Raw genomic sequence first — 55249 nt, forward strand, 5'->3', positions numbered from 1 at the left:
CGTCGCCGCGATGCCCAGGGTGACCACCAGCGTGGTGATACCGAGGACGGTGCCGAGCGTGGTCAGGGCGGAGCGCACCGGGCGGGCCAGCATGCCGGCCACGGACTCGGTCCACAGGTCACGGAGCTTCACTGAGCACCCCGTCCGTGATCCGGACCCGGCGTTCGGCGCGGGTGCTCACCTCGTCCTCGTGTGTGATCACCAGGATGGTCAGGCCGGCGGCGCGCAGGTCGTCGAACAGGTCGAGGATGGCCTCGGTGTTGCGGCTGTCGAGGTTGCCGGTCGGTTCGTCGCACAGCAGCAGGGCCGGCTGGGCCATGAGCGCGCGGGCGATGGCCGCGCGCTGGCGTTCGCCGCCCGACAGGCGATCGGGGGCGAACCGGCCGCGATGGCTCAGTCCGACCTGCTCCAGCGCCCGTTCGGCGCGGGCCTGCCGGCCGGTACGCGGGTGCTTGCCGTACACCTCGGCGAGCATGACGTTCTCCACGACCGTCCGATGGGACAGCAGGTGGAAGGACTGGAAGACGAAGCCGATACGGGTGCCGCGCAACCGGGTCCGAGGGCCGTCGCGCAGCGCCGTGGTCTCGACGCCGTCCAGCCGGTATGAGCCGGAGGTCGGCCGGTCGAGCAGGCCGAGGATGTTGAGGAGGGTGGACTTGCCGGAACCCGACGCCCCGACGATCGCCACGTAGTCGCCCTGGCCGACGCGCAGGTCCACCTTGTCCAGCGCGCGCACCGGCGGGTCGGTGGGGAACTCGCGGCAGACGGCGGCGAGCTCGATGACGGGCTCAGACATCGCTCACCACGACCCGATCGCCCGTTTTGAGTTCGCCCGCGCGCGCCGGGGTGACCTCCACATCGCCGTCGGCGGTCAGGCCCGTGCGAACCTCCACCTCACGCGTACGGTCCCCGTCCAGAGCCACCCTGACCCTGGGCCGGCCGTCCGCGGAGGTGACCACGGCGGCCACCGGCACGGCCAGCACCTTGCCCTTGGTCGAGCCGACCGAGATCCGTACCGTCATGGTCGAGCCGACCAGGGACTTGAGCCCTTTGGACGAATCAGGCGTGAGCAGGACGGGCACCGAGCCGGTCTCGTCGTCCTTGCCCTCGGGCTTCTTCTCGTCCCCGCCGACCGTGCTCAGCGTGGCGGGCACCTGGGTGCCGTCCATGGTCTCCATGGACGCCTTCTGCCGTGCACGCAGCAGTTTGGCCTCCTTGACCTCGACCGATCCGGTGACCGCGAAGGCGGAACTGGTCACCGTGGCGACCTTCCCCTCGATGGTGTTGCCCGGCTTCACCTCAGCCTTGTCGATGCGGGCGGGCAGCTTCGGCAGGAAGACGATCTCGCCCGCCGGGACGCTCACCCCGTAGGTCTTGCGGTATTCGGCGAGCAATGTCCGGGCATCGGCCAGGTTGGCGACGCTGTGCGCGACCTTCTCCCGCAGCGGCGAGACCTTTCTGGCCCGGCGCAGCGCCTGCTCGGCGGTGACCTCGGCCTCCTTCGCGGTGCGCACCGTCTTGCGCGACTCCTCCAGTCGTTTGTCACGCTCGACGCGGATCTGCTCCATGTAGGCGGTCACCGCCTGCTGTGCCTCGTAGAGGTCTTGTGTGGCATTGGCCAGCTTCATCTCCAGCAGGCTCGTGTCCACCGGGGTGGGCGTGGGCGCCGGGGTCGTGGTCGGTGCGGGCTCCGGCTTCCTGGCCTCGGCCAGCGCCTGTTCGGCCGCGACCACCTGCTCCTCGGCGGTCCGTACGGCCCGGCCCAGCGTGCTGAGCTGGGTCTCCTGCTCGGGCGTGATCTCCGGCGCCGTTTCCAGTGACTTCTGCGCAGCGTCGAGTTCGCGGCGGGCGTTGTCGTGGCGGATCCGGAGTGGCCGCACGTCGAGCCCCTCGTCCAGGGCCTTGCGGTCGGCGGCCAGGGTCTCCTCCGCAGTCTGTACGGCCTGGCGCAACTGCTGCAGGTTCTTGCGCGCCTCCAGGTCGGGCTCCTGCGCCTTGTAGCCGCGTTTGGCGTACCAGCGTTTCACCGCCGCCACCGTGGCCGCGTCGAAGACGCCGGTGACCTTCACCCGCAACGCACGCTGGAGTTGTTCGACGTCCTTGCCCTCGGTGCCTGGCAGGAGCGGACGGTACATCGGCCGCTTGCCCCGCAAGGCGAACACGGGCCGCCCGTTGACCTGCATCAACGTCTGGCCCGCACGGATCGGGCCGGGTTTGGGCGCCGTGGTGACGCGCTGCGGCGTGCCGTCCGCGCCACCGGCGCCGGCCGTCCCGCCGACGGTGCCGGCCAGCGTGACCGGCAGCGGCGAGCCGTACGACAGGGTGCCGCTGACCGTGACGGTGCTGGTGAGCTCGCGCCGTTCGACCGGCGCGGTGACCAGGGAGGGCTTGGGCGCGCGACGCGCGGCCGCCTCGTCGGACGGAGAACGTAGCCGGGAGCCGATCGCCCAGCCCACGCCGGCGATCAACAGCACTCCCACCACGACGATGGCGAGCACTCTCGACCTGCGCACGCCTACTCCAGGACCATCATCGTCGTGCCCGCCTGAATGCTCTCGTCGGGGAGGAGTCGGTCGTTGTTGTAGACCTCGTTGAGCTTCGGGCGGTAGGCGGCGTAGAAGTCCTTGCCGCACTCCAGGTCCTCCAGGGCGGCCTTGATCTCGCGCTGCAGCAAGGCTCGGGCCCCGTCCGGCTCGGAGCTCGCGCCGAGCTCCTTCATGAACGGCTTCTCCGTGCTGGTCGCGATGTCGGAGGGACGCTGCGAGCCGACCCGGTAGCCCTTGCCTTTCAGGCAGCCGGCGAACGTGTCGGCCAGTTCCACCAGCTTGGGGTCGCCGTCGATCTCGCGGCTGATGATCTGCTTGATCAACTCGCCCTGTGCCTTGGCCGCCTCTTCCATCGACTTCAGCTTCTTGCCGGTGGCCTTGTTGATCATTTCGAGGCGGCAGGTGGTCATCGTGTCGAAGTACACCTCCCGCTGCTGCTTCGACAGTCCGGCGACGACCTTGGAGTTGGGGTCGTCGCCGCCGTCGCCCATCTGGCGGGAGATGCGGCCGACGTTGTCGTTGGGGTAGACGAGGGAGGCGGCGAACCCGAACCCGTACTTTTCGCGATATTTCCGCATACCCGAGTAGTCGCCGGACATTTCCTGCTTGACGGCATCCGGCAGATCCGGCCCGGACACGTTCGGGTGATAGGTGAAGCCCTTGCCCTTCATGCAGGTGGCCAGTTGGGCCTCGCGCTCACGCTGCTTGTCGGTGGAACCGGCGGAGGGCGCCGCGGACGCCTCGGTCCCCCCTGACGACGAGCATCCGGTGAGGGCCGCCAGCAGAGCTGCGGTAATCATGAGTGGGACTCGGGGATTGGTCATGGGACGTCACTGTCGCGAGCGAATACTGAAGTGAACCTGAACGCGACTGAACCGCTACCGGCCGCCAGGCCGTACCGGCTCCGCCGGCCTCGTCACTTCGCGATGAGATCGACGACGGCGACGACCGCCGAGACGCCGCCCCCGAGTGCCGCGACGGTGGCCACGGACTTCTCCGGCCCCACCCACAACCCCCGGTTGAGCTGCCGCCACTTCGGCGGGACGACGGCGAGCTTCAGCTTCTGCCACTTGTGCTGCTGATAGGAGCAGCCCATCAGCAGACCGCGCGCGTTTCTTCGGCAGAACTCCCGCTCCCTGGTGAGGGCGCCGCACCAGACCGGCACACGGAAGAGGAAGAACACCGTGGTCAACGCGGAAAGCGCGACAAGTCCCGCGGGACCCAGCGCGCTCGTCAACCAGGCGGTGATCAGTACCACGAAGAGGAGGTAGCCCCAGTACTTCCCCAGCGATCCAGACTTCCGTTTAACCACCCCCGAACATTACCGAGAGTCACACATCATGAACAGAAAGAAAGGGATCACTTCGGGACAGGGAAGTGTCGCGTCGGCGAAAGTACGCCGTCCGGCTCGACGGGCGCATTCTGCTCGACAATCTCCACGTCCGGCCGGAGCGCAAGCAGTCCGGCATCGGCCGCGAACTCCTGAACCACGCTTTCGGCTGGGCCGCAGAGCGACACCCCGGCAAGGCGGTCTGTCTTGAGGTGCTGCGCGACAACTCCGCAGCCGCCGCGTTCTACCGGCGGCTCGGCGGCCAGATCACCAAGGAGTTCGTGGAGCGCTTTCCGGCGGGATTCGACCTGCCCGTCGTCGAGTACACCTGGGATGCCGACACGGTCCGGGAACGGCGTGCGAAGATGGCCAGATGAGTGGAACGGTTGTGGTGGACGGGTCCCCGTTACGCAGAGTCGTGTATCTGGGTGCGACGCTGCTGGCCGCCGTTTTCGTGCTGGCCGGAGTCTGGAGTATCACCCCCACCGAGGATGAGGTCTTCACGCGTTCTGCCGTGCGCATGGAATCGGTCGCCCGCCTGATGGCCGAAGGCGACGAACTCGGCGAGCAGACCGTCGGCACTCTCACGTTCGAGCGGGTCTATCGGAAGAACGGCCTGGTCTTCTTCGAGAAGAACGGCGGCCTGCTGGACGACCGGCCCTACGGCTACATCTGGAGTCCCCATGCCCACCTGCTCGACCTCGAACACGTGAAAGGCCCGTGGTACGCGTATTCGGATCACGTGGAGATCTAGCCGTGGTGAGTCTCGCAGCGCCGACCGGCGCGGGAGAGGTCACCGCGCTCGTCGAGGCGGGGTGAGAGGCGCTCCGGCCTGCCGACGATCCGCTGGACCGAACAGCCCCACCAGGTCGTCGAGCCGTACCACGATGAGGGCGCCCACCCCGGCGGCGACCAGCGCCAGCACCACCCCGGCCAGGTGCATCGCGCCCTCCCCCGCCATCGCACCGGCCGCGAGCCCCGCGCCCGCGAGCCCGGCGAGGACGAGGTTGCGCACCACATGCGTACGGCCCAGCGGCGCGGCGGAAGCCCCGAAGCACCGGCACGGCGCGCTCTGCCCCCGGCGCAGCGCGACGACGATGCCCGTCGTGAGCGCCAGCAGCAGCGCCGCCGCCCCTGCGAGCCCCACCGCCACCGTGTACGGCACAGCCAACGCCACCACCACCACGACCTCGCCCCCGAGTACGGCGTAGGCCGCCACCCGAGAGGCCGCACGCGGCAGCAGGCGAAGGGCCACGATCGAGGCCACGAACTCGTCCGGCCCGCGCAGTTTGCCCACCACCGCGATCACGAAGACCACGGCGAGCAGTGCCTGGCAGGCGATCAGTACGTAGTGCACGGTCCTCCCCGTGGGTACTGTCTCGCGGATCGCCGCTGCGGTAGCGATCCGCGAGACTCGGACGACGACCGGATCAGCGGGCCGCCGTCGACGTGGCACAACTCCTCTGACCGCGAATTGCGGGCAACCGAAACGCTAGATCGAGGACATACAGCGGCAGATACAGCCGAGCTACATTCACAGATGCCGAGCCGCGATGTAACCGAACGTCATCGCCGGGCCGAGCGTCGATCCCGCCCCTGCGTAACTGCGTCCCATGACCGGCGAGGACGCGTTGCCCGCGGCGTACAGGCCGGGGATTACGGCGCCCGCCGTGTCGAGCACGCGAGCGTGGACGTCGGTGACGAGCCCGCCCTTCGTCCCGAGATCCCCTGGGACGATCTTCAGCGCGTAGAACGGCGGCAGAAGCAGCGGCGCCAGGCAGGAGTTCGGGACGACGGCCGGGTCGGTGAAGTAGTGATCATAGACGCTGTCGCCGCGCCGGAAGTCGAGATCCCGGCCGCTGAAGGCGAAGCCGTTGAAGCGATTCAGCGTCGAGCCGAACACCGAGGCGGGCACGCCCATGCGTTCGGCCAGGCCGGCCCAGGTCCACGATTTCACGACCGCGCCGGAGGAGTACCAGGAGCCGGGGAAGTCCAGCGTCGGCGGGATGTCGCGGAAAAGGTAGCGGTTGCGGTAGTTCTGGTCGATCACCAGCCAGGCGGGGATCGCGGCCTTCTCGTACATGACGTGCACGACGTCGCTGTACGGCGCGGCCTCGTTGACGAAGCGCCGGCCCGCCTGGTTGACGATGAGGCTGCCGGGCAGGGTGCGCTCGGACAGGCAGAAGTAGGGCTCGTCCGGCAGCGGGATGGACGGCCCCCACCAGGCGTCGTCCATGAACTCGACGGCGGCGCCGACCTGGAGCCCGGCCCGGTGCCCGTCTCCGGTGTTGGAGTCGGCGCCGACGGTCCAGTCGGTGCCGATGGGCTGCTCCTGGTAGCGCTCGCGCATGGCGGCGTCGTGCTCGAAGCCGCCGGAGGCAAGAATGACGCCCCGCCTGGCTCTGAGCAGGGTGGGGGCGCCACCCCTGGTGACGACGGCGCCGACGACGCGGCCGCCTTCGACACGCAGGTCGACCAGCGGGGTGTTGAGCCACACGGGTACGCCCGCCTGCGTCAGGCCGGCTCTGAGGGCGCCGGCGAGCGACTGGCCCATGGTGAGCGGTTCGATGCCCTGCGCCTTGGCCGCGACCCAGCGGGCGGCGCCCTCCAGGGCGACGGCGGCGCCGCGCGGGTTGACGAGGGCGAGGTTGATCCACTTGTAGTCGGCGCTGTAGATGACCTGCCCGGCGGGGACGGGGATGTAGGCGGGGTTCAGGTTGGCCAGTTCGGGTCCGAGGAGGTTGCCGTCGAACAGGTCGGGTTCGATGGAACGGCCGCCGGGCATGCCGCCGGGGAGTTCGGGATAGTAGTCGGAATAGCCCTCCATCCAGCGGAAACGCAGGGGGCTGTGCCGTACGACGAAGGAGATCGCCTCGGGGCCAGCGGCGAGGAAGGCGGCCTGTTTGGCGGCGGGTACGCCGCTGGAGCCGACGACGGCGGCCAGGTAGGCGGCGGCCTTGGCAGGGGTGTCCGGCACTCCTGCGGCGAGGATGGTCTCGTTGTTGGGTATCCAGATGCCCGCGCCGGATCTGGCGGCCGATCCGCCGAACTTCGCGGCCTTCTCGACGACGACGGTACGCAGGCCACGCCGGGCGGCGGCCAGCGCGGCCGTCATTCCCGCCGCGCCCGCGCCGACCACCACGACGTCGTACTCCTCCGTGCCGGTGAAGCCGACGATCTGGGAGCCGATCAGAAGTCCTGCTCCTGCGCGTAAGACAGTCCGGCGGGTGGGCGTCGGCATGGGGGCCTCCGGGTGTCGACGAGACCCAAGCATGCGATTGGTTGGTGCGACCTGTCAACCGTACGCCTTGCATGAACATTCACTACTGTGCATACTTCTACGTGTGTCTAAAGTGCTCACTTCCCTGCCTGTCCACGAGCGCGTCGGCATCGCCTTCTCCGGCGGTCTCGACACGTCGGTAGCGGTCGCCTGGATGCGCGAGAAGGGGGCCGTCCCCTGCGCGTACACCGCCGACATCGGCCAATACGACGAGCCCGACATCGGTTCGGTGCCCGGACGCGCCACCCGCTACGGCGCGGAGGTGGCCCGGCTCGTCGACTGCCGCGCGGCGCTCGTCGAGGAAGGGCTCGCAGCGCTCGCCTGCGGGGCCTTCCACATCCGTTCCGGCGTCCGCACGTACTTCAACACCACGCCGCTCGGCCGCGCCGTCGCGGGCACGCTGCTCGTGCGCGCGATGCTTGAGGACGACGTGCAGATCTGGGGCGACGGCTCCACCTTCAAGGGCAACGACATCGAGCGCTTCTACCGGTACGGCCTGCTCGCCAACCCGTCGCTGCGCATCTACAAGCCGTGGCTCGACGCCGACTTCGTGACCGAACTCGGCGGGCGCAAGGAGATGTCGGAGTGGCTGGCCGAGCGCGACCTGCCGTACCGCGACAGCACCGAGAAGGCGTACTCGACGGACGCCAACATCTGGGGCGCCACCCACGAGGCCAAGGCGCTTGAGCACCTCGACAACGGCATCGAGATCGTCGATCCGATCATGGGCGTGCGATTCTGGGACCCCTCGGTGGAGATCGCCCCGGAGGACGTCACGATCGCCTTCGAGCAGGGACGGCCGGTCTCGATCAACGGCAAGGAGTTCGCCTCCGCCGTCGACCTGGTGCTGGAGGCCAACGCGATCGGCGGCAGGCACGGTCTCGGCATGTCCGACCAGATCGAGAACCGCATCATCGAGGCCAAGAGCCGGGGCATCTACGAGGCGCCGGGCATGGCGCTGCTCCACGCCGCCTACGAGCGGCTGGTCAACGCCATCCACAACGAGGACACGCTGGCCGCCTACCACGCCGAGGGCCGGCGACTCGGCCGCCTGCTGTACGAGGGCCGCTGGCTCGACCCGCAGGCGCTCATGCTGCGCGAGTCGCTCCAGCGCTGGGTCGGCGCCGCCGTCACCGGCGAGGTGACACTGCGGCTGCGGCGCGGCGAGGACTACTCGATCCTCGACACGACGGGGCCCGCGTTCAGCTACCACCCGGACAAGCTGTCCATGGAGCGTACGGAGGACTCCGCGTTCGGGCCGGTCGACCGGATCGGCCAGCTCACCATGCGCAACCTGGACATCGCCGACTCGCGCGCCAAGCTTGAGCAGTACGCGCAGATGGGCCTGGTCGGCAACACCAAGCCGATGCTCGTCGGCGCCGCGCAGGCGGCCTCGACCGGGCTGATCGGCGCGATGGCGGAGGGGGGCGCCGAGGTCATCGCCTCACGCGGCGAGGCGCCCGAGGCCGAGGAACTGCTGGACAGCGCCGCCATGGAGGCGGGCACGGACTGACGCCGTGAGGGGCTGCCGCACCGAGGGCAGCCCCGATCTGCTCAGGCGGACTCGGACAGCAGGCGCGAGGTGCCCAGTGACTGGAACATCGCGCGGAACGTCGGGCACGGCCAGCGCCACATGCAGGATCGGCAGCGCAGGATCGGGTGGGCAGGGTCGCTGGTGATGCCGCCCGCGTCGCGCGGCTGGTGCAGGTCGAGCAGGCGCAGGCCGAGCTCGGCGAAGGTCAGCAGGTCGTCACGGGCGTCTCCGAGGAAGTCGAGGTCCTCGCCGGCGAGCCGGGTGCGCACGGGCACGTAGCCCTCGTGGTTGACCAGCCCCCGCAGCCTTGCGGCCTCGTCGTGCCATGAGGTGGCCTTCTCCGTACGGACCAGGATCGCTTCCAGCTGCTGGCGAAGCCGCTGCCGCTGGGGATCTTCCGAGTTATCAGTCTTCATGCGTTTATGTGGGTCCAGTCCTTCTCTGATGCGGCCAGCGCCGACAAAAGACCCCATACCTCCCCCCTTCCCGGCCCTAAGCCGGTGTCACTGTGTCAAGCTTCGCGTACTCTCCGTTCTCATGGAGCCCAAACGCCTGACAAAAACCAGGCGATCCCCTATCGGCGTGAGAACGTGACCAGACGGCTTCGCGACGCTAGCCTGCCCATGTGGAGCTCAAGGTCTCGACTCGATCACATGCCGGGTATGCCGTAGTGGCCATCACCGGCGAAATCGACCTCTATACGGCACCTCGCCTGCAGCAGGAGTTCACGCGCCTCCTGCAGGACCGGCCGGGCCGGGTGGTCATCGACATGTCTCTCGTGGAGTTCTGCGACTCCACGGGGATGAACGTGCTGCTGTCCGCGCTCAAACGCATCAAAGAGCAGGGCGGCGAGCTGGACGTGGCCGCGCCACGGCCGGCCGTACGCAAGATTCTCCAGGTCACCGGCCTCGACTCGGTGTTCACCGTGCACGAAGAGGTACCGCAGGAGTTTCTGATCACCGAGGGGTCATGACGGCCGACACAGCGGTCGTCATCCCGGCCAAGAACGAAGGCGAGCGCATCGCCGCCACCGTCGAGACCGCCCTGGCACTGCCGGGCGTCGATCTCGTCGTGGTCGTCGACGACGGCTCGACCGACCGCACGGGCAAGTACGCCCGCGAGGCGGGCGCCAAGGTGGTACGTCACAGCCGCAACCGGGGCAAAGCCGCCGCCATGGAGACGGGGGCCGAGTCCGTGCGGCTGTTCGACGGCGACGTCCCCCGGCATCTGCTGTTCCTGGACGCCGACCTCGGCCACACCGCCGCCGCCGCGGCCGCACTCATCGAGCCGGTACGCCAGGGGCGGGCCGACATGACCGTCGCGGTCTTCAGCACGCTGGTGAAGCTCGGCGGACACGGGATCGTGGTGCGGCTGGCCAGAGACGGCATCAAGCGCGCGACCGGGTTCGAGGCCGTCCAGCCGTTGAACGGCCAGCGTTGCCTGACGCGGGCCGCCTTCGAGGCCGCCCGGCCGTTGGCGTACGGGTTCGGTGTGGAGACCGGGCTCACCATCGATCTGCTGCGCAAGGGCTTTCGGGTGAGTGAGGTCGAGGTGGAGATGTCCCATCGGGCCACCGGGAGCGACCTGCGCTCGCAGTTGCATCGCGCGGGGCAGCTGCGCGATGTCGCGCTGGCGCTCGCTCTGCGCGAACCGTTCGTCCGCGACACCCTCGGCGTCCGCCGCTGACCGCGCGTGATCCACTCGCTGTCAGCCGGTACGGCCCCAGCCGACCGGCTGTGACACCCGGGCATCCGCCGCCGACCGCAGGCGGGGTGTCGCGCTCACCGTCACCCGGGGCGGCCCCGGGTCGACCGGGCGGGCGCGATGGCACCGTCTGGGACGGCGGACGGCTTCGGGACGGCATTCGGTGTGGCGAGGTTCAGGTGGAGGGGGCGAGCTTCAATGGGCTGTGGATAACCCCCTGAGGTCCTCCCCGTTGTCCACAGCCCACAGCTCGCACGACCTCACCCCGACTTTTCGTCGGGCATCATTTGCGGGTGACCTCCCAGACCAGGACCATCGGCCCGACCGTGGCGACCGGGCTGTCCGTCCTGCTCACGATCATCATCGGGGCGCTGGGCCCATCGGCCATGGTGCCGCCGCTGAGCGGCCCGGCGTGGCAGCCGCCGTACTTCCTGAACGTCCAGCCGGACCCCCACCTGATGATCGCGCTGGCCGCGCTGGCGATCGTGCTGGGCGGGGCCGGGCTGCTCGGGTCGTTGTGGTGGCCGGGGTCGCCCACACGGGCCCGCGCCCTGGTGCTGTTCGGTTGCGTGGCAGCGGGGGTGCTGGCGTTCCTGCCGCCGTCCGGCTCGGCCGACCACCTCAACTACGCGGCCTACGGGCGCATGGTCACCCTCGGCATCGACCCCTACACCCACGGCGCGACCGACCTGCCCGGTGACCCGATCGCCGACGCCGTCGAGCAGCCATGGCGGGAGGAGCCCAGCGTCTACGGGCCTGTCGCCACAGCCGTTCAGGCGTTGGCGAGTCTGGTGGGCGGCGACTCCGTGCGGCTGACCGTGTTCGCGCTGGCGTTGTTCAACGCCGCCGCCTTCATCCTGACCGGGCTGCTGATCGACCGCTTCACCCGGCACGATCCCGACCGGCGGCTACGCGCCGCCCTGCTGTGGACCGCCAACCCCCTGCTGCTGTACCAGCTCGTGGCAGGCATGCACGCCGACACACTGGCGATCGTGTGCATGGTCGCCGCCCTGCTGGCCAGAGCCCACCCGGTCAGATCAGGGCTGCTGCTCGGGCTCGGCGTGGCGACCAAGCTGAACGCGGGGCTGGTGGCCCTGGGCCCTGCCTGGGAGCTGCGCCGCCGACCGGGCCGCCTGGCGCTCATGGCCGGGGCGGCGGTGGCGGTGGTCGCCGTCGGTTACACCGTGGTGGGCTGGGCCGGGCTGGAGCCGGTGACCCGTACGAGCAAGGCGATCTCCCACGCCTCTTTCTGGAAGCTGTTCCAGGGCCTCATGCAGTCGGTGATCGGGCCGGGGTCGGCGTATCGGGGCGAGGTTCAGGTGGGCTCGCTCCTGCTGATCGCGCTGGTGGCCTGGTCGTTGTTCCGGGTGACGGCTCGCGGGGTCGCCATGGTCGGCTACGGTGCCGGGCCCCCCGGCCACGAGCAGGGAACGACCGGTCGCGCACGGGCGATACCGTCCCATGGAGACACCGGTTCCGGAGCGAGCGCGGCCAAGGTCCACGGCAGGGTGGAAGCAACCCTCAACGCCCCCGAACCGGCCCCTGGCACCACAGGTGCGGAAGCCGACACCACACAGGCGCACACCAGCGACCCGAGCGCGGACGCCGGCACCACGGAAGCAGGCCCCGACGCCACCCAAGCGGCCAACCGCAACACGGAAGCAGAGCCAGACGCCGCAACAACAGGCGACGGCAGACATGCGAGCGACCACGACACCAGCACGGACGCCAACACCACGAACACAGGCCCCAGCGCCGCGCAGACGGGTAGCCGCGATGCAGGGGCAGGCCCTGACGCCGCGGCTACGGGTTCCGGCGGGTCGGGTGCGGGTGGCCGCGATACCGGCGCGGGCGCCCAAGGGGGCGTGGATGCGCCGGTGGTCGCGGCGGTGCTGGTCGTGGCGTACCTGTTTGCGACGCCGTACATTCTGCCGTGGTACGACGGGTTGGCGTTCGCGATGCTCGCGCTGGTGGGGGCGTCGGCCGTGGACCGGTTCGCGGCCGCGCACCTGGTGGTCCTGTCGCTCGCCTACCTGCCCGCGCGGGTCAACCCGGCGGCGGTGCCCGAGGACGTCGAATGGCTGCGGACGGTGGTCAGGGCGCAGGTGGTGCCGTGGGCGCTGCTGGCTCTGACGGCGGGTCTGGTGTGGTGGGCCTGGAGAGCTGCAGCGCGCGCACGCACGCGGCCAACGTCAACGGTACGGCCACCGTGAGCGCCATGGCCGGGATGGCGATGCCCGAGTCGTTGATCAGGAAGCCGATGAAGGCGGCCGTCAGCGCTCCGAACAGTCCTGCGCGGAACGGCGGGGCAAGCCGGTAGGCGGCCCCCAGCGCGGGCGCGCCGAACCGCGAGGGCCGGTTGAGTACGAGGAACAGGAAGGCCAGTGCCACCACGGAGAGCAGGGTCAGTGACCAGTTGCCCACGGTCACGCCGATCATCGCGCTGAACTTGCGCCAGACGACCGTCGCCGCCTGGCCGTCGATGATCTGCTGGACGAAGTTCCCCAGATGGGTGCGCTGGGCGGCGGGGCGCAGCCAGTCGGTCACCGCGATCGCGCCGATCACGGCCGCTCCCGCGAGGCCCACGAGGAGCAGTTTGAGAGGTGACACCCTGCGGCCCGACAGCATGATCAGGAACACGGCCAGGCCCACCACGAAGGCGGGCACGCCGCCGAAGTCCGCTCCCCAGGCGGGCCAGCCGTCGGCGAAGACGGCGAACAGTCCGTACGCGGCGCAGACGAGCACGGCGACCCAGCGCGAGGTGCGCCCCAGGAGCCAGTGGGCCACGCCTGACAGGGCCAGGATGGTGCCGGTGGAGTAGATGGCGAAGGCGATGTTGCTGAAGCCGTAGAAGCGGCCACCGGTGACGGGTTCGTAGCCGGTGACGGCGTTGACCTGGAGTCTGGAGCCGGTCATCACGTCGAGGAGCAGGGCCAGTGAGGTCACCCCCGCGACCACGGTCAGCGGCCCGAGCACCGCCGCCCGCCACGGTCCGGCGAACGCCGCCAGGGTGATCAGGCCCGCGATGCCGAGAATGGTGACGATCAGTGCGACCATCGGCGCGGGCAGGCTCCACCATGGGATGAGTTGCGCCAGGAACGTGGAGATCGCGATCGCGCCGCTGACGACCGACACCACCTGCACGACGACCAGCAACCGTGAGGCGGCGGCGTCTCCACGATGTCCACCGTCCGGAGGATTCTGACCCGTGCCGTCATCGGCCACGGGGGAGTCCGAACCTTCGTCACGCCGACTACCGGACGCCCGTGCGGTGACCGAGACGCGCTCTGCGCCGCCACCGGCCGTGGGGACGCTGCGGCGGGTCACCGAATCGTCGGGCTGCGAGGCGCCACCCGCCGACGAAGAGTCGCCGGGTGCAGGCTGCTCGCCGGGCGGGGAGGTGTCGGCGGAGGCGGAGTGGCCGGGGGCGTGCCGCTCGCCAGGTGCGGGCCGCTCACCAGGCGGAGAGGTAGTGGCAGAGGTGAGGTCGCCGGGCACGGACCGCTCGCCGAGTGCGGGCTGGTCGCCGGGTGCGGGCCGCTCGCCGGGTGGGGGCTGCTCGCCGGGTGGGGGCTGCTCGCCGGGTGGGGAGGGAGTGGCGGAGGTGGGGTGGCCGGGTGCGGGGGGGTGGGGAGTTGACGGGGTGGCGGGGGGTGGAGTGGTGCGGCGGCGTTTCAGGGCGAGGGCGGCTAGGGCGAAGAAGAGGATCTGGACGGCGACGAACACCGCGAAGAAGGGGCCACGGACCTCGCGGAGCACCTGGCTGGCCAGGTCTGCGTCGGCGAGTTCGGCGACCGTGTCCGTCGTGGTGGCGGGTGCGGAGGCACCCGAGGTCCAGGGGCGGCCGACGACGGAACGGGGTGCTTCCAGGCCGAGGAGGTGGAGGATGGTCGCGGTCAGGTCCGTGATCGTGACGAGGGCCGACTGACGGGTGGAGGCGGCGGTCAGGAAACCCCGCTCGTACGGTCCCCCCACGGCGACGGCCACATGCAGGTGGGCGCCGGGCGAGGCGTCGGCCAGGCCGCCTACCAGGACGATGGTGTCCGGAGGCAGGGCGGCGAGGAAGGCGCCCACCTCCTGGTCGGCCTCTGCGGCGGCCGATTCGCGGGCGGCGACGGTGAGTCCGGCGGGCACACCGTACTCGTCGAGGGGTTGGCGGGACCAGGCGGCGGCGAGCGGGTCGGCGTCGAAGACGATGAGGTGGTAGGCCGAGAGGTCCCCCACACCCCCCACATTGTCAGCATATTTCGGCACATAGCCGGAGCGGTCGGCGGCTCCCAGTGCCGCACCCGCGCCCACTGCGGCCACCTTCCCCCCGGCGTCGGCCACGAGGTGCCCCAGCGTGCCCACTGCCGCGTCGAACCCGGTCTCGCGCTGATGGGCGGCCAGCGCCGCCCAGCCCGGCACCCGGGCGCCCGCGCCGGACGGCTCGGGCACGGGCACGGGAGCGCATCCCTTGCCCGGAGTTCCGGCGCGCTGACCGGCCGAGACCGTCAGCCACCCCGCGACAGGGCAGGTGACGCCGCGCTCCGGCGGTGGTACCGCACGGGTGGACATGGACGCCGAGCCGCCGGAACCGACCAGTTTCCACAGGTTCGGTGTGCGCGCGGGATCGAGGTCCCCCCACTCCAGACCGGGCACCCCGACCAGCGCCACCCGGCTGCGGGGGGCGGCTGCCGCCGTACCCGCGCCGAGGACGCCGACCAGCACGAAGCCCAGCACCACAGCGGCGACGAACCGACGTGCCAGACGTGCCATTGGTGTAACCCCCGGAGTACGCGTCCGCGATCGACTGGAGCCCACGGTAACGTGCCTCACCGTGACAGGTGGCAAGCGACAGTGGTGGATGTGGCCGCTCGCGGTGGTGGCCATCGCGCTGGCGGCGGCCCCGCTGGTGGAGTATTGGCTGACCAATCCGGACGACCAGCGGCTGGTCGACCTCGACGTTTACCGTACCGGCGGGCAGATGGTGCTGGAGGGGCGGCCGGTCTACGACTTCATGACGCCCGCGCCGCAGTTGCTGCCGTTCACGTACCCGCCGGTTTCGGCGCTGCTGGCCGTACCGCTGGCGATGATGTCGTGGACGACGGCGCAGTGGGTGTGGACGGCGGGGATCTTCGCGGCGCTGGCCGTCACCGTGTGGTTCTCCTTCAGGCAGGCGGAGGTCGACCGCAGGCCGCTGCTGTTCGCGGTGGCGATGGTCGCGTGCACGTACCTGATGCCGATCCGCGACCAGGTACGGTTCGGGCAGGTGGACATCCTGCTGGTGTCGCTCTGCGTGGCCGACTGCATGGCGAAGCGGCCGTGGTGGCCGCGCGGGTTCCTGATCGGAGTGGCCACGGCGGTCAAGCTGACGCCCGGGGTGTTCCTCGTCTATCTGCTGATCACCCGGCAGTGGCGGACGTTCTGGGTGGCCACGATCGTGACCACGTTGCTGACCGTGCTGCCGCTGCTGGTCATCCGTGAGGACACGCTGCAGTTCTGGTTCTCCGCGCTGCTCGACCCGGAGCGGCTCGGCTCGAACGCCGCGACCACCAACCAGTCCATGCGGGGCATGCTGCTGCGGTTGTACATGAACGACACGGTGACGTCGGTGATCTGGCTCGTGGTCGTCGCGGTCGTCGCGTGGTACGGCTTCCGCGGCGCCTACCGCGCCTACCAGGCCAAGGACCCGCTGACGGCGGTCGCGCTGGTCGGGCTGATGGCGGTGCTGCTGTCGCCGGTCGCGTGGATCCACCACCTGGCCTGGGTGGTCGTGGTGCTGGGGGCGATCGTCGGCGACGGCCGCGACCGGGTCAGGCTGTGGGTGGCCGGTGGGGTGTGGCTCTATTACGTGCTGCCGATCCCCTGGTGGGGGGTGTCGCTGAAGGCGCTGGAGATACCGGTGCTGAGCCCGGTGCTCGGCAAGATCGTGCAGAACGCCTTCGGGCTCGGGGCCCTGGTGCTGGTGTGGATCCTCGCCTCGTGGTTGCCCAAACGCCGCGAGAACCTTGCCTGATTGATTACCCTCGGTACCGTGGTCGTTACCGTATGGGTCATGGTCGGCTTCGTCGCCGGCATCAGCGGCGTCGTCATCGGCTATGTCGCGCTCAGGCAGGCCAGGCTGGCCGTCCAGCACTATCAGCACACACTCGCCCGGCAGAGCGAGGCCGGGGTGGGCGATCTCAAGGCCATCCGCGACGTGGCCGTGTGCCGCTACGACGCCCTGGAGGAGATGACGGGGCGGCTGTCGTTCTCCGTCGCGATGATCAACGCGCTGGGCGACGGCATCGTCCTCACCTCGATCAACGGCCGTTCGGAGACCCGCACGTATGTGCGGCCCGTGGTGGGCGGCAAGGGGCAGCAGCCGCTGGCGCCCGAGGAGGAGGACGCGGTCCGCGCGGCCAGGCTCGGACTCGGGCCGGTTGTCGAACCGCAGGTGGCACGCCGTTGAGCTGGCTATCCTTGGGGTATGGCCAAGCTCGCTTATCTCGGCCCCGAGGGCACCTTCACCGAGGAGGCCCTGCGGCTCATGGAGCCGGACGCCGAGCGTCTGCCCTGCCCGACGGTGGCGGCGGCGCTCAACGCCGCGCGCTCAGGTGAGGCCGACGGCGCGGTCGTCCCCCTGGAGAACTCGCTGGAGGGCGCGATCACCACGACGCTCGACGAGTTCGCGTGGGGCGATCCGCTGCTGATCACGGCCGAGGTGCTGCTGCCGGTGCGGTTCTCGCTGCTGGCGCGGCCGGGCACCGAACTGGTGCACATCAAGCGCGTCTACTCCCATCCGGCGGCGATCACGCAGTGCCGGGGGTTCCTCAGCCGCGAACTGCCCGACGCGGTCGTGGTGGCGGCGCCGTCCACGGCGGCGGCGGCGCAGGAGGTGTCGCTGCCGGGGTCACCGTACGACGCGGCCATCGCGGCGCCGATCGCGGGCGAGCACTACGGGCTGGTGGAGGTCGCGGCCAACATCGGCGACCGGCCGGACACGATGACCCGGTTCGTCCGGGTCGGCCGTCCCGGCACGCTGCCGGAGCCGACCGGGGCCGACCGCACGACGCTCGTGGTGTTCCTGGCGGACGACCATCCGGGCGCGTTGCTGGAGATGTTGACCGAGTTCTCCGTGCGCGGGGTCAACCTGACGCGCATCGAGTCGCGGCCTACCGGGGATGGTATCGGGCGATATTTCTTCCACTTCGACCTTGAGGGGCATGTGGCGGACGCTCGGGTGGGGGAGGCTATCTCCGGGTTGCACCGGATCTGCTCGGAGGTGCGGTTCTTCGGCAGCTATCCACGCGCCGACCGTGTGTCACCGCAGATCAAGCGCGGCATGGACGACTCCGACTTCACCGAGGCGGCCGCCTGGCTGAGCCGCATCCGCGCAGGCGACGTGTAACCGACCGCACGGATGCACATGTCCGTCGTGTGCTTTCGTGAGCAACCGCGCGGCTGCGCGATCGGCGCCGGCAGCAGGCGCCGGCAGCAGGCTCCTGCGGGGGCGCAGGTGCGCATCCTGGGGCCGGGCGGGCCGGACTTACGTGGCGCAGGCCGGACTTGCGTGAGCATCGTGCGGGTGCGTGGTCAGGGCTTCGGCGCGGCTGTGCCGTCAGGGCCTTCCAGCCATTACGGCAAGCCCTCTGGGCCCCACCCGCCGCCGTCGGTTGCCGGCCTCCAGGACACGCTCCTCCTCTCACCACACCCCACCGCGACGCCGCCCGGAGAACCTGCCCCTGATGGCCGGGTAGGGGTTTGCCCGAATGCCTGGTGGATGGCATGCGTGTGGACGGCATGCGTGTCGACGGCATGCGTGTCGACGGCATGCGTGTGGCGTCGATGGCCGTGCATCAGGCCCGTGGATCTGTGGTTTCCGACACCGGACCACGCCCGATCCACCACACAACACCTCATCGACGGCCGACACGCAGCTGTGCGTCCTTAGACTCCCTGACCAGCCGAACGCCTGGTCACGACGTGGGCACCGACATCGACGGCACACGCAAGACCCTGCTGCTGCGCTTCCAAGACTGCCCGACGCCTGGTGGGTGGCGGGGCGCTCTGGCGGATGTCGACAGGGCCCTCGCGTGTGGGCCACCGTATGTCGGCAGGGTCCCCTTGCGTGCCGACGGGCGAAGATCGATTCACACGCCACATCCGTGGACGTGACCGGAGGCCGGTTGCGTCCGCTCCCGTGGACGCAACCGCCTCCTGCGGGCGCGTGCCGAATGTCGGTGTGAAGAGGCGTCTCGGTCGGGTCTGTGAAACAGAGTCCAACGGGCAAACAGCGGATGTCTGGCCGGTGGCGACAAATGGCGGGCGAGAAAGGCGCGAAACCGGGGACCGAGCGGCATCCCTGTGCGGCGGGGAAGGCGTTACAAGTCTCCGCTACAGACAGTGAAGCCGTGCTGCCAGAAGTAGTGGCGTGAAGGCGCGACTTCGCGGGAGTGAATGGTGGGGTACGCGTGGAGATGGGGTTGCCGATCCGGCGCTCGACTATGAGCACTTAACGGATTCATTTCCGTTCACAGAGACGACCGGGATCCGGTGCCGAAAGTTGAGCTGTGACTCAGGTATGACCATCTGGCGAGGCACGATGGCCGCGGTGGGCCACGGCGCAGCTCGTGGGCGGCGCCGTGCGGCGAGGTGGTGGGCGGTGGTCTCGGCGCCGGCGGACGGCGCGGCAGGAGGGCACGGTGGCCGGTTATCGGGCGGCGTCACGGCGGGGAGGAGACGCGGTCGAGTAGCGCCCGCGCGGGGCGGGAGTCGCGGCGGCGGGAGGGCGTATGGGGGGCTTCGCCGTAGGGGGTGGAGGGGTGGAACCCACTACTGACGGGCTTTGCCGTAGGGGGTGGAGGGGTGGAACTCACCACTGACGGGCTTTGCCGTTGGGGCTGGAGGGGTGGAACTCACCGCTGAGGGGCTTTGCCTACGGGTGGAAACGGTGGAACTCGCCGCTCAGAGGGCTTTGCCGTCCGGGACAGAAGCGGTGGAACCCGCGACCGAGAGGGCTTTGCCGTACACGGAACCCTCCGCTGAGAGGGGTTGCTGGGCGGCTGGAGGGTGCGGTTTCCGTGAACGAGGGGGCTTGTTGTGGCAGCGGGAGGGTGGGCTTTGGCCGGGGGTGGGGAAAAGCGGCGGGAAGACGGCGCTCCCCCCGGTAGCCTTTAGGCGTGATTGACCTGCGTGCAGTTCGTGAGGATCCGAATCGGTTGCGGGAGTCGCAGCGGGCTCGCGGCGAGGACGACTCCGTCGTCGCCAAGCTGCTCGACCTCGACGAGCGCCGACGCTCCGCGCTGACCTCGTTCGAGTCCATGCGCGCGGAACAGAAGTCCATGGGCAAGTCCGTCTCCAAGGCGCAGGGCGAGGAGAAGCAGGCGCTGCTGCAGCGGGCCAAGGAGCTCGCAGCTCAGGTCAAGGCCGCCGAGGCCGAGGCCGAGCGGTTGGCGGGCGAGCTCGACGCGCTCGTGCAGGCGATCCCCAACATCGTCGATCCCGCCGCCCCTCACGGCGGCGAGGACGACTACGCCGTCCTGGAGACCGTCGGCGAGCCGCGCGTGTTCGACTTCGAGCCCAAGGACCACCTGGAGCTCGGCGAACTGCTCGGCGCCATCGACATGGAGCGCGGCGCCAAGGTGTCGGGTTCGCGGTTCTTCTTCCTGCGCGGCGTCGGCGCTCGACTCCAGCTCGGCCTGCTCAACATGGCGATGCAGCAGGCGATCGAGTCGGGTTTCGTCCCGATGATCACGCCGGTGCTGGTGAAGCCGGAGACGATGGCGGGCACGGGCTTCCACGTGGCCCACGACAAGGAGATCTACCGCCTGCCCGAGGACGACCTCTACCTCGTCGGCACCTCCGAGGTCTCGCTGGCCGGCTACCACGCCCAGGAGATCCTCGACGGCGGCGAACTGCCGCTGCGCTACGCGGGCTGGTCGTCGTGCTTCCGGCGCGAAGCGGGCTCGTACGGCAAGGACACGCGCGGCATCATCCGCGTCCACCAGTTCGACAAGGTGGAGATGTTCTCCTACGTCCGTGTCGAGGACGCGCAGGAGGAGCACCAGCGGCTGCTCGCCTGGGAGAAGGAGATGCTGGCCAAGATCGAGGTGCCGTACCGCATCATCGACACGGCGGCGGGCGATCTCGGCATGTCGGCGGCCAGGAAGTTCGACTGCGAGGGCTGGATCCCGACGCAGGGCCGTTACCGCGAGCTGACCTCGACCTCCAACTGCACCGACTTCCAGTCCCGGCGCCTCGCGGTCCGCTACCGCGACAAGGACGGCAAGCCGCAGCACGCGGCCACGCTCAACGGCACGCTGGCGACCACCCGCTGGATCGTCGCGATCCTGGAGAACCACCAGCAGGCCGACGGCTCGGTCGTGGTGCCGCAGGCGCTGCGCCCCTACGTCGGGCTCGACGTGCTGGAGCCCGCCAAGTAAGACGTGCTGGGGCCCGCCAAGTATCTCGACGTGCTGGAGCCCGCCAAGTAAGACGTGCTGGGGCCTGCCAAGTATCTCGACATGCCGGAGCCCGCCAAGTAATTCGGTGTGCCGGAGCCCGCCGAATGGCGCGTGCTCCGGCGGACGAGCGCGACGGCGGCGGCGCCGCAGAGTGCCGCCGTCGTCGGCGTGGTCCCGTAGTCGTCCGGTGTGCCTGCCGCCCAGTCCCGGAACGGCAGTGCCCCGGCGAACGCCACCAGTGCGCCGGTGGCGAGCACCTGCCACCAGGCCCGTCGCCCGATCCGCGCCGCTTCGGCCTTCACCACGGCGACGACGAGTCTGCTCGGCATGAGCGCCGCGCCGAGTGTCCACAGCAGTGTCGATGCCGCGTCCCGGAGAAACCGAAGGCGACCGTGAGCGGCGCCTCGATCCGCTCCGGCATCGGGCATGACCAAGCGAACGGCGGCTCCGCGCGTGCCCACCACGGCTCCGCCCGTGCCCACTGTGGGCCTGCCCATGTCCGCAGTGGTTCCGCGCGTGCCTGCGGCGGCGATCATCAGGCCGACGACGATTACCCAGATCCCCGGCCAGGTCGGCGGCCTGGAGTTCGCCGGTGATTGCGCCCGCGCCACACCAGGGAAGGCGCCCGCGCCGCACAAGGGAGCCGTACAACGGAAGGCGGCGGCGGTGGGCAGCACTCCGTCGCGGTGGAAGCCGGACCTGATCCAGGTGCCCCACTCGTCGCGCGCCACGGCGCTGGCCCGGTCGTCGGCGACCACGACCACGTGGCCGCCGGTCGTTCGACTGCTGCGGTCGCTGTCGGTTGTCGGCTGGACCAGCAGGAACCGTGAGGCCGGTTTCGAGGCGCCGAGTGCGCATTCCAGCAGTTTGTGGCGGGCCGGGTGGGGTCCCCCACGCGGTCCGCAAGCTCCGGCCCGCGTCGTCGGGCCGCAGCGCCCTGAGCTCGCGGCCGGTAATCCGATAGCAGCGCTGTGGCAGCCCTGGGACGCAGGACGAGCCGGTCGCGAACCTGGCGGTCCGCCGGTCGGCCTGCCGGATGGGACGGTCCCGTCAGGTGCGACCGTCATCCGTGGAGACGCCGACGGTCCGGTCGGGGCCATGACGACGAGCGCCCGGTCCTCGACGGTGACGCACTCGGCCACAGGCCGTGTGCAGGCGGTGGTCGCCGTCACGGCCACCACGGCCAGCCGTCACGGCCAGCACGGCCAAAGGGCCGCGAGAGTAAGGCGAGGGTGATCTGCCGACCTCTGGGGCACGGGTGATCTGCCGACCCCTTGGGCGAGGGTGATCTGCCGGCCTCTGGAGTACGCCCGGAGCGCGCGGCGCCGTACCCACCAGGCCGGAGCGAGCGGCGGCAGAGCCAGCGGGTCCGTGGAATCGACCAGGACGTGCGAAGGAGCCGCCACGCGGCCCAATACCTCAGCGGCGGCCTGTGCGTCCGTCTCCGTCGATTTCACGACCGCGAAGAGGGCTCCGGCGAGGACGGTCGCCGCCGGATCGGCACGGCGGAGGAGGGCGAGCGCCACGAGCGGCGCGGTCACGACCAGTCCCGCGACGTCGAAGCGCGCCGGTGACGAACCAGGCCAGGCGTCCTTGAGCAGGACAAGTCTTTGAGCAGGACAAAGAGGGAGGATCGCCGCGAACAGGGTCGCGGGGTGGCACGGCCGTGCGTACCTCATGCACTCCTCGACGGAGTGATTTGCTATGAAGTTCGATGATTGGCGTACTTTGAGCCACGCCCGTGATGGCCCTGTGATGCAGGACACATGAAAAGGGCGGAATCCGCTGGAAACGGATCCCGCCCTATCTCGCTAGCTCCAGGTCAGATAGCCCGGACCTGGGAGGCCTGCGGCCCCTTCTGGCCCTGCGTGATCTCGAACTCGACCCTCTGGCCGTCCTCAAGGCTACGGTAGCCGTTGCCCTGGATCTCGGAGAAGTGGACGAACACGTCCGGTGCACCGCCGTCCGGAGCGATGAAGCCGAAGCCCTTTTCAGCGTTGAACCACTTGACGGTTCCCTGAGCCATAAAAGCTCTCCCTCAGGATGTGAATCTTTGGGACCCGCACCTCGCGGATCCCGGTGTGTCGTACAGCAGCAACCCGGGGTGGCTCAGACAAAGTCATGCTGGTTTTCACTACGGGATCAGCTAATACAACGCCACCACATCTAACACCATTCGGCCGCCTTGGTGTTCCCTCGCTTGGAAGATTTCTGGTCAGCCACATCAGCGGGCAAACTGGAACCTGTTATGAAGATGCCCCGCCTTGTGGCCACTGACCTCGACGGAACCGCCCTGCGCTCGGACGGAACACTGTCTCCGCGCACCGTCGCCGCCTTCGCAAGAGTAGAGGAAACCGGGGCCGTACTGGTCCTCGTCACGGGACGACCGCCCCGGTGGATGTGGGACGTGGCGGCGGCCTCCGGCCACCGGGGCCTCGCGGTGTGCGCGAACGGCGCCCTCATATACGACCTACATTCCGAACAGGTTGTTGAATCCCACGTCATCGGCGTCGACGTGCTCCGGGAGGTCGTCGCTCAGCTTCGAGCGAACGTACCGGATCTCACATTTTCGGTCGAGTACGAAGGGGGTTTTGCGCATGAGTCAGATTTCCGGTCGGGGAGCCTGGACGGCGCCACCGGAAGCGGCCTGCGCGTCAGCGGGGGCACGCTGACCGCCCGTCCGTGCGTCAAACTGCTCGCCCAGCACCCGTCCATGGCTCCGGACCCGCTCCACGAGCTCGTCGACCGCCTGGTCGGGCGGCTGGTGACCGTGACGCACTCCAGCAGGCGGGCGCTGATGGAGATGAGCGCGCTCGGCGTGACGAAGGCCACAGCGCTCGCCCGCGTCGCGCGACGGTACGGCGTCGCCCCCGAAGAGGCCGTGGCGTTCGGTGACATGCCGAACGACCTGCCCATGCTCGGATGGGCAGGCAGGTCGTACGCGGTCGCCAACGCGCACCCGGACGTGCTCGCCGCGGTGGGCGAGGTGACCTCGGCCAACGACGACGACGGGGTCGCCCTCGTGCTGGAGAACCTCTACAGGTAGGACCTCTGACGAGTGAAGGCTCTTACAGGTAGGGGCCCGAGCCGTGGGGCTGCTGGCCCTCGGGCACGCCGGGCAGCGCCCTGCGCATCTGCTCAAGCTGCGCCCTGGCCGCCATCTGCTGAGCGAACAACGTCGTCTGGATGCCGTGGAAGAGCCCTTCGAGCCAGCCGACGAGCTGGGCGTGGGCGATGCGCAACTCGGCGTCGCTCGGCGGGGTGCCGTTGTCGTCGGTGAACGGCAGCGACAGCCGCTCCAGTTCCTCCACCAGTTCGGGGGCCAGGCCGTCCTCAAGCTCCTTGATGGAGGACTCGTGGATCTCCTTCAGCCGCTTGCGGCTGGCGTCGTCCAGAGGAGCCGCGCGGACCTCCTCCAGCAGCTGCCTGATCATGCTGCCGATGCGCATCACCTTGGCGGGCTGCTCGACCAGACTCGCCACCGAGCGCTCCTCGTCACCGTGGTCGCCCTGCCCCTGGAAGTCGGGGCCGACCACCACGATATGGGGGGTGTTGTTGTCCTCAGCATTCATAGCACTCACCGTACTAGCAGGATCTTGCCGACGTGTTCTCCCGAATCGAGCATTCGGTGCGCTTCCGCCGCCTCCGCCATCGGCACCTCGGCGTACACGACCGGGCGCACGGCACCCGCCGCGACCAGCGGCCACACGCTGCCGACGACGCCTCGGACGATGGCGCCCTTCTCGTCTGCCGGGCGGCTGCGGAGGGTCGTGCCATAGACGGCCGCCCGCTTGGCGAGCAGCGTCCGCAGGTCGATCTCGGCCTTGACCCCGCCCTGCAGTCCGATCACGATCAGCCGCCCGCCGGTCCGCAAGGCTTGAAGGTTCCTTGACAGGTATTTTGCGCCGACGATGTCGAGGATCACATCGGCCCGGACCTTCTCGGCGAAGTCCTCCTCGCGGTAGTTGATCACCTCGTCCGCGCCCAGCTCCCGCAGCCGTTCCAGTTTGTCCGCGCGACCCGCCGTCGCCACCACCCGCGAGCCGAACGCCTTCGCGAGCTGGACCGCCATCGTGCCGATCCCGCTCGCCCCGCCGTGCACCAGCAGCGTCTCCGAGCGGCGCAGCCTGCCGAGCATGAACACGTTCGACCAGACCGTGCACACCGCCTCGGGCAGCCCCGCCGCCTCGACCAACGACACGCCGTCGGGCACCGGCATGACCTGCTCCCACGGCACGGTCACCCGCTCGGCGTACCCGCCGCCGCCCAGCAGCGCGCACACCCGATCGCCGACCCTGAACTGCTCGACGTTCTCCCCCACCTCCGCGACCACGCCGGAGCACTCCAGCCCCGGGTACGGCGGCTCCCCCGGCGGCGGGTCGTACCGGCCCTGGCGCTGCATCACGTCCGCCCTGTTCACGGCGGAGGCGGCCACCTCGATCAAGACCTCTCCCCTCCCGGGACGGGGATCCGGCACCTCACGCCACTCCAGCACCTCTGGCCCCCCGGTGACGGGGATCACAATCGCTCGCATGCGAACCACGCTAGCCGGGCAAGGAACTTGAGGGTTGCCGAGGCCCGGCACATCCCTTGACGTTAACCTGCAAGGTATTTGCTGCCCCTTTACGCCCACCATAGGGAGAGCCACGGTGGCACGGCACGATCGCGAAGAGTCCCTGGAAGAGCAGTTGGCCTGGCTCGACGCCATCAAGGAGAGCGCCGAGACGCCGGTCGCCGTCAGCGCGACCGCCGAGCCCGCCGCCTCGGCCCCGGCCGAGGCGGGTGCTTCGCCGTACCCCGCCGACCCGTGGCTCGCCGTTCCCGCACAGGTGGAGACGCCGTCGTTCCGGGCCGCCGTCGACTCCGTGTACGGCACCGGGACCGCCGTCGAGGAGGAGGCCGCCGCGCCGCAGACCGAGGCGTCCGAGTACGTCGAGGCCGAAACGGAGCCCAACGCGCGCGGCATCAAGTTGTCGTGGCCGAAGGCGCCCGACTGGCCCAAGCCGGATGCCGACTTCTCGGCTTTCGCGCCCGAGACCGACGGGGAGCCGTTCCACGCGTTCGGACGTCCCGACGCCGAGGCACCCGAGGAGGTTCCGCAGGAGGCCGAGAAGGCCTACCGGGAGTCTGAGGAGGCGTTGCGGCGGGCCGAGGAGGTGCTGCGGAAGGCCGAGCAGCCGTTCGCGCTGCCCGACAAGCCGTTCTCCGCGCCGGAGTCGCTGTTCGGGCGGTCCGACGCGCCGTTCGCGCCGGTGGCCGAGCCGTACGAGCGGGCGGGCAACCCGTTCGACCAGGTCACGGACAAACCCTCGGCCAAGCCCTTCGCCGACGCGGACTTCGCGACCGAGGAGACCTTCACCCCGCCCTTCTCCGCCGAGAAGCCTCCGATGCCCGATCTCGGCAAGCCGTCGGACCGGGCTTTCGACCTCGATCCGCCCTCGGCGGCCGAGCGGGCGGCGCCTGATCCGGGCGACCGTCGGGCACCGGATAAATCACCTGATGTGGCGACACCGTTCTCTGCGGAGAAGCCCTTCTCCATGGACTTGCCGCTCCCAGGCGAGAAGCCCGCCCCGGCGTCGGGCTCGGACTCAGGGTCGGGTTCTGGGTCGGCGTCGGCTTTGGGTTCTGCGTCGGCGTCGGCTTCGGTGGAGAACCCTCTCACCTCGGACAGGCCGAGCCTGCCCGACGTACGGCCTTCCTCGCCGGATGTACGGCTGGCCGCGTCCGACGTACGGTCTTCCGCGCCCGAGATGAGGTCGCCCGCATCCGAAGTACGGCCCGCCGCGCCGGAGAGGCGCTCGTCCGCGCCGTCGTTGTCGCCGGAGCCGAGGGTCGAGTCCCGGATGGAGGTACGCCGCAGGCCGGCCCCCGTGCCCGTTTTCCCCGCCCCGCCGCGACCGCCGATCACCGGTCGGCCGAACGTCGACAGCCTCGACCCAGAGAGCCTGCTGCGCGGACGCAGGAACGCGCCGTCGAAGGGCTGGCGCCGCCTCGTGTACAAGGCGTCGGGCGGCTGGATCAAGCCCGGCGAACCCGCCGAAGTCCGGCGCCGCCGTGAACTGCTGTCCAGGGCCCGTACTCCGGTCGCGACCGGGCACCACCGCGTCGCCGTACTCAGCCTGAAGGGCGGGGTCGGGAAGACGACGACCACGGTCGGGCTGGGCGCGACGCTGGCGCAGGTGCGCGGCGACCGGGTGATCGCCGTCGACGCCAACCCCGACCGGGGGACGCTGTCCGACAAACTGGAGCTGGAGACGTCGGCGACCGTGCGCGACCTGCTCAACGAGCGCGACCAGGTCAAGAGGTACGTGGACATCCGGGCGTTCACCTCGCAGGCGCCGTCCCGGCTCGAAGTGCTCGCCTCCGATCGCGACCCGTCGGTGTCCGAGGCGTTCAGCGGCACCGACTACCAGGCCGCCTCGCAGGTGCTGGAGAACTTCTACTCGATCTGCATCACCGACTGCGGCACCGGGCTGCTCCACTCGGCCATGGGCGGCGTGCTCGGGCTGGCCGACCAGATCGTCCTGGTCAGTTCCCCCTCCGTCGACGGGGCCAGGGCGGCCTCCGCGACGCTCGACTGGCTGGAGGCCCACGACTACGGCGACCTGGTGCGCGACGCGACCGTGGTGTTGTGCAGCGTCCGGCCCCGGTCGAAGTCGGCGGTGGACATCGGCAAGCTGGAGGCCCATTTCGCGGCGCGGTGCCGGGCGGTGGTGCAGGTGCCGTACGATCCGCACCTCGACGAGGGCGCCGAGATCGACCTCGACCGGCTGCAGGAGGCGACCCGCGAGTCCTACCTCCAACTCGCCGCGTACGTCGGCGACGGGTTCGCCGGCCACTTCACCGACGAGTGACGATGCTCCTCCAGATCGTCGTGTGCGCCGCCGGGCCCGCCGGGGACGTCGGCCGCCTCGTCGCCCTCGCCCAGGACGCGGGCTGGACCGTCCAGGTCGTCGCGACCCCGTCGGCCCTGGACTTCGTCGACGTGCCCGCGCTCGAACGGCAGACCGGCCGCCCTGTCCGCAGCAAGTACCGCAAACCGAACGAGCCCAAGCCGCCGCGCGCCGACGCGATCGTCGTCGCGCCCGCCACCTACAACACGGTCAACAAGTTCGCCCAGGGCATCGCGGACACCTACGCCCTCGGACTGCTCGCCGAGGCCCCCGGGCTGGGCATCCCGGTCGTGGTGCTGCCCTTCGTCAACAGCGGCCTGGCCGCTCGCCCGCCGTTCCGCCGCAGCGTCGAGGAGTTGCGCGCCGACGGCGTACGAGTCGTCCTCTGGCCCGAGCACCAGGACCCGTGGGCCCGCGCCCTCGCGGAACTGACGACCGACGTGTGACCTTCAGCTTCGGGCGATGATCCGGCGAGCGGCCGCGAGTTGCCTGTCCTTGACGGCCTTCAGCACCCGGAACTTCTCAGGGTCGGCACGCACGGCGTCGTTCTGGATACGGGTCTCGGCCGCCGCCCACACGGCTGTCAGGCCCGTCTCCTCCTTGCACCGCACGTCCACCCGGGCCGCCCGGATCTCCTCCGCCGAAGGCTCCCGCGTCTGCCAGCGCTTGTCGGTGATCGCCGCCAGCGGATCCGGATAGTCGAAGCCCTCCCCCGCCATACACGTGCTCCACGAGCGGAACACCCGGACGACCTGCTCATCCCGCTGAGAGGCGTCGAAAGACGCGAAGATGACCTTGTTGAAGAAGGCGGCGTCGGCTTTCGGAGCGCCCTTGACCATGTCGGCGCGCGCCTGGCTCAGGCACTGTCCGACGGCCTGTTGCACATTCGGCGGTGCCGCCGACGCACGGTCGAGGTCCTTGGTCTTGCGGGCGGTCACCCCTGGACTCTGCGGCGCCGTGTGGTAGCCGAAGACGGCGGCGACCTGCGGCTCGATGACGCCGTAACGGCGCCGGTGCGGCGGAGCGCTCTCGCTGTCGGCGGGACCGGGCAGCGCCTCCCACGCCTGGCCGCGCGCCCGCATGCAGTCGCGAACGAGGAAGTCTTCCGCGACCTCCCGGGTCATGACCTCGGCCGGGCTGAAGTTGTAGACGTCGAAGGGGAGCGTGAGCCGCCGCGCTTCCTCCCCCGGCGGCAGCCACGACTGCGGCGGTTTCGGCGGCGCCTCCGCCTGCGTGGCCGTACACGCGGAGGCCGCTCCGGCGAGGAGGGCCAGTGTCAAGGCCGTGCTGTATCGCCGGAGCGGCATATTCATTTCCCTGGGACGGTGATCATGGTTGTCTCGCGACCGCCGAGATCAAAGCAGGAGCGAAGATGTCTTGTTGTCGAAGCCGTTGTCCGTCAGGTCCCCGTCCCGGCTCTCGGGCGCCGCGCTGTAGCCGTGCGACCCGGCGCAGCTCGAACGGTCGTAGAACCACACCGAACGGTTGTAGGTGTTCTTGTGAGAGCTCGCCCAGTTGCCGAACCCGGATGGGAGGTTCGAGCAAATGGACTGCCGGAGTGACATCTCAAGGTAGGTGCGACCGGTGAACCAGTCGTTCTCGTACAGACAGATCCGGTTGTCGGCGCAGTCGGCGGCCGTGGAGACGTCACCGGTCTCATGGACGGTGACCACAGCCTCCTCAATCGCCTGGACAGGCGGCTTGTCCGCGGCCTGAGCCGCAGGGCCGATTCCGGCGAATCCCACAGTGGTGAGCGAGAGCGCGCCGACGAGGAGAGCTATTCTGCGCTTCATGGCATTCCCTTCGTTGACCTACGGGCAAGGTGTTCAGCGCGTGACGACGCGCACGGTCCGGGGGATGACGATGACGGATGCCCTGATGAAGCCGGCGATTTCTGGCCCGCCGATGCCGTACATATGTACATTGACTGACGGAATTTCCTGCCGGGAAACCGGCCACCGTCTCACCCCATCAGCTTCTTCAGGACTTCAAGAAGCTGATCATGAAACTAACCCGCAGCGCGATGGCCCGTCAAGATTAAATGCCTCCGTTGAATCCGCAGGCATGAGCGATTCCGCCACCATTCGCGGAAATCCTCATGATGAAGGATTCCGCCGTGACCCACGGGAATATCAATACCGACGGCATATACAGCCGCAGGCCACCCGTGACCCGACCTCGTTGTGATCGCGGACGCCCGTTCGGTGGCTACTGACCGGCCCCGGACGGGCGAACCGTCGACAGCGCGCAGGATTCGCGACGGCGGTATCACGTCAATCAGTCGTCCATCTCGCCGCCGGACAATGCGGCGTATGGCTTCCACCACCGCAAGCACCGTCCTCGGCTGGCTCACCGCCGGCGCCAGTTGCCTGACGATGGCCCCTCTTGTCTACGGCCTGATCGCGTACGAGAACATGTGGAGCGCGCAGACCTCCGGCGCCTATGGACTGATCGCCCTCGTCTCTGTGCTCCTGGCCATCCCGTCCTTCGTCCTCGGACTGCTCGGAATCGGCTTCGGCATCGCGGCACTCAAGGAAGGCGCGCACACGGGCCTGATCCTCTCCGCCGGAAGCCTGGTCGTTCTCGCGGTGGTTCTCGTCCTCGCGACGCGATAGGCACAGCCGCATGCACAAGGAGGAACGGTGCACACCACACTCGTCGTCATCTACACCGACCGGCCACCGGCGGTCTCCGGCTCGGTTTCACGACCACCGCCGGCGCCTTCGCACCGGGGCGCCATCTGCTGACCGACCCCGACGGACGCATCATCGAACTGCGGTCACCGCGTGAAAGAACAAAGATCAGGCGGAGGGTATGGGATTCGAACCCATGAGACCATCGCTGGCCTGACCGCTTTCAAGGCGGTTGCACTCGTCCACTATGCGAACCCTCCCGGTACGCGCACACCACCTTAGCGGCTCGACGCGCCGAAGGCAGCGGTCACCGGGCGGACCCGAGCTGGCCGAGCAGCCACTTCGGCCCGACCGTCTCGGCGCCCAGTTCGCTGACCCGTTCCTTCAGCCCCCGGTCGGCGGTCACGACCCGCACGTCCTCCCAGAGTGGCAGCCGCCGTACCAGCTCGACGATCGCATCGTCCCCGCTGTGCTCGGCCGCGACGACCTCGACCGCACCCTCACCGGCGGCGTTGCGTGCGGCGCCCTCGACGACGGCGACGATCCGGGGCCGCCACCCGGCCAGCAGTGGATGGACGAAACCGTCGGCCCCCGCCACGTCGCGCAGCAGCCTGCCCGCCGCGCCCTCGCGGTCGCGCCACCAGCCGTGCTCGGCCCTGGCGCCGACGATGTTGGCCACGTCCAGGACGACCGTCACGGGCGTGACCACCTGCCGGATGTCGTCCCACGTCTCGGCGAAACCCGGGTGGAGTTCGTGGCCGGCGACCTCGGGCACCGGCAGCCAGAGGAGTTCGTCGCTCTCGCTGTTGGCGGGCACGGCCGCGATGCGCTCGACGGCCTCCGCGAGGACGGTCTCGAAGCTCCAGCCGTCGTGGTCGTCGACGTACACGCCGCGTACCCGCAGCACGTCGGGCGGGATGCCCGCTTCCTCCCGCGCCTCACGCAGGGCGCTCGCGACGGCGTCCTCGTGGCTGTCGCGGGCTCCGCCCGGCAGCCCCCAGGTGCCGCCGTGGTGGCTCCACCAGGCGCGTTTCTGCATCAGCACGTACGGCATGCCCTGCTCGTCGTGGTGTACGGCCAGCAGTCCGGAGGCTCCGTAAACGCCCCAGTGCCGGTGCCCGCGCCCGCAGCGGGCCCATCCGTCCCCATCCTTGGCTGCCATGATCTGAGTGTGTCAGCCTCCGCCCTCGGTGTCGGGGTTCAAGCCCTGACCTGCGTCAAAGCATTCTAACTCCGACAGCGGGGGCAACGGCGGCCGGGATGATCAGTCGCTTGAGGCGCGCGACCGCATTGGCGAATCGCTCATCGTCCGCGTGGGGGTTCCGCGCCCTGCCGCAGAAATCAGCGCCCGACCTCGGTCACCTTTTCAGGATTTATCCCGCTTATTCAGGCGATTGCGTCGCCGATTATCCTGGCGTCCATTGATTATTGACAGTCACACATGGGCAGACCCAGAGGGCCCAGCGGTATCGCCGTAGAAAGTAGGCACCATCGTGCACATCAACCGCAAGCCCGCGACCCGCGCCGTCCTCACATCCCTGGCCATCGTGGTCGCGGTCTGCGGCAACCCCGCTCTCCCCGCCCAGGCGGCCACCGGCTTCCTGATGATCAACAATGAATGGCTCATGCATCCACACGAAGGATGCCACAACTACAATTCGCCACTAATAAACGCCAAAATTCTGAACAACCTCAAAAACCACGCAATCGTATCTATCAATTCGAAACACAATTGCACGGGAATCATCACCCAGCACATATACGTCGATGAGATGTACGTGATCCCCAGCGTGCCCTCCTTCATGGTGGGCACACCCGTGAACTGATTCACGGGAATCGACCCGCACGCGATTCACGCGTTCGACGTGCGCGACCTCGACGGCTCACCTCAAGGTGCTGTTCGCCCGCCTGTCCCGCGCGGCCGGGTGGCACGCCGACGTAGAAGTCGCCGGGACCGGCTGGCGGGCGGACACTCTGGCGACCCATCCGCAGACCGGACGCAAGATCGCCTGGGAGATCCAGCTCTCCCCAGCCAGCCTCGCCACCCTGCGACGCCGCACCGAAACAATGGCTCGCGACCAGGTGGCGACCTGCTGGATCAGCACCGAACTCACTCCCTGGCTCGGGGAACTGCCCTCTATCCAGATCCGGCACGTCGCCCGCGAGAATCTCGCGTCCGCCTACGAGGTCATCGACGGCCATCGCCGCTACGATGCCGACACCCACTCCTGGCAGAACCCCGGGCCCATCGAACTGGGCGCCTTCGTCGCTGCCGTGCTGAGCGGCAACCTGGTCAACATCCCGGTTCCCCGTCACTGCGCGCCGCACTTCCCCGGCCTCTACGGCCCGAGCCGTCGGCCCGGAAGCCGCGTATGGACTACCCCGCGCTACGCCGCTCAGTTCGCCCAAAGATCCAGCGGGTAGACCTACAGCCTTCCGGATGGCGCGACTCGACAGCCACGATGACCACGACGTTCGCTTGTTCTTGCCATCGCAGCAACACGTCACGCTGGCCAGACAACGGCTTCTGCTGATCAACCTGCGGATACTCTGTGTCATTCCTCGGGGACGACCGCGAGGGTGTTGCGCCGGACCGGGTCGGTTGACATCGTCACCGAGTGCTCGCTGTCGGCGTACTTTTTCAGGAACGAGGCGTCCACGGCCTGGTTCGTCTTCTTGTCGTCGGCGGGGACGGGCACGAAGCGCACGTTCTTCTCCACACCGCCCGAGGAGATGTGTCCCCGGCCGGTCTGCAGGGCGGGGCCATACCACTTGCCCTGGGTGCCGTTGAAGGAGCGGATGAAGATCCGGTCGCCCACCGGCACCGACCAGATGTCGACGGTCTTGGGGGTGGTGCCGTCGGGCAGTGTCACCCCGATGGTGAAGTAGGTCTCGGCGTTGATGCGATCCAGCTCGTCCTGCGTCCAGGCGCTCATCGTCTCGTTCTTTGTCCGTTCTTGGTGGTGGTCGTGGTCAGCGCACTGCTGATCACAGGTGGGAGGCGAAGAACGGCCCGAGTTCGCCGACGGCCTCGGCGACCTCTTTCTCGCCGTCGTAGAGCGACATGTGGTTCGCGCCCTCGACCACGTGGAAGCTCTTGTCGGAGCTCGCCGCGCGCTCGTACAGGTCGTCGCTCATCCACTTCGACCCTGCCTGGCTGCCCGCGATCAGCAGCAGCGGCTGGGTGAGGAACGCCTCGGCCTTGTGGAAGGCGTCGTAGGTGATGATCTGCGACAGGCTGCGCGTGGTCATGAAACCCGGGGCGTTCGGGTGCTCGCAGCGGGGCGTGTGGTAGTACTCCCACGCCTCTTCCAGCTCCGCGTTCGGGGCGTCTTCCTTGCGCATCGGCGCGAGCGGGAACCGGTTTGTCCTGCCCGGCCGCGTCCGTGGTGCGGGACTGGGCGGCTTGGACGAGCACGGGGGCGGCGTCGGCGTCCTTGACGGAGCCGTCCCAGCCGTTGCGGAACATCTGCCCGATGTTGACCATGCTCACCGTGCCGACGGCCTTGATCCGCGGGTCGTCGATCGCGGCGTTGGCCGTGTAGCCGGCGCCGGCGCAGATGCCCATTGCGCCGATCCGGTCGTCATCGACGTAGTCGAGGGTTGTGAGGTAGTCCACGACGGCGCTGACGTCCTCGGTGCGGATGTACGTGTTCTCGAGCTGGCGCGGGCTGCCGGTGCTCGCTCCCTGGAAGGAGGCGTCGTAGGCGACGGTGACGAACCCGTTGGCGGCGAGCTCGCGGGCGTACAGGCCCGCGGTCTGCTCCTTCACGCCGCCGCCCGGGTGGGAGACGACGATGGCCGGGTACTTCTTGGATTCCTCGAAGTCCGGCGGCATGTTGATGACGGCGGCCAGCGTGGTGCCGTAGCCGTTGTGGGTCTTGATGTCGATGTTCTTGCTCACGATGATTCTCCTGAGGCGATCGGTGCATCTCCGACTCACCAAGCGTGCGACGCGCTCGCCACTCGTGGAAGGTTCTGATGGAACCCCCCACCAGGTCCTGACCGCACCTTTTCGGGGGTTTTCACAGGGCCTGGCTGAGCCGGGCGGCGCACTCGTAGCCTTGAAGGCATGACCTCGAAGGACGAGAGGGTGCGCGAGTTCCTGGCCACCCGCCGGGCGAAGATCACCCCGGCCATGGCCGGACTGCCCGTGGGGCTCGGTGTCCGGCGGGTCCCGGGCCTGCGCCGCGAGGAGGTCGCGATGCTCGCCGGCGTGTCGGTCGACTACTACACCAGGATCGAGAAGGGCGACCTGTCAGGCGTGTCCGACGACATCCTCCAAGCGGTCGCCCGTGCCCTGCAACTGAGCGACGACGAGACCGCCTACCTCTACGATCTCGCCCGCAGCGCCCTCCGGTCCCCGCGAGCCCGCAGGCAGGCCAGGCCGCCCTCGTCCGTTCCCCAGCAGGTCCAGTTGCTCATCGACGCCATGGGCGCCATCCCCGTCATCGCCCACAACCGGTGCCTGGACGTCCTGGCCGCCAACTCCCTGGGCCGGGCGGTGTTCTCGGTCGTCTACGACAGCCCGACCCGCCGCTCGACCGCAGCGCCCCCGAACCTGGCCTCGTTCGTCTTCCTCGACCCCGCCGCCGACGCGTTCTACAGCGACCCCGGCGACGCGGCCGCCGTGTGCGTGCGCCTCCTGCGGGCCCAGGCCGGAGCCACACCGCACGACAAGCGCCTCGCCCAGTTGATCGGCGAGCTCTCCACCCGCAGTGAGGACTTCCGCCGCCGCTGGGCAGCCCATGACGTGGGCGTGCACCGTGCCGGTGGCAAGACCCTCCACCACCGAGAGGCCGGCGAGCTCACTCTCAGGTTCGAAGAACTCACGTTGGACTCGGCCCCGGCGATCGTCTTGTCGGCGTATGTCGCCGAGCCCGCCTCACCGACCGCGGAACGCCTCCAATTGCTGGCATCCTGGACGGCTACCACGATGACGTCCCGGCGCTGACATAGTGCCCGGCGGCGCGTGGACGCTCCACCAGGTGCGCCACAGCGCGCTCACCCACGCCGCCGAAGACGGCGCCAACACTTCCACCCTGCTCGCCTACTCCGGCCACACCTCCGTCGCCTCGCTGGCCCGCTACGCCAGCGTCTTTCCCGAGGCCCTTGTCCACTGGCAGGAAGGGCGGGACCCCGCCACCCGGCGACGTTGAAACGCCGCAGCACGATGGTCTCGGTAGGCTCCCGGAGTGATCAGGGATGAACACTGGCCTGCTCTGGATTTCTGGCAGCATGCTGGATCGGCTCCGGGGCTGAGGAACTGGTCACAACGGCGGCCTGCACGATCGATCCGTATAAGAAGAACGCCGAGCTGAAGCTGCTGTGGTGGTGCGACTCGGACCAGATTGCGCTGGTCGAGGCGTTCTATGCGCCCCAGCCGCAGGCTGCGGTGGTTCTGCGCCGCCTTCTGCCGCAACGACCCATCCTTCCTGCGATCGCAGGAACACGTTGACCTCAGAAGGCTACGAACTCAGGTCGCCCACCCCGGGATAACCCGCGGATTGCAGATCTTGTCGGACTTGCCTATTAGAGCTTTCCGACCTGCGATTTTGATAGCCGGAAGGCGCTCGCGGCAAACTGTCAATGGCAGTCAGTGACGAGGGTCCTACCGTCGGCGTGTGACCTGGGACTCGGCGGAGCGAGCAGGACGGCACACTGTCGAAGGCGCGGTACCGGAGCGGAGTAGTGCGGCGCCATCGGCCGACCCGATGGCGATGCACATCGGGTCCCTACCCGGCGTCGGTGTCGCCCACGGGGCCGTTGTACACCAGTTTCGTCGTCTCGGCGGGTACGACGATGTCGCACGTCTCCACCACGGTGTCACCCGCGAAATAGCTCCGTTCGACGATCATCACGATCGCGCCGGCACCGATACGCAGCCGTTGGGCCTCGTCGGGTGCGGCGGGGCGAGCCCATACTTCCTCGTCCCAGGCGTCCACCTGGATGCCGATGGCGGCCATGCGGTGGGTGACGCCGAGTCCGGCGGACGGTCCGCCCTCGGGGAAGGCGATCGGTGTCCCCTTCGTCAGCGATAAGGGTTCCCAGGATGTGGACAGCATCCACGGCCCGTCCTCGTCGTGGGTGCTGAACTCGTAGGCGGTGCACATGACGTCGTGCCGATCTTCGTCGGGCTCGCCGAGGCCGAGTCGCTCGCGTACCCCTTCCGGCGCTTGCATCGTGTAGGAGAAGTACTCCCACCGGCCTGCCCGCCCCTGCTCTTCCATCTGCTGGGCGAAGGGGGAGCCAGCCTGCCGCTCGCGGAACCAACTGCGCACGAGGCTTCGCCTCTGCGGTCGGTTGCGCACGAAGGTACCGGCTCCCGGCCGGGAGGTGAGCAGGCCCTCCCGGAGGAGAAGTTGCGTCGCCTCGCGGACGACGCCCTCAGCAGCTTGGTAGTCGGCGGCGAGGTGCTGCCGCGCGGGCAGGCGTGTGCCCGGCGCGAGTTCGCCGCTGGTGATGCGGCGCCTCAGATCTGCGGCAATCCGGACGTAGGCGGGCTGAGTCACCGGTACAGCTTGACAGGCCGGATATCCGGCCTGCAAGCGAGCGTTTACGTGCCCCTGCCACGGCCTATGGCAGGGGCGCGGACGCGTCTACGGGCTCCGGTGACAACCTTGAGGCAGGCACCACGCAGCTTGTCTCGTCGTGCTGACGTACCGATGTGCTACAGATTCCCGTTGCGGATATCGGCCAGGAAGGCTCTCCACTCGCCGGGGGTGAAGGTCAGTACGGGACCGCTTCGGTCCTTGCTGTCGCGGACGGCGACGACACCCGGCAGGTTCGTGGCCACCTCGACGCAGTCGTTGCCGCCGCCGCTGAAGCTGGACTTGCGGAACTCGGCGCCGGACAGGTCAGGGGAGATCATCGTTTCTCCTCACCGCGGCGATGAGCGCCGCGGATTCCTCGGGGGACAGCGCCATCGAGACGAGGCGCTCGAAGGTCAGCATAAGTTGCCGCACCTGATCGGCTGTGGCCCTAGTGTGCTCGCTAGCCCTTCGAGGGCAGACCGTGCGAATGTGCGGGTACCAGGCTCCTGATGGTGCACCCAGCGCGAGCGACACAGCGGACAAATCGCTCAGTTAGCGTAGTTCTCGTGTACTTGAAAGTCTGGCAGCGGAAACACCCCGCGCCGTAGCCTGATGGTGTCGAGTCACCAGGAGGCGCAGGGCATATGGGCAGGGATATCAGCGACCCCCATTCTCAGTCTCCGGCTCTCACGGTCGGACAGCGGATTCGTATAGCCCGTCAGCGCCGTGGGATGAGTCAGGAAGTGCTGGCGGGACTCATGGGCAAATCACCCTCATGGGTTCGGGCTGTGGAGTCGGGTAGCCGACAATCAGACCTTCGACTGTCGATCTTGCTTCACCTTGCGGATGCTCTCCAGATCGAGAACCTGTCGGATCTCACGGGAAGCCAGAGCGTGGGGCTGCGGATGTTCACCGGCCCGGGGCACCCAGCCTTGGTGGAGGTCAGGGCCGCGATCAACGCCGCCCCTCTTCTCAACTCATCAGAGGGGCAGGTGCATCCGCTCGGTGTCCTACGCTCTCGGCTCGATGCTGCATGGCGCACGCGGCATGCTTCACCTGATCATCGCACCGCACTCGGCAGGATCCTCCCGGGTCTTCTCCGCGATGTGCAGTGTGCCGTGAGCACCTACCCTGGCGGCGATCGACGTCGAGCCAACGCCTTGCTCGCCGAGGTCTACGGGCTCGTCCAGATGTACGTTGCCTACCAGCCCGCTCAAGACCTGCTCTGGCGTGTGGCCGACCGTGCGCTTCTGGCTGCGCAGGAATCTGAAGACCCACTGGCAATCGGCTGCGCTGTGTGGTTCCTGACTCAGGCCCATCGAGACACTGGCGACTTCGACGCGGCGCGCGACATCAATGAGCAAGGTATCGCCACTCTCAAGCCTCAACTCGACAGCGCGGGCGTGGATCTGCTGGCGATGTGGGGAGCACTCCACTTCGAGCTGGCCTTCACCGCAGCGCGTCTCGGGGCCGAGGGGGACGCTTGGCGTCACTGGACGGCCGCCGACCGGGTCGCCGAACGGCTTCCACCGACCTACTACAACCCTGTGACATCGTTCAGCCGTGTCATCATGTCAGCTCATGCTGTCACAGTGGCGGTCGAATTGAGCAAAGGTGCCGAATCGGCCCGCCAGTCCAACAACGCGGAGGCTTTCCCCATCCCGTCTAAACCCCGGCGTGGACGGCATCTCATTGAAGTCGCCCGCGCTCACCATCTCCAGCGCAACCATGATGCAGTCCTCGGCACCCTTCAACTGGCGCACCAGACGGCATCCGAGACAATCCGCTACAACGGATTCGCGCGACGCATGGTCTGGGAACTTGTCGATTCTGGTCCTTCGCGCCTACAGGGTCAGGTGCGAGAACTCGCGGTCCAAATCGGTCTGATGGCCTGACCGAAAACAACCGCACACTCTGTGCGGTCGAGCACGGACCCGCCGACTTAGGGTCCTGCTCATGAAACGTGGCATGGCGATACACGAGCTGCGCGCAGCTCTCGTCAATCACGGCGTTGTGACTAGCGACCACGATGTTCAAGTACTGCATGAATGGCACTCAATTCTAGCCATTCGCGCAGACCTTGCTGTTTCGTGCGGTCCTGAATGGTTTCGTTGGCCTGCGCGGCCAACAGGGTGGATGTGGCACGCCATAGATGACCCTGCAGGTGCTGCTCGTCGTCTAGCGCTCTCAACGGTCGATGGGGAAGCCTGCTCGCGGCCGTGGGCACATGTTTGTCATGGTTTCTGCTCGGCGACGTCCATCGTTTATCCCAGATCTGGGGCTTCCGCATGCGGGAGAGCGCAGCACCCCACGTTTCGTTCTAGGCGCGAATAGCGCCTGCGCGGTGCGTGAGTCGCGTGACTATGCACCGCAGCATTCCTACTCATCGAAGCGGCCCCGGCCCGGTGCACGAACACCGGGGGCTCCGGGGCCTTGATCAGGAACAGAGGTCCTGACCCGTGCCCAACACTAGACCAACCGACACAAGCGCCCACCATGACGGAGGACACGGGGTGCCAGACGCCCTCAGCGGCACTCGGATCCTCGTGCCTCCAGATCTTCGCGGAGGGCTACATCACCGCCAAGGGCATGTGCCGACGCTGTGCGGAGGTCGCGATGCCTGCTCTGGACGAGGCGAGCCCCGAGCCGTCGACCTGGCATCCGAACATCGCCGTGTACGTCGGGACTGCGCAGTGAGCGGTGTGGCGCTCGACTTCCGCCGTCTGGCTGCGCGGCAGACCGACGCGGTCCGCGAGCCGTGCTTCACGCGCGAGGGTCCACCGTTGGCGATGGGGTGCGCCGTATGCGGGCATCCGCCCTACGCCCACGGCTGCTCCAGCGTGGGCGCCCATGAGTACGAGGTGCCGTCGGCCGTGCTGATGGCCGAGCGGCTCCACTTGTATACGGCGCTCGGTCTGCACCGGCGGCGGATGTCGGTGGCTGAGTTCCGCCGTGAGCACGTGTGCGCGCCCGCGCCCGAGCAGGTCGCCAGCGAGTTGGAGGCGGTACAGGTCGAGGCCGAGCCTTTCGACGGCCTGGACACTGCGGCGACCGTCACGGCCCCGGATGTCGAAGTGGCTGCCGCGCGGCACACGATGCCTCGTTCTGCCGAGCCGCCGGCTCCGAGCCGCGACGGCGTCGATCGGATTGCTGTGTCACCGCTACGGTCGGGCGGTCGCCGTCGGCCGGTCCTGCGGCGGCCGTGGGCCGACCGATCGGGTGCTTTCCCACGGGCCGGCCGCCTGCAGGCGGCGACCCGAGTCCACGCGCCGGACATGCCGCCCCGTTGGCGCTCGCGTCGGGGGCGGACTTTCCGCCGAATCGGCCTGAGCCGGTCGGATGGCATCAGCGGGAACGGATCGCAGTCACGGGAGAGGTCTCCGGGTGATGGCCGCCACCGGACGGCGGCCGAGTGTCCTCACCCTGGCGTTGCCCCACACGCCCGAGGCCGTGGGGACGGCCCGTCACGCGGTCCGCGACGTGCTTGAGAAGCGTGGCTGGCCGGAAGAGTTGGTCGAGAACGCGGTGCTCGTGGTCTCCGAGCTCGTGACCAACGCGGTCGTCCACGGTCTTCCACCGATCGAGCTGCGGCTGCAGGTGATCTCGGGCTTCGCCGCTGGACGGGTCGCCGATCGCTCGCCGGAGCTTCCCGTTCCGGCCGAGGCCGATGCCGATGGTGAGGGTGGTCGTGGCCTGGCCATCGTGGCGGCCGTGGCCGTCGATTGGGGCTCCTACTTGCTGCCCGAGCGTGGGGGCAAGGCGGTCTGGTTCGAGTTCCGTGGCCCTCCCGACCTGGTGCCCGCCGCGAGACCGTCTCTGGGTCTCCGTCTGTGGGGTGTTCCCGGCCCCGGCAGCGGCGGCCCCTTCCGGGGTGACCTCAATGCCCCTTCGTTCAGCAGCCCGTTCCGGTGGCCGGTCTGAACCGTCCGAGACGTCGGCCCGCCCCCTCTTGAGGCGAGGGACGGCCCGACCCAGCAGAGTGGCCCGCCGTCGAGGTACGGCGGCGGGCCACCCACCCACGAATGAGGTTCACATGGACATGCATCGGCACGCTCCGAAGAACCGCCGGACCCCGCAGAACTCATTCCGGACCTCGGGGTCGGGCGAGCAGGGCGGTGGCCCGGCGGCACCTCGGGTGCATCAGCAGTCTCTCAACTACCGACAAGAGGATGGTGCACCAGTGAGCCGAGGGAGGCAGACCGATGAGTAACGGCGGCGGCGACGAAGCCCTGCGGCATCACCGGGTCCCCCCGCAGCGAGAGCGGCGGGAAACACGGTCAGGCCCGACGAGGCCCGATGGCGCCCGCCAACCCGACTGCCCGCGCGATGACGAGGAGCACCGTGAGACCGGCCGGGTCGCCGCCGAGATGCTGATCACGGAGCGGCGGCCCGGCCCCGGCGAATCCGCCGTCGACCAGGCCAAGAACGACGCAGCCCTGCCTGTCGGCGGTGACGCCTCACCTTCGCGCTCCCGGCGCGACCTCGTGACCGGCCTGCCGATGGTGCCCGCACAGCGCCTGAGCGGGCCGGAGCCTTCCAGAGGGCGGGAGGACAGATGCGGTGAGGAGTACTGTCCGGCTCCGGTCTCGGCGCGGCCGTATCGGGTGAAGTGGCAGTTCGAGGGCAACATGTGGGTGCTTCGGTTCGGGCGGCAGCCTCGGGTTGTGCGGTTGAGCTGCCGCTGCCGGCCGGTGGAGTACGAGGAACTCGCCATCGGTGGACGGCACTGGATCCGCCGTATCGAGCGAAGCGGCGACGGCCTCGTGGTCCATGTCAGTCCCGAGACCGCCAACCGCTGGGTGGACGAACTGTGGGACCAGATCATGTCCGGAGACGCGTGGTAACCGCCTACCAGCCTGGGCTGTTCAGGAAGCGGTGACATGGGCGCTGTCTCACAGCCACGGAACGGGCCGGGCCGTGTATCGGAAGTGGTCCAAGGAGCTCATACCGCACCCGAGATCCACTCCCGATACACGGCCTGGAGCCTTCCGGTCGCTGTCATCTCGTCGGCACCGGGTTCTTGATTTCCCGAATCGGTTAAGGCTCGGGGTGCAGGGGCCGGGAGGCCCTGCTCGGGGTTCGGGGCGAAAGCCCCGATGAGGGGAGCCCGAGCGCGTTAGCGCGAGGACCTCGCAGTTGAAGTGGGGGTCCGGGGGGATCCTCCCCCGGGTGGGCGCTGCCTGGAGCCCTTCGCGCGAAGCGCGCCCTTACGGAAGACCCTGCCTTTGAGGCTCGTGTGCACCCGGCCCAGTGAGCGTTCTAGCCGCCGCCCTTGGAGAAGTGCTGGTAGTCCTTCGTGCCCGACCAGTAGCCGCCCCATTCCCAGCCGACGCTCTGGAACGCCTTCACGACCTTGTCCCCCGGGTTGATCACGCCCTTGGCGTCCAGCGGGCGTTTGGTGTACTTCTTGGCGTTCTGGTGGGCCGTGCTGCCGCTCGCCGTGACGTACGGGTTCTCGCGGGGGTTGATGTCGATCGCCTGTCCGTAGGCGTGCCGTGACCAGTTGCTCGACCCGGTCGCCGCCCGGCAGTTGAAGGCCGAGGTGTTGTTGGCGTCGATCGAGTCGAAGTCGTCGCCCTTGTAGGCGTCGACCAGCTCCATTTTGTAGATCGGCCACCGCCAGTCATACAACTTCCGGAAAACGGTGACGATGTCGTCGGTGACGGTCTTGCGGACGACCAGTTCGCCGACGTGCGGCTTGTCGTCGAACCCCCAGTAGCTCATCCTGATCAGCCGCAGGTCGCCGACGGGCACGGGGCAGCCGGGCCGCCACGAGTACGGAAGCTGCGCCCGTGTCACCGGAGTGACCTTGGCGGCGAAGTCCGGCGGGCCCGGCGTCTGGCTGACCGTGGGCTCCGGCGGAGCGCTCGGGCCGGCCGAGGGCTCCTGGGTGGCGCTCGACGCCGTCGGCCCCTGGGCCGTGCAGGACACCGCCGCCAGCGCCACGACCAGGGCTGATGCACGCTTCATTCCGCCACGATACGTGCACAGGGCGGCCCGGTGGGGTCAAGCGCGTTCCTGCGCGAGTGACTCTTTCTGCCCGGCCTCCGTCACGGACTGGTCGGTACGCAACGGCAGTTCCTTGAGCAACAGCGCGGCGGCGAATCCCACGAGCGCGATCGGCACCCCGACCAGGAAGACGGTCTCCAGCCCCTGGGTGAACGCCGTCAGGACGGTGGTCCGTACCGGCTCGGGCAGGTTCTGGATGTCCTCGGGGCTGCCGAGCGTGCCCCCGGCGGGCAGTTCGGCGCGCAGCCGGGCGGTGAGGATGGCGCCGAAGGCAGCCACGCCGACGGCGCCGCCGAGCGAGCGGAAGAAGGCGACGCCGGAGGTGGTCGCGGCCAGGTCGCGCCGCTCCGAGCCGTTCTGGGCGGCCAGGATGAGCATCTGCATCGACAGGCCCAGCCCCAGCCCCAGGACGGCGACGTACGCGCCGATCACCCACAGGCCGGAGTCCACGGTCAGGCGGGACAGCAGGAGCAGGCCGACGGCCACGATGAACAGCCCGGCGACAGGGAAGATCTTCCAGCGCCCGGTCCTGGAGACGATCTTCCCGGAGACGACTCCGGCGACGAAGAGCGCGACCACCATCGGCAGCGTCATCAGTCCGGAGTCGGTCGGGCTGAGCCCCTTGACGATCTGCAGGTACTGCGGCAGGAAAATCATCGCACCGAACATCGCGATGCCGACGAAGAACGAGGAGACGCTGGTCAGCACGAAGGTCCGGTTGCGGAACAGCCTCGGCGGCAGGATCGGGTCGCGGGCCGACCGCTCGGCCCTGATCGCCAGGCCCAGCATGAGTACGGTCACCACCCCCAACCCGTACGTCCACGCCGAGTTCCACGCGAACTCCTTGCCCCCGAGCGTCAGCAGCAGCATCAGCGCGGTCGCCCCGGCGGTGATCGCGGTCGCGCCCCAGACGTCCACGCTGGAGTCGCGTTTGACGTGCTCCAGCTTCAGATACCGCTGGATCACGTAGAAGGAGACGGCCGCGAAGGGCACGACGACGTAGAAGCACCAGCGCCAGCCGAGCCAGTCGGCGTCCACGATGAACCCGCCGAGCAGCGGCCCGGCGACGGTGGAGAGGCCGAAGACCGCGCCCAGGTAGCCGGAGTAGCGGCCGCGTTCGCGCGGCGAGACGATGTCGCCGAGGATCACCTGCGACAGCGCCGACAGCCCGCCGATGCCGAGCCCCTGGACGGCGCGGGCCGCGATGAGCTGGCCCATGTCCTGCGAGAGTCCGGCGGCCAGCGACGCCGCCACGAACAGGCCGAGCGCGCCCTGGAAGAGGAGTTTCCGGCCGAACAGGTCCGACAGCTTGCCGAACAGCGGTGTGGAGACCGTCATCGTGAGCATGGTGGCCGAGGCCACCCAGGCGTACTGTTCCTGTCCCCCTAATTCGCCCACGATCGTCGGCAGCGCCGTACCGACGACGGAGGTGGAGAGCATCGAGGTGAGCGTCGCGAGCATCAGCCCGGACATGATCTCGATGATTTCTCGGTGGGTGTACTGCCGCCCCGTCAAAGACACCACATCCCTCGATACATACCGAAACTACCCCATGAGTATACGTACGTTTACTAGCCGGGCGGCAAGTGCCCCCATGCGCAGTAGAGTTCGGGGCATGGACGCCCAGGTGACCGAGGCCCGCCCACGTGATCGCGCGGCCACCAGGCAGCGGCTGCTCACGGCGGCCCGCCGGCTGTTCTCGGAACACGGCTATGAGCAGGTCACCGTACGGATGATCGCCTCGGCGGCCGACGCCAACATCGCCCTCGTCGGCCGCTACTTCGGATCCAAGGCGGGCCTGTTCGGCGAGGTGCTGGCGGGCGAGCCCAGCGTCGCCGCCGTCCTCGGCGGCGATGCCGACGGGCTGCCCAGGCGGTTGGCCGAGCACGCCGCCAAGCGCATGCACACCGACCCCGAGAGCGCCATCCTGCGCTCGCTCGAACGCCTCGCCGGCGACCCCGAGATCCAGGAACTCGTCCGCGAGCGCATGCAGTACGCCGTCCTCGACCCCATCGCCGGCCAGCTCGACGGCGGCGACGCGGTGGCCCGCGCCCGGCTGGCGACAGCCGTGCTCGTGGGCATCGGCGCGATGCGGCGCACGCTCGGGCCGGAGGTCCCCACGGACGCCGACGTGGACCGCCTCACGGCGATCTTCACCGCGTGCCTCCGTTAACGGTGTGGCAAGATGCCAAAGCGATCGACAGGAGGAACCTACTGTGCAGGATGAAAACCACGCGACGGCCCGTCTTCGCGAACTTCGCGACAGTATCGACAACATCGACGCGGCGCTGGTCCACCTGCTCGCCGAACGGTTCAAGTTCACCCGTCAGGTGGGCGAGCTCAAGGCGGAGCGCAGCCTGCCTCCCGCCGACCCGGCCCGCGAGGCGGCCCAGATAGAGCGGCTGCAGGCGCTGGCGGTCGAGGCCAAGCTCGACCCCGAGTTCGCCAAGAAGTTCCTGGCCTTCATCATCGAAGAGGTCATCCGCCACCACCAGTCGGCCGCGATGCGCTGATCGATATGCCGCATATCCGGCCGCACCCGGGCTCCACGACGTACGGTGGTCCCATGGGTCGTATCGTCGGACTTGCCCTCGCGACCATCGCGGGGCTCTTCGTCCTGTTCACGTTCATCCTGCCGATGCTGGCGTCGCTGTTCAAGATCGCTCTGATCATCGGAGTCATCGCCCTGATCGCCTTCGTCGCGGTCAGAGTGATCAGCGGATCGTCGTCCTCGTCGCGATGACCATACTGCTCGACCCGGCCTGGCTGGCGGTCTTCGCGACGCTGGCCACGGTCGGGCTCCTCCTGCTGGCCGCGTGGGCGGCCCGGCTGCCGCCCGAGCAGGAGAGCGGCGCGTCCGCCGTCCCGCTGCGCCACGCCCTGCGCGCGACGCCGATACGGCAACTCGACCCCGACGCCGCCGGACGGCCCAGACCACGAGCACCGTCAGCAAGCCCCGCTTCCCGGTAAGCGGGGCTCGCGATCCGGCGAGCCCTTTGTCCTCGTTCCATGCGGGAAGGGCTCATGCTCGACACCATCGTCGGCTTTCTCATCGGTGTGACCGGCGACAACGCCGTCCTGATGATCATTTCACTCACGGCCGCCGTGCGCGCGGCGCTGCTGCCCCTGGCCGTCAAGCAGGCGCGGGCCGTACGGGCACGCGAAAAGCTGGCGCCGAAGCTCCAGGACCTGCACAAACGCCACGGCCGCGACCGCGAGCGGCTGGCCAGGGAGCTCAACGCCCTGTACGCCGAAGCGGGCACCTCGCCGTTCGCCGGGATCGGCCCGGCACTGGCTCAGGCGCCGTTCCTGTTCCTCGTCTACCAGATCGCGACCCACCCGACGGCCCTCGCCGGGCACACCCTTTTCGGTGCCCCCCTGGGGCACCAGGTGGCTTCCCTGGTGACGGGTTTCGGTCTGTTTAGTTGGCCGGTTTTGGTCTTCGGCGTGGTGCTGGTTTTGCTGGCCGCCGTCGCCTGGTACACCGCACGAAAGATCGAAGGTCCGAAGGTTCTCAGGCTGCTGCCGTTCGCCTCGGTGGCGGTGGCGCTGTTCACCCCGTTCGCCGTGGGGCTGTACCTGCTCGTCTCGACGTCCTGGACGGCCGGCGAGCGCGCGGTCCTGGCTACCCGGCCTCTCTGAGAGCGGGCACCTGCCCGTTCGCGACGCCGTTCGGGGCCGGCAGGATCGCCCAGACCGTGGTCGTGTCGCCGTCGTGGCGCACCCCCCAGCTCTCGGCGACATACTCGACAATGCCCAGGCCACGGCCACCGAGCGAGGACAACGTCGGCCGTCCGGCGCGCGGCTCGGTGGCCGCTCCGCCGTCGCTGACGGCCACCTCGATGTGATCCTCCGCCTTCAGCCAGGCCACCCTGACCATCCCGGAGGGCAGTGGGTGCGCGTGGCGCAGGGCGTTGCTCAGCAGCTCGCTCACCACCAGTACGGCATCGTCGATGGCGTTGTCGAAGACGCCGCTCGCCTGGAGATCGTTGCTCAGGCGCTGACGGGCCACGGCGACGCTGGACGGTGCGTAAGGCAGAAGCACCACGCTTGACACACGCACCTCCCCGCTCCCTGTTCCCCCCGAGGGAACTATCCCCGGTACGACCGAAATGCCCCGTTACCCGGTCCCAGAAACCGCATCTCGATCACAGCTTGTACACATTGGACGATAGATCAGCGCATCCGTGACCGCCTCGTTACCGCATCGGTGTGTCGGATCCGATAATGGAATCCTTCACCACCCGTCGCAGCGCCAACCGCATCCTGGTACCCCCACCGGGGCGCGGATGCGCGCTCACCTCACCGCCCTGGGCCCGTGCCAGCGAGCGTACGATGTGCAGGCCCAGTCCCACACCGCCGAACCTGCGCCGATCGCCCGCGTCGAGCTGGACGAACCGCTCGAAGATCCGCTCGCGGTCCTCCGCCCGGATGCCGACGCCCGGGTCGTCCACCACCACGACCACCCGGTCCTCCTCCGTCCACGCCTCCACCGTGATCAGCCCGCCCTTCGGCGAGTACTTGAAGGCGTTCTCCAGCAGGTGGGCGAGCATGACGTCGATCGCCGACGGGTCGCCCATGGCCAGCGGCAGCCCCTTCGGCACCACCACCTCGACGGCATGGCGCTCCGACAGCGCCGGCAGCCCCAGCGTCGCCGCCGCGATGCGCTCGGCCAGGTCGAAGGGCTCGATGACCGGCCGCTCCACCCCCGCCTCCGACCCCTGCAGCAGATGGCCGATCAGCTTGCTCAGCGCCCCGGCCCGCTCGGCGATCATGTGGACGGCCGAGCGCCGCTCGGCGTCGCTCAGCTCCTCCCACCGCCTGTCCAGCGTGCTGGCGAACCCCGACACGATCGTGATCGGCGTGCGCAGCTCGTGGCTGGTCACCGCCAGGAACAGGTCCTTGGCCTCCTCCAGTTCCCTGGCCGCTGTCACGTCGCGGAAGTCGACCACCCGCTCGCCCGTCTCGGCGATCCGCGCGCTCACCACGTCCAGCCAGCGGCCCGATTCGAGCTGGATCGTCAGCGTCCGCCCCGGTGTCGGCAGCGGGAACGGCAGCGGCCCGCCGATCACGGACTCGGCGCCGCAGGACGTCAGCTCCGCCGCCGCCGGGTTCCACTGGGTGACCAGGCCCTGCCCATCGAGTACGGCGATGCCGTCCGCGCTGGCGTCGAAGACCGCCCGCTCGTGCGCCCGCTGCCTGACCGCCTCCTGGTAGGCCATCGTGTTGCCCACCGCGATGCCGGCGTGCCCCGCCAGCAGTTCGAGCAGCTCCAGCTCCACGTGTCCCGGCTTGCGTTTGGAGAACAACGCGTACAGCGCACCGTACGGTCGCCCGCCCACCGCCGCCACACCCAGCGCGATCGTGTGCAAACCCGGCATCTCCGCCCAAACCAGATCACCCAGCCCCTGCGACTCCAGCATGACCGTCTTGCCGGTACGTAAAAGCTTGCCCACCAAACTGGTCCGCAGGTCGGCCGTGGCGCCGCGCAGTGATTCCGGCAGGCGGTCGGCCGCGACCACCCGCAGCCGGTCGCCCTCGATCTGCACGAACCCGCCGGCGTCCGCGCCGGTCAGCTCCGTCAGGCTGGCCGCGATGCGGTCGAGGACGGCGGGCAGTTCGAGTTCGGCGTTGATGTCGCCGACGACGTCGGTGAGCCTGCGCACCAGGCGGGCACGCTGGGCCGCCCGGTCGTCCGCCTGCTGGTCGCGCTGGACCGGATGGTGCATGTGCACGTAGCCGACGACCGCACTGCCCTGACGCAGGGCGCTGGTGTCGACCCGCAGGTCGAGGAGGGTGCCGTCGCGGCGGAAGCGCTTGGTGAGCAGCGAGACCTGACCGCCGGTGCGCACCCGTTCGAGCACCGCGTTGTGCTCGGCGGTCAGCTCCGCCGGCACGATCGGCGCCCTGCGGCCCACCACCTGCGGCGCCGTCCAGCCGAACAACCGCTCGGCCGCCGGGTTCCACGCGAGGACGGTCTGGTCGCGATCGAGGACGACGACGGCGTCCGGCGCGCTGGCGAGCACAGCGGTGGCCAAGGCGTCGTCAACGCCGGCGCGGGTTTCGGCCCTGTCCTCTCCCACCTTTCCATAGTGCACGCGGTGGTGTGCTTTCGTGGTGCGATCCGTCCGATACGCTGCGGTCACGAGCTTTCATGGCGGTGAAGTAGGTGAGGGTATGTCGAGCGGCGACCTCGATGCCCTGCTCAGAGTGACGTCGGCCACATACCAGGGCCAGAGCCCTCCCGACATCGCGTTCGGCACCTACGACGGCGCCGTCGGCAGGCTGGTGCTCGCCGTGACCGGCCGGGGCGTCGTGGCCTGCAGCTTCGGCGACGAGAACACGGTGTTCGAGCGGGTCGTCAGGCAGGTCGGCTCCTTCATCGGGCCCGACGCCAGCCGGCTCGACCCGGTGCGGCGCGAGCTCGACGCCTACTTCTCCGGCCGGCTGCGCACGTTCACGACGCCGGTCGACCTCGCGCTGGCCACGCCGTTCGCGCGGACGGTCCTGCAGAAGATGATGGCGGTGCCGTACGCGACGACCACGACGTACGGCGAGATCGCCGAGCGCATCGGACGGCCGCGCGCCATGCGGGCCGTCGGCAACGCGCTCGCCGAGAACCCCGTCTGCGTGATCGTGCCCTGCCACCGCATCGTGCAGAGCGACGGCGGGCTCGGCGACTACGCCGGCGGGCCGGCCGCCAAGCAACGGCTGCTCACTGTCGAGAACCGCGCCGAGAACCGTCCCGAGAACCGCGCCTCAGGCCGCCGATAGCCAGCGTCACGACCACGGCCACGATCGCCGCGCCGAGGGCGCCGTTCATCCACGGCTGCCTGACCGCCTCGCGCAGCGGCAGCCAGATCCGGTCCCACGCCTCCACCGTCGGCGTACCGGTCGTCACCCAGTAGGCGGCGAAGCCGAGCGCCCACGGCACCAGCATCGACCAGCGGGCCGGGGCGTCCTCCTCTGTGTTCCAGCGGGTCCTGCCGCCCAGCAGGAAGTAGTCGACCGCCAGCACCGCGAACATCGGCACGAACACCGCGCCGATCAGGCCGAGGAAGGCGCCGTACGAGGTCACGTCCACGACCAGCGCGATCGCCGTCGTCACCACGCCGATCACCACGGAGATCACCCGCCGGTCCACGCGCGGCATCAGGTTCTGCAGCGAGACCGTCGTCGAGTACACGTTGGCGAACGACTGGTCGGTCTCCCGCAGCACCAGCACCGCGAAGAACAGGGCGCCCAGCGGCGCGGCCACGAACGGCCCGAACACCGCCGTGCCGTCGGCCGTCACGGCCGCGGCGCCCGCCATGGCCACCGCGTACACGCCGAGGCCCAGGCAGGCGACCTGGGCCAGCGTGTAGCCGCCCACCACGCCGGTGAAGGCGGCGCGGCTGGAGCGCGAGTGGCGGGCGAAGTCGGCGGCGATCGGCACCCACGACACCGACAGGGCGATCACGTAGTCGACGGCGGGGGCGAAGGCGCTCCAGTCGCCGCCCGTGTGCGGCGGGGCCTTCGACAGGAAGTCCACGGCGTACCAGACGAGAGCGACGATCACCGCGATCGTGACGTACCTGCGCAACACCCGCACCGCACCCAGCGGCCAGATCGTCATCGCGACGGTGAGGACCCCGGCGGCGACCACCCACACCGCGTACGGCACCGCGTCACCGAAGATGGCCATGGCGCCCTGGGAGATCACCCAGAGCTCGAACGCGCCCCAGCCGATCATCTGGATGATGTTGAGGACGCTGGGGACGTACGACAGCCTGGCGCCGAACAGCCCTCTGAGCAGCACCATCGCGGGCCGGCCGGTCTGGGTGCCGGGGATGGCGGCGAGGCCGACCATCGTGGTGCCGATGAGGCTGCCGACGACCGTCGCGGTCAGTGCGGCGGCCAGGCTCAGCGGGGCGTCGCCGAGGGGGTTGAGCAGGAGGAGCGCTCCGGAGAAACCGAGCAGGCTGACCGCGAGGTTGGCCCAGAGCGCACCCTGGTCGAGGACGCCCAGGGTCTTGGGCGGGGCGCCCTCCAGGGTCAGGGGGACTTCCGCGTGGTGCGGATCGTCGGCGACACGCGTCATCGCGCACACTCCCTACGCCGGCATTACCCGGACAGGTTCATGCGGTCGGCGACAGCCGTAGTCGCCCTCTCAGCCTGGTTGCCCCAAGCTCCCGCGTCGAGTTGATGTTCAGATCCGGGCATCCCCGGCTCGCGGCCCCCATGATGCCCCATACATCCACATTCGGCCACCCTTGGGTGTCTAGTGCGGTGGCCAGACACGTTCGCCGGGTCGGCGACACGCCGGCTAGGGCTCCTGCCACGCCCGGGTGCTCGTTCACCCGCTGGAGCGGAATCCGGCTGGCTGCCTGGCCCGTGACCCGAGCCCGCATCCACAGCGAATGTCAGCCACGAGCAGCCTGACCACTCGGTGAACCTGACTGGTCACCGCATTAGTCTGATTCCTGGACGACTCGGACGGAGGTACGGACGCAATTGAGCGAGATCGACCCGCACATCCACGTCGACCAGAAGGTGATGCAGGCCAGCGCCGGTGGCCGCAACGCGATGGTGTTGACGTTGGGCCTCGTGCCCGACTCTCCGAGCGTCGTCACCACCGGTTGCGGCCTCCAGGTGCCCTACGCGATGACCTCTCCCCGCCCGGAAAGCGTCACCTGCCTCGCCTGCCGGGAACACGCCCACCGGGAACACCTGAGCTGGGCCGACCAGGTGGAGCATCTGAGCCGGTGGCCAGGTACGCCCTTCACCGGCGACCAGGCGGCCAAGGCCGCGCAATGGGCCCGCGACCTCGCGAAGAGGTTCTCCGGCTAGGCGGTGACCACGAACGTTCACTGGGTTTGCTGATCACGCGGCTCAGGTCCGGGGGCGACCCCATCGGCGTTGTTTCTCACTGCGGACCCGGGTGCGTTCTCGCCGTTGCTCGGCCAGCACGTCGGGGTGACGGGCGGGGGTGGTGCCACTGGCGGACGCCATGATGATCAGAGCTCTGCGGACCCGGATCTGCAGCGCCTGGCCTTCGGCGTCGGTTGATCGCCGGGCTCTGACGGGCTCAGCCATGCGCTCTTCCAACTGTCGGTCTCTATTGGGCCGTTACGACAGTGGAGCAGGTCATCACGCGGCGCGAGCCGTACGGCTCGCGCCGAGCCGGTGAACGAATGTGGTCACCGCACTAGATACCGGGGTAAGCGGCGGTGCGCCACCAATCGCCGGCTTTCAGATGCGCGATCAGCCGTGAGTCGGTGACCACCACGTCGTAATCCGCCCCGACGCGCATCTCCTCGCATCGGAGGAAAGCCGCAGCGGATTCAGGGGACATCTGGTTGAACGGCCCCTCGCTCTCCCGGGGAAATCCCCTGCCGCTTTCAGACAGCCGCTCTTCGGCCGCCACTGTGAAGGGGTAGTTGCGCGTCGCAGTCCGCTCCACACTCTCGACGAAGTCGCGATCCACTCCGTCGTCCTCGTCGTCAAGCAGGTCCAGTACGGTCCCGTCCTCTTCCAGATCACGGAGGAAGAAGCTCTTGTCGGGCAGCGGCCAGTGCCAGACGTCCGGGTTGAAGGCGGTTACCCGCAGTTGAATGCGGCGGTGCGCCGGGGCGACGGCCAGCACCCTTACCGCGTAGAGATCGGTCACGACGCCATTCTCTCTTCGGGTATCCGCATGGTCGAAGGAGCCTCCGCGAGCGGAACTCAAGCCGCGCGTCACGATCGGCCCGGAGAGCACACCGCGCCCGCTCTGAACCTCGACGCAATGAAGCCCGCCGGTCCTCGCGGGGGCGGTTCAGGTGCCCGGTGCTGGGAGAATGGGGAAATGACCGTTCCTGAGATCGAGGCCAAAGACGTCCCTGACGACGGCTACCTGCTGGACGTGCGCGAGCAGGAGGAGTGGGTGGCGGGGCACGCGCCGCAGGCCGTGCACATCCCCATGGGCGAACTGCAGGCGCGGGTCGAGGAGGTGCCCGCCGGACAGGCCGTGTACGTCGTGTGCCGCGTCGGCGGCCGGTCCGCGCATGCCGCGGCCTGGCTCAACCACGTGGGCCGCGAGGCGGTCAACATCGACGGCGGCATGTACGCCTGGGAGGCCGCCAAGCGCCCGATGGTGAGCGAGACCGGGCAGCCCCCGTTCGTGGCCTGACGGGGCTATCTCAGGAGCTTCGACATCCGCCGGTCGGCCAGCGGCTTGCCGCCGGTCTGGCAGGTCGGGCAGTACTGCAGCGCGGAGTCGGCGAAGGACACCTCGCGGATCGTGTCGCCGCACACGTCGCAGGGCTGCCCCGCGCGATTGTGCACACGCAGGCCGGACTTCTTCTCGGCCTTGAGATCCTTGGCCGCCAGGCCCCGCGCCCGCTCGACGGCCTCCGCCAGCGTGGCGACGATGGCCGCGTGCAGGTCGGCGACCTGGTCGTCGGTCAGCGTCGCGGCGATCTTGAACGGTGACATCCGGGCCGCGTGGAGCACCTCGTCCGAGTAGGCGTTGCCGATGCCCGCGATCACCTTCTGGTCGCGCAGGAGCCCCTTGATCTGCGACCGGTTGCCGCCGACGATGCCGCGCAGCACGTCCACGGTGAAGGTGTCGGCCAGCGGGTCGGGCCCGAGCGCGGCCACTCCCGGCACCTCCTGCGGGTCGCGGGTGACGTAGACGGCCAGCCGCTTCTGGGTGCCCGCCTCGGTCAGCTCGAACCCGGGCGCCGCGCCGGTGTCGTCGGGCGCGAGCCGCACCCGGACGGCCAGCGGGCCTTTGCCGGGCCGTACGGGCTTGGCGCCGGACAGGTCGTCCTTCCAGCGCAGCCATCCGGCGCGGGCCAGGTGGATGACCAGGTGGAGGCCGTCGCAGTCGAGGTCGAGGAACTTGCCGTGGCGCGCCACGGCGGTCACGGTCAGCCCGCCGAGCGCGCCGGCGGGCGGGTCGAAGGTCTTGAGCGCCTGGATGGCCACCACGTCGACGGCCAGGACGGTGCGCCCGACCGCGTGGCGGCCGAGGAATTCGGCGAGAGATGCCACCTCGGGTAGTTCCGGCATACGTCCAGAGTATGGTCCACAGCCTGTGGAAAACCACGCGGTAGGGTCAAGCCATGAACGTGACGATCGCCGAGGAAGTGCTCCTTATCGCCCATACCGACCAGGAGGGGAAGAGCCTCGTCTCCACCACCCAACTCGGTCTGACGCTCGCCGGTGCCGTACTCGCCGAACTGGCGTTGAACGGCCGGGTCGAACTGTCGAAGAAGCGAGTCACGCTCAAGGACCGCAGCCCGCTCGGCGACCCCGAACTCGACGCCGTCCTCGGGCGTGTCGCCGAGGACGGCAAGGACCGCACCCCGTCATCGTGGGTGCAGAAGATCCAGTCGGACAAGCTCCGCACCCGCCTGCTGACCCGGCTGGCCGACGCCGGGGTCCTCACCGAGCAGAGCGGGAAGGTCCTCGGCATCTTCCCGACCACGCGCTGGCCCGAGGCCGACGGCTCGATCGAGGCCGAGGTCCGCGCACGCGTCGGCGACGCGCTCGACGGAGCCGAGCCCTCCCCCCGTACGGCGGTGCTCATCTCCCTGCTGCACTCGACCGGCCTGATCCGCAAAGCCTTCCCCGGCGCCGCCAAGCGGCGCGTGAAGGAGATCGTCGAGGGCGAGTGGGCCGGCGAGGCCGTCGCCAAGACGATCGCCGGGATCAACGCGGCGGTCATCGTGACCGTCACGACCGTCACGACCGCCACGACGTGACCGGTTCGACCGGCTAGTTGCCGTCGAGGATCTCCTTCGGGACGGGTTTGTCCGCCTTGAGGGCGTTGAACAGGGCCAGCGCCTTCGTACGGTCCCACTTGACCGCGCTGCCGCCCCCGGCGATCTCGTTGCCGCCGAACGGCACAACGGTGGTGACCGGGCTGTCGCCCATCGCGAGGCCCAGCGACAGCATGTCGAAGACGCCGGTGCCGGGATCGACCGTGACCGCCTCGGTCGCGCTCATCGCGAGCGGGATCGAGGTGAACGGGTTGACCAGCACGCCGGGACTGGCGGCCTTCTTCACCACGGCGCTGAGGAACTGCCGCTGCCGCTTCGTGCGCTCGAAGTCGGGCAGCGCGCCGCCCTTGCGGGTGCGGACGTAGCCGAGCGCCTGCGCGCCGGTCAGCTCCTGCGTCCCCTTCTTGAGGTCGAGCCCGGCCTTGGGGTCGTGGATGTCGGTACGGATGTTCATCTCGACACCGCCGACCGCATCGACGATGTCGACGAATCCGGCGAAGCCGATCTCCATGTAGTTGTCGATCCGCAGGCCGGTGTTCTCCTCGACGGTCCGTACGAGCAGCCTGGGGCCGCCCATGCTGTAGGCGGCGTTGAGCTTGTTGCGGCCCTTGCC

61 protein-coding genes, 1 tRNA gene, 1 pseudogene and 1 riboswitch (1 of these 64 cut by a window edge) are annotated in these 55249 nt (G+C 69.1%); of the genes and pseudogenes, 33 read left to right on the plus strand and 30 right to left on the minus strand.

Going from position 1 to position 55249, the window contains the following annotated elements; translation table 11 throughout:
- The 5 genes from ABD120_RS39955 to ABD120_RS37335 form a co-directional block, all read right to left on the minus strand.
- Positions 1-93, minus strand: a 93-nt coding sequence (locus ABD120_RS39955) for a hypothetical protein (protein WP_425564106.1), incomplete at its 3' end; no start/stop codon positions are given.
- Between the two features lie 25 nt (positions 94-118).
- Positions 119-796, minus strand: coding sequence for an ABC transporter ATP-binding protein (locus tag ABD120_RS37320; RefSeq protein ID WP_343955096.1), 678 nt, complete (start codon positions 794-796; stop codon positions 119-121).
- Positions 789-2513: a peptidoglycan-binding protein gene (locus ABD120_RS37325; RefSeq protein WP_343955097.1), complete on the minus strand. Its 1725-nt coding sequence runs from the start codon at positions 2511-2513 to the stop codon at positions 789-791. The genes ABD120_RS37320 and ABD120_RS37325 overlap by 8 nt, the downstream gene beginning before the upstream one ends.
- Positions 2514-2515: 2 nt before the next feature.
- A complete protein-coding gene (locus ABD120_RS37330) occupies positions 2516-3346 on the minus strand; it encodes a hypothetical protein (protein ID WP_343955098.1) in 831 nt (276 codons plus the stop codon).
- 116 nt (positions 3347-3462) lie between these two features.
- Positions 3463-3858 (minus strand): hypothetical protein, encoded by a 396-nt coding sequence (locus tag ABD120_RS37335; protein ID WP_343955099.1) that lies wholly within the window; start codon positions 3856-3858, stop codon positions 3463-3465.
- Positions 3859-3923: 65 nt separating this feature from the next.
- Between ABD120_RS37335 and ABD120_RS37340 the strand changes: the two genes are divergently transcribed.
- Positions 3924-4253: a GNAT family N-acetyltransferase gene (locus ABD120_RS37340; protein ID WP_343955100.1), complete on the plus strand. Its 330-nt coding sequence runs from the start codon at positions 3924-3926 to the stop codon at positions 4251-4253.
- The gene (locus tag ABD120_RS37345) at positions 4250-4630 is read left to right on the plus strand and encodes a hypothetical protein (RefSeq protein WP_343955101.1); all 381 of its coding nucleotides are present in this window, start codon (positions 4250-4252) and stop codon (positions 4628-4630) included. Before ABD120_RS37340 ends, ABD120_RS37345 begins: the two co-directional genes overlap by 4 nt.
- 39 nt (positions 4631-4669) lie before the next feature.
- Here the strand turns inward: ABD120_RS37345 and ABD120_RS37350 are convergent, their stop codons facing one another.
- Together ABD120_RS37350 and kstD are read right to left on the minus strand one after the other, a co-directional pair.
- Positions 4670-5233 (minus strand): MauE/DoxX family redox-associated membrane protein, encoded by a 564-nt coding sequence (locus ABD120_RS37350; RefSeq protein WP_343955102.1) that lies wholly within the window; start codon positions 5231-5233, stop codon positions 4670-4672.
- Between the two features lie 177 nt (positions 5234-5410).
- Positions 5411-7117 carry a 3-oxosteroid 1-dehydrogenase gene (gene kstD / locus ABD120_RS37355; protein ID WP_343955103.1) on the minus strand — a complete coding sequence of 569 codons (1707 nt, stop codon included), beginning with the start codon at positions 7115-7117 and terminating at the stop codon, positions 5411-5413.
- A gap of 103 nt (positions 7118-7220) precedes the next feature.
- Here kstD and argG point away from each other — a divergent pair, with 103 nt between their 5' ends.
- Complete coding sequence (gene argG / locus ABD120_RS37360; protein WP_343955104.1) at positions 7221-8669, plus strand: argininosuccinate synthase; 1449 nt, start codon at positions 7221-7223, stop codon at positions 8667-8669.
- 41 nt (positions 8670-8710) lie between these two features.
- Here the strand turns inward: argG and ABD120_RS37365 are convergent, their stop codons facing one another.
- Entirely contained in the window at positions 8711-9106 is a 396-nt protein-coding gene (locus tag ABD120_RS37365) for a hypothetical protein (RefSeq protein ID WP_343955105.1), read from the minus strand.
- 209 nt (positions 9107-9315) lie between these two features.
- Between ABD120_RS37365 and ABD120_RS37370 the strand changes: the two genes are divergently transcribed.
- The 3 genes from ABD120_RS37370 to mptB all read left to right on the plus strand — a co-directional run bounded on the left by ABD120_RS37370 (position 9316) and on the right by mptB (position 12607).
- Positions 9316-9663 carry an STAS domain-containing protein gene (locus ABD120_RS37370; protein WP_343955106.1) on the plus strand — a complete coding sequence of 116 codons (348 nt, stop codon included), beginning with the start codon at positions 9316-9318 and terminating at the stop codon, positions 9661-9663.
- Positions 9660-10376 carry a glycosyltransferase family 2 protein gene (locus ABD120_RS37375; RefSeq protein WP_343955107.1) on the plus strand — a complete coding sequence of 239 codons (717 nt, stop codon included), beginning with the start codon at positions 9660-9662 and terminating at the stop codon, positions 10374-10376. The genes ABD120_RS37370 and ABD120_RS37375 overlap by 4 nt, the downstream gene beginning before the upstream one ends.
- 311 nt (positions 10377-10687) lie before the next feature.
- On the plus strand, positions 10688-12607 hold the full coding sequence (gene mptB, locus ABD120_RS37380; protein ID WP_343955108.1) for a polyprenol phosphomannose-dependent alpha 1,6 mannosyltransferase MptB: 1920 nt from the start codon (positions 10688-10690) through the stop codon (positions 12605-12607).
- On the opposite strand, the gene ABD120_RS37385 is transcribed toward mptB, so the two are convergent.
- Positions 12489-15152, minus strand: a complete 2664-nt coding sequence (locus ABD120_RS37385; protein WP_343955109.1) for an ICP22 family protein — start codon at positions 15150-15152, stop codon at positions 12489-12491. The two genes, mptB and ABD120_RS37385, sit on opposite strands and share 119 nt — an antisense overlap.
- A gap of 61 nt (positions 15153-15213) precedes the next feature.
- On the opposite strand from ABD120_RS37385, the gene ABD120_RS37390 reads away from it, so the two are divergent.
- The 4 genes from ABD120_RS37390 (at position 15214) to serS (ending at position 20800) form a co-directional block, all read left to right on the plus strand.
- The gene (locus ABD120_RS37390; RefSeq protein WP_343955110.1) at positions 15214-16392 is read left to right on the plus strand and encodes a glycosyltransferase 87 family protein; all 1179 of its coding nucleotides are present in this window, start codon (positions 15214-15216) and stop codon (positions 16390-16392) included.
- Positions 16393-16410: 18 nt separating this feature from the next.
- Positions 16411-16827 carry a DUF4446 family protein gene (locus ABD120_RS37395; protein ID WP_343955111.1) on the plus strand — a complete coding sequence of 139 codons (417 nt, stop codon included), beginning with the start codon at positions 16411-16413 and terminating at the stop codon, positions 16825-16827.
- Between the two features lie 18 nt (positions 16828-16845).
- Positions 16846-17766: a prephenate dehydratase gene (gene pheA, locus ABD120_RS37400; RefSeq protein WP_343955112.1), complete on the plus strand. Its 921-nt coding sequence runs from the start codon at positions 16846-16848 to the stop codon at positions 17764-17766.
- 1771 nt (positions 17767-19537) lie between these two features.
- Positions 19538-20800, plus strand: coding sequence for a serine--tRNA ligase (serS, locus tag ABD120_RS37405; protein ID WP_343955113.1), 1263 nt, complete (start codon positions 19538-19540; stop codon positions 20798-20800).
- Here serS and ABD120_RS37410 read toward each other — a convergent pair.
- Entirely contained in the window at positions 20764-21585 is an 822-nt protein-coding gene (locus ABD120_RS37410; protein ID WP_343955114.1) for a hypothetical protein, read from the minus strand. The two genes, serS and ABD120_RS37410, sit on opposite strands and share 37 nt — an antisense overlap.
- A gap of 624 nt (positions 21586-22209) precedes the next feature.
- Here ABD120_RS37410 and ABD120_RS37415 point away from each other — a divergent pair.
- The gene (locus ABD120_RS37415; RefSeq protein ID WP_343955115.1) at positions 22210-22395 is read left to right on the plus strand and encodes a hypothetical protein; all 186 of its coding nucleotides are present in this window, start codon (positions 22210-22212) and stop codon (positions 22393-22395) included.
- Between the two features lie 248 nt (positions 22396-22643).
- Here ABD120_RS37415 and ABD120_RS37420 read toward each other — a convergent pair whose 3' ends face one another.
- Positions 22644-22847 (minus strand): cold-shock protein, encoded by a 204-nt coding sequence (locus tag ABD120_RS37420; protein ID WP_219534920.1) that lies wholly within the window; start codon positions 22845-22847, stop codon positions 22644-22646.
- Positions 22848-23087: 240 nt separating this feature from the next.
- Between ABD120_RS37420 and ABD120_RS37425 the strand changes: the two genes are divergently transcribed.
- Positions 23088-23867, plus strand: a complete 780-nt coding sequence (locus ABD120_RS37425) for an HAD family hydrolase (RefSeq protein WP_343955116.1) — start codon at positions 23088-23090, stop codon at positions 23865-23867.
- Positions 23868-23889: 22 nt separating this feature from the next.
- Here the strand turns inward: ABD120_RS37425 and ABD120_RS37430 are convergent, their stop codons facing one another.
- On the minus strand, positions 23890-24393 hold the full coding sequence (locus tag ABD120_RS37430; protein WP_343955117.1) for a bacterial proteasome activator family protein: 504 nt from the start codon (positions 24391-24393) through the stop codon (positions 23890-23892).
- A 5-nt stretch (positions 24394-24398) separates the two neighbouring features.
- Positions 24399-25355 carry an NAD(P)H-quinone oxidoreductase gene (locus tag ABD120_RS37435; protein ID WP_343955118.1) on the minus strand — a complete coding sequence of 319 codons (957 nt, stop codon included), beginning with the start codon at positions 25353-25355 and terminating at the stop codon, positions 24399-24401.
- Positions 25356-25470: 115 nt separating this feature from the next.
- Here ABD120_RS37435 and ABD120_RS37440 point away from each other — a divergent pair, with 115 nt between their 5' ends.
- Both ABD120_RS37440 and ABD120_RS37445 read left to right on the plus strand, forming a co-directional pair.
- A complete protein-coding gene (locus ABD120_RS37440) occupies positions 25471-27675 on the plus strand; it encodes a MinD/ParA family ATP-binding protein (RefSeq protein WP_343955119.1) in 2205 nt (734 codons plus the stop codon).
- Positions 27676-27677: 2 nt separating this feature from the next.
- Positions 27678-28160, plus strand: coding sequence for a flavoprotein (locus ABD120_RS37445; protein ID WP_343955120.1), 483 nt, complete (start codon positions 27678-27680; stop codon positions 28158-28160).
- Between the two features lie 3 nt (positions 28161-28163).
- Here ABD120_RS37445 and ABD120_RS37450 read toward each other — a convergent pair whose 3' ends face one another.
- Both ABD120_RS37450 and ABD120_RS37455 read right to left on the minus strand, forming a co-directional pair.
- The gene (locus ABD120_RS37450; RefSeq protein WP_343955121.1) at positions 28164-28994 is read right to left on the minus strand and encodes a hypothetical protein; all 831 of its coding nucleotides are present in this window, start codon (positions 28992-28994) and stop codon (positions 28164-28166) included.
- 75 nt (positions 28995-29069) lie between these two features.
- Positions 29070-29507 carry a peptidase inhibitor family I36 protein gene (locus ABD120_RS37455; protein ID WP_343955122.1) on the minus strand — a complete coding sequence of 146 codons (438 nt, stop codon included), beginning with the start codon at positions 29505-29507 and terminating at the stop codon, positions 29070-29072.
- Between ABD120_RS37455 and ABD120_RS37460 the strand changes: the two genes are divergently transcribed.
- Both ABD120_RS37460 and ABD120_RS37465 read left to right on the plus strand, forming a co-directional pair.
- A complete protein-coding gene (locus tag ABD120_RS37460) occupies positions 29506-29901 on the plus strand; it encodes a hypothetical protein (RefSeq protein WP_343955123.1) in 396 nt (131 codons plus the stop codon). The genes ABD120_RS37455 and ABD120_RS37460 overlap by 2 nt on opposite strands.
- 125 nt (positions 29902-30026) lie before the next feature.
- Positions 30027-30329, plus strand: coding sequence for a hypothetical protein (locus tag ABD120_RS37465; protein WP_343955124.1), 303 nt, complete (start codon positions 30027-30029; stop codon positions 30327-30329).
- 191 nt (positions 30330-30520) lie between these two features.
- On the opposite strand, the gene ABD120_RS37470 is transcribed toward ABD120_RS37465, so the two are convergent.
- A tRNA-Ser gene (locus ABD120_RS37470) sits at positions 30521-30607 on the minus strand.
- 47 nt (positions 30608-30654) lie between these two features.
- Positions 30655-31509: an NUDIX hydrolase gene (locus ABD120_RS37475; protein ID WP_343955125.1), complete on the minus strand. Its 855-nt coding sequence runs from the start codon at positions 31507-31509 to the stop codon at positions 30655-30657.
- Positions 31510-31840: 331 nt separating this feature from the next.
- Here ABD120_RS37475 and ABD120_RS37480 point away from each other — a divergent pair, with 331 nt between their 5' ends.
- Both ABD120_RS37480 and ABD120_RS37485 read left to right on the plus strand, forming a co-directional pair.
- Positions 31841-32173, plus strand: a complete 333-nt coding sequence (locus tag ABD120_RS37480; RefSeq protein ID WP_343955126.1) for a hypothetical protein — start codon at positions 31841-31843, stop codon at positions 32171-32173.
- A 67-nt stretch (positions 32174-32240) separates the two neighbouring features.
- Entirely contained in the window at positions 32241-32771 is a 531-nt protein-coding gene (locus ABD120_RS37485) for a hypothetical protein (protein ID WP_343955127.1), read from the plus strand.
- Between the two features lie 131 nt (positions 32772-32902).
- On the opposite strand, the gene ABD120_RS37490 is transcribed toward ABD120_RS37485, so the two are convergent.
- The 3 genes and pseudogenes from ABD120_RS37490 to ABD120_RS37500 all read right to left on the minus strand — a co-directional run.
- Positions 32903-33283 carry a DUF2255 family protein gene (locus tag ABD120_RS37490; protein ID WP_343955128.1) on the minus strand — a complete coding sequence of 127 codons (381 nt, stop codon included), beginning with the start codon at positions 33281-33283 and terminating at the stop codon, positions 32903-32905.
- A 52-nt stretch (positions 33284-33335) separates the two neighbouring features.
- The gene (locus tag ABD120_RS37495; protein WP_343955194.1) at positions 33336-33692 is read right to left on the minus strand and encodes an alpha/beta hydrolase; all 357 of its coding nucleotides are present in this window, start codon (positions 33690-33692) and stop codon (positions 33336-33338) included.
- A 130-nt stretch (positions 33693-33822) separates the two neighbouring features.
- A pseudogene (locus tag ABD120_RS37500) lies at positions 33823-34185 on the minus strand (alpha/beta hydrolase); the annotation flags it as partial.
- A gap of 234 nt (positions 34186-34419) precedes the next feature.
- On the opposite strand from ABD120_RS37500, the gene ABD120_RS37505 reads away from it, so the two are divergent.
- Positions 34420-35301, plus strand: a complete 882-nt coding sequence (locus ABD120_RS37505; protein ID WP_343955129.1) for a helix-turn-helix domain-containing protein — start codon at positions 34420-34422, stop codon at positions 35299-35301.
- Between the two features lie 4 nt (positions 35302-35305).
- Complete coding sequence (locus ABD120_RS37510; protein WP_343955130.1) at positions 35306-35506, plus strand: tyrosine-type recombinase/integrase; 201 nt, start codon at positions 35306-35308, stop codon at positions 35504-35506.
- Positions 35507-36082: 576 nt separating this feature from the next.
- On the opposite strand, the gene ABD120_RS37515 is transcribed toward ABD120_RS37510, so the two are convergent.
- Together ABD120_RS37515 and ABD120_RS37520 are read right to left on the minus strand one after the other, a co-directional pair.
- Entirely contained in the window at positions 36083-36859 is a 777-nt protein-coding gene (locus ABD120_RS37515) for a GntR family transcriptional regulator (RefSeq protein ID WP_343955131.1), read from the minus strand.
- A 158-nt stretch (positions 36860-37017) separates the two neighbouring features.
- Entirely contained in the window at positions 37018-37218 is a 201-nt protein-coding gene (locus ABD120_RS37520; protein WP_343955132.1) for a DUF397 domain-containing protein, read from the minus strand.
- Positions 37219-37524: 306 nt separating this feature from the next.
- Here ABD120_RS37520 and ABD120_RS37525 point away from each other — a divergent pair, with 306 nt between their 5' ends.
- From ABD120_RS37525 to ABD120_RS37540, 4 genes are all read left to right on the plus strand, one after another.
- Positions 37525-38775: a helix-turn-helix domain-containing protein gene (locus tag ABD120_RS37525; RefSeq protein WP_343955133.1), complete on the plus strand. Its 1251-nt coding sequence runs from the start codon at positions 37525-37527 to the stop codon at positions 38773-38775.
- A gap of 601 nt (positions 38776-39376) precedes the next feature.
- Complete coding sequence (locus tag ABD120_RS37530) at positions 39377-39577, plus strand: hypothetical protein (RefSeq protein WP_343955134.1); 201 nt, start codon at positions 39377-39379, stop codon at positions 39575-39577.
- Between the two features lie 690 nt (positions 39578-40267).
- A complete protein-coding gene (locus ABD120_RS37535) occupies positions 40268-40801 on the plus strand; it encodes an ATP-binding protein (RefSeq protein WP_343955192.1) in 534 nt (177 codons plus the stop codon).
- 281 nt (positions 40802-41082) lie between these two features.
- Entirely contained in the window at positions 41083-41724 is a 642-nt protein-coding gene (locus tag ABD120_RS37540) for a hypothetical protein (protein ID WP_343955135.1), read from the plus strand.
- A 415-nt stretch (positions 41725-42139) separates the two neighbouring features.
- On the opposite strand, the gene ABD120_RS37545 is transcribed toward ABD120_RS37540, so the two are convergent.
- Entirely contained in the window at positions 42140-42850 is a 711-nt protein-coding gene (locus ABD120_RS37545; RefSeq protein ID WP_343955136.1) for a M15 family metallopeptidase, read from the minus strand.
- A 36-nt stretch (positions 42851-42886) separates the two neighbouring features.
- A complete protein-coding gene (locus ABD120_RS37550; protein WP_343955137.1) occupies positions 42887-44413 on the minus strand; it encodes an MDR family MFS transporter in 1527 nt (508 codons plus the stop codon).
- Positions 44414-44504: 91 nt separating this feature from the next.
- Here ABD120_RS37550 and ABD120_RS37555 point away from each other — a divergent pair, with 91 nt between their 5' ends.
- From ABD120_RS37555 to ABD120_RS37575, 5 genes are read left to right on the plus strand one after another with little or no spacing between them, the layout of a single operon-like run.
- Positions 44505-45062 carry a TetR/AcrR family transcriptional regulator gene (locus ABD120_RS37555; protein ID WP_343955138.1) on the plus strand — a complete coding sequence of 186 codons (558 nt, stop codon included), beginning with the start codon at positions 44505-44507 and terminating at the stop codon, positions 45060-45062.
- Between the two features lie 43 nt (positions 45063-45105).
- Positions 45106-45402, plus strand: coding sequence for a chorismate mutase (locus ABD120_RS37560; RefSeq protein ID WP_343955139.1), 297 nt, complete (start codon positions 45106-45108; stop codon positions 45400-45402).
- 53 nt (positions 45403-45455) lie between these two features.
- Positions 45456-45632 (plus strand): hypothetical protein, encoded by a 177-nt coding sequence (locus tag ABD120_RS37565; protein WP_343955140.1) that lies wholly within the window; start codon positions 45456-45458, stop codon positions 45630-45632.
- On the plus strand, positions 45629-45859 hold the full coding sequence (locus tag ABD120_RS37570) for a DUF6412 domain-containing protein (RefSeq protein WP_343955141.1): 231 nt from the start codon (positions 45629-45631) through the stop codon (positions 45857-45859). The genes ABD120_RS37565 and ABD120_RS37570 overlap by 4 nt, the downstream gene beginning before the upstream one ends.
- A 39-nt stretch (positions 45860-45898) precedes the next feature.
- The gene (locus tag ABD120_RS37575; RefSeq protein ID WP_343955142.1) at positions 45899-46531 is read left to right on the plus strand and encodes a YidC/Oxa1 family membrane protein insertase; all 633 of its coding nucleotides are present in this window, start codon (positions 45899-45901) and stop codon (positions 46529-46531) included.
- Here ABD120_RS37575 and ABD120_RS37580 read toward each other — a convergent pair.
- Together ABD120_RS37580 and ABD120_RS37585 are read right to left on the minus strand one after the other, a co-directional pair.
- Entirely contained in the window at positions 46515-46952 is a 438-nt protein-coding gene (locus ABD120_RS37580) for an ATP-binding protein (RefSeq protein ID WP_343955143.1), read from the minus strand. The genes ABD120_RS37575 and ABD120_RS37580 overlap by 17 nt on opposite strands.
- A 136-nt stretch (positions 46953-47088) precedes the next feature.
- On the minus strand, positions 47089-48972 hold the full coding sequence (locus tag ABD120_RS37585; protein WP_343955144.1) for an ATP-binding protein: 1884 nt from the start codon (positions 48970-48972) through the stop codon (positions 47089-47091).
- A gap of 94 nt (positions 48973-49066) precedes the next feature.
- Here ABD120_RS37585 and ABD120_RS37590 point away from each other — a divergent pair, with 94 nt between their 5' ends.
- On the plus strand, positions 49067-49663 hold the full coding sequence (locus ABD120_RS37590; RefSeq protein ID WP_343955145.1) for a methylated-DNA--[protein]-cysteine S-methyltransferase: 597 nt from the start codon (positions 49067-49069) through the stop codon (positions 49661-49663).
- On the opposite strand, the gene ABD120_RS37595 is transcribed toward ABD120_RS37590, so the two are convergent.
- Positions 49605-50969: a purine-cytosine permease family protein gene (locus tag ABD120_RS37595; RefSeq protein ID WP_343955146.1), complete on the minus strand. Its 1365-nt coding sequence runs from the start codon at positions 50967-50969 to the stop codon at positions 49605-49607. The two genes, ABD120_RS37590 and ABD120_RS37595, sit on opposite strands and share 59 nt — an antisense overlap.
- Positions 50962-51074: riboswitch (TPP riboswitch) on the minus strand. It overlaps the preceding gene by 8 nt.
- A gap of 308 nt (positions 51075-51382) precedes the next feature.
- On the opposite strand from ABD120_RS37595, the gene ABD120_RS37600 reads away from it, so the two are divergent.
- Positions 51383-51718 carry a hypothetical protein gene (locus ABD120_RS37600; protein WP_343955147.1) on the plus strand — a complete coding sequence of 112 codons (336 nt, stop codon included), beginning with the start codon at positions 51383-51385 and terminating at the stop codon, positions 51716-51718.
- A 358-nt stretch (positions 51719-52076) separates the two neighbouring features.
- Here ABD120_RS37600 and ABD120_RS37610 read toward each other — a convergent pair whose 3' ends face one another.
- Positions 52077-52538 (minus strand): hypothetical protein, encoded by a 462-nt coding sequence (locus tag ABD120_RS37610; RefSeq protein ID WP_343955148.1) that lies wholly within the window; start codon positions 52536-52538, stop codon positions 52077-52079.
- Positions 52539-52715: 177 nt separating this feature from the next.
- Here ABD120_RS37610 and ABD120_RS37615 point away from each other — a divergent pair, with 177 nt between their 5' ends.
- On the plus strand, positions 52716-53039 hold the full coding sequence (locus tag ABD120_RS37615) for a rhodanese-like domain-containing protein (protein WP_343955149.1): 324 nt from the start codon (positions 52716-52718) through the stop codon (positions 53037-53039).
- Between the two features lie 5 nt (positions 53040-53044).
- Here ABD120_RS37615 and ABD120_RS37620 read toward each other — a convergent pair whose 3' ends face one another.
- Positions 53045-53923 (minus strand): Fpg/Nei family DNA glycosylase, encoded by an 879-nt coding sequence (locus tag ABD120_RS37620; RefSeq protein ID WP_343955150.1) that lies wholly within the window; start codon positions 53921-53923, stop codon positions 53045-53047.
- 53 nt (positions 53924-53976) lie between these two features.
- Here ABD120_RS37620 and ABD120_RS37625 point away from each other — a divergent pair, with 53 nt between their 5' ends.
- Positions 53977-54618, plus strand: coding sequence for a GOLPH3/VPS74 family protein (locus tag ABD120_RS37625; protein ID WP_343955151.1), 642 nt, complete (start codon positions 53977-53979; stop codon positions 54616-54618).
- A gap of 13 nt (positions 54619-54631) precedes the next feature.
- Here ABD120_RS37625 and ABD120_RS37630 read toward each other — a convergent pair whose 3' ends face one another.
- On the minus strand, positions 54632-55249 hold the 3' portion of the coding sequence (locus ABD120_RS37630; protein ID WP_343955152.1) for an LCP family protein. The gene runs 597 nt beyond the window's last position; only the last 618 of its 1215 coding nucleotides appear in the window; the start codon falls outside the window, past its right edge; it ends in the stop codon at positions 54632-54634.

Origin of the sequence: Nonomuraea longicatena (genome assembly GCF_039525605.1) — a bacterium.
In the GTDB taxonomy this organism is placed as follows: domain Bacteria; phylum Actinomycetota; class Actinomycetes; order Streptosporangiales; family Streptosporangiaceae; genus Nonomuraea; species Nonomuraea longicatena.

Coding starts and splice junctions, on each gene's coding strand:
- ABD120_RS37320 (WP_343955096.1), bottom strand. CDS start 796: ATGTCTGAGCCCGTCATCGAGCTCGCCGCCGTCTGCCGCGAGTTCCCC.
- ABD120_RS37330 (WP_343955098.1), bottom strand. CDS start 3,346: ATGATTACCGCAGCTCTGCTGGCGGCCCTCACCGGATGCTCGTCGTCA.
- ABD120_RS37345 (WP_343955101.1), top strand. CDS start 4,250: ATGAGTGGAACGGTTGTGGTGGACGGGTCCCCGTTACGCAGAGTCGTG.
- kstD (WP_343955103.1), bottom strand. CDS start 7,117: ATGCCGACGCCCACCCGCCGGACTGTCTTACGCGCAGGAGCAGGACTT.
- ABD120_RS37365 (WP_343955105.1), bottom strand. CDS start 9,106: ATGAAGACTGATAACTCGGAAGATCCCCAGCGGCAGCGGCTTCGCCAG.
- ABD120_RS37375 (WP_343955107.1), top strand. CDS start 9,660: ATGACGGCCGACACAGCGGTCGTCATCCCGGCCAAGAACGAAGGCGAG.
- ABD120_RS37385 (WP_343955109.1), bottom strand. CDS start 15,152: ATGGCACGTCTGGCACGTCGGTTCGTCGCCGCTGTGGTGCTGGGCTTC.
- pheA (WP_343955112.1), top strand. CDS start 16,846: ATGGCCAAGCTCGCTTATCTCGGCCCCGAGGGCACCTTCACCGAGGAG.
- ABD120_RS37420 (WP_219534920.1), bottom strand. CDS start 22,847: ATGGCTCAGGGAACCGTCAAGTGGTTCAACGCTGAAAAGGGCTTCGGC.
- ABD120_RS37430 (WP_343955117.1), bottom strand. CDS start 24,393: ATGAATGCTGAGGACAACAACACCCCCCATATCGTGGTGGTCGGCCCC.
- ABD120_RS37435 (WP_343955118.1), bottom strand. CDS start 25,355: ATGCGAGCGATTGTGATCCCCGTCACCGGGGGGCCAGAGGTGCTGGAG.
- ABD120_RS37445 (WP_343955120.1), top strand. CDS start 27,678: ATGCTCCTCCAGATCGTCGTGTGCGCCGCCGGGCCCGCCGGGGACGTC.
- ABD120_RS37460 (WP_343955123.1), top strand. CDS start 29,506: ATGGCATTCCCTTCGTTGACCTACGGGCAAGGTGTTCAGCGCGTGACG.
- ABD120_RS37455 (WP_343955122.1), bottom strand. CDS start 29,507: ATGAAGCGCAGAATAGCTCTCCTCGTCGGCGCGCTCTCGCTCACCACT.
- ABD120_RS37465 (WP_343955124.1), top strand. CDS start 30,027: ATGGCTTCCACCACCGCAAGCACCGTCCTCGGCTGGCTCACCGCCGGC.
- ABD120_RS37475 (WP_343955125.1), bottom strand. CDS start 31,509: ATGGCAGCCAAGGATGGGGACGGATGGGCCCGCTGCGGGCGCGGGCAC.
- ABD120_RS37490 (WP_343955128.1), bottom strand. CDS start 33,283: ATGAGCGCCTGGACGCAGGACGAGCTGGATCGCATCAACGCCGAGACC.
- ABD120_RS37495 (WP_343955194.1), bottom strand. CDS start 33,692: ATGCGCAAGGAAGACGCCCCGAACGCGGAGCTGGAAGAGGCGTGGGAG.
- ABD120_RS37505 (WP_343955129.1), top strand. CDS start 34,420: ATGACCTCGAAGGACGAGAGGGTGCGCGAGTTCCTGGCCACCCGCCGG.
- ABD120_RS37520 (WP_343955132.1), bottom strand. CDS start 37,218: ATGATCTCCCCTGACCTGTCCGGCGCCGAGTTCCGCAAGTCCAGCTTC.
- ABD120_RS37525 (WP_343955133.1), top strand. CDS start 37,525: ATGGGCAGGGATATCAGCGACCCCCATTCTCAGTCTCCGGCTCTCACG.
- ABD120_RS37530 (WP_343955134.1), top strand. CDS start 39,377: ATGACGGAGGACACGGGGTGCCAGACGCCCTCAGCGGCACTCGGATCC.
- ABD120_RS37535 (WP_343955192.1), top strand. CDS start 40,268: ATGGCCGCCACCGGACGGCGGCCGAGTGTCCTCACCCTGGCGTTGCCC.
- ABD120_RS37540 (WP_343955135.1), top strand. CDS start 41,083: ATGAGTAACGGCGGCGGCGACGAAGCCCTGCGGCATCACCGGGTCCCC.
- ABD120_RS37545 (WP_343955136.1), bottom strand. CDS start 42,850: ATGAAGCGTGCATCAGCCCTGGTCGTGGCGCTGGCGGCGGTGTCCTGC.
- ABD120_RS37555 (WP_343955138.1), top strand. CDS start 44,505: ATGGACGCCCAGGTGACCGAGGCCCGCCCACGTGATCGCGCGGCCACC.
- ABD120_RS37565 (WP_343955140.1), top strand. CDS start 45,456: ATGGGTCGTATCGTCGGACTTGCCCTCGCGACCATCGCGGGGCTCTTC.
- ABD120_RS37570 (WP_343955141.1), top strand. CDS start 45,629: ATGACCATACTGCTCGACCCGGCCTGGCTGGCGGTCTTCGCGACGCTG.
- ABD120_RS37575 (WP_343955142.1), top strand. CDS start 45,899: ATGCGGGAAGGGCTCATGCTCGACACCATCGTCGGCTTTCTCATCGGT.
- ABD120_RS37590 (WP_343955145.1), top strand. CDS start 49,067: ATGTCGAGCGGCGACCTCGATGCCCTGCTCAGAGTGACGTCGGCCACA.
- ABD120_RS37595 (WP_343955146.1), bottom strand. CDS start 50,969: ATGACGCGTGTCGCCGACGATCCGCACCACGCGGAAGTCCCCCTGACC.
- ABD120_RS37615 (WP_343955149.1), top strand. CDS start 52,716: ATGACCGTTCCTGAGATCGAGGCCAAAGACGTCCCTGACGACGGCTAC.
- ABD120_RS37620 (WP_343955150.1), bottom strand. CDS start 53,923: ATGCCGGAACTACCCGAGGTGGCATCTCTCGCCGAATTCCTCGGCCGC.
- ABD120_RS37625 (WP_343955151.1), top strand. CDS start 53,977: ATGAACGTGACGATCGCCGAGGAAGTGCTCCTTATCGCCCATACCGAC.